Genomic DNA, 57671 nt, shown 5'->3' on the forward strand with positions numbered 1-57671 from the left:
CAATTGACCTTTATTTTCCATGATAGAAGCTAGGTGCAATGTTTTTCCACCCGCTCCTGCACAGGTGTCAACTACGCGCATTCCTGGTTTTACATCTAATAAAGGTGCTACCAATTGTGATGAAGCATCTTGAACTTCAAATAATCCGTCTTTGAATTCTTGAGTTAAAAAAACATTAGCGCGTTCTTTTAAAACTAAGGCTTGAGGTTGATTCTTAATGTATTCCGTTTCGATATTCGCATCCATTAAACGGGCGCGAAGTTTATCTGGAGTTATTTTTAATGTATTGGTACGTAGAATTACTTTGGCTTGTTCGTTTTGTGCTTTAATTTCTTTTGTCCAAACCACTTCTCCTAATTCTTTTACTCCTAAAGCATCCATCCAATCTGGAATAGATTCTTTGATGGCTCTGTTCTTTGACAATTCATCGAAACGACCTTTTATTTTTCGTTCCGGTGTGCCTTGTAATTGTGTCCAATCCGGGATAGGGTAACCTCTTAGGACTGCCCAAGCCGCAAACATACGCCACAGATTATCACGGTTATAAGGTTCTTTAACCTCTGCAATTTCGGCATATAAACGTTTCCAACGTACAATTTCATAGATGGTTTCCGCAACAAACTTACGGTCGGCGCTGCCCCAGCGTTTGTCCTTTTTCAAGGCTCTGGCTACTACTTTATCGGCGTATTCTCCTTCGTTAAAAATGGCATTTAGAGAGTCTATTGTGGTGTAAACCAAATTTCTATGTAATCGCATGTTGTTAATTTTGAGCGTGCAAAGATACTATAAAGTTTTAAGTTTAAGGTTTAGAGCTTAAAGTTTTTTGCTATTATACAGAATAAATGGTGTGTTCATACGGCGAATTGCGTTAACGGGTGAAGCTAGCTACCGTGTAGCGCGAAACACGTGGCCCGAAGGGAAACGCCCAAATAATTGTTTAGAATATTTGAGAACTCTATATTAATTATGTACTTTTGGACTCAAATTTTGAAAAATTATCATTTTATGAAATACGATATCATAGTTTTAGGAAGTGGTCCTGGTGGTTATGTTACTGCTATTAGAGCATCACAATTAGGCTTTAAAGTAGCCGTTATCGAAAAAGAAAATTTGGGTGGAATTTGTTTGAATTGGGGTTGTATTCCAACGAAAGCGTTATTGAAATCGGCTCAAGTTTTTGATTACCTAAAACATGCTTCTGATTATGGATTAACCGTTAAGGAATTTGATAAAGATTTTAATGCGGTGATTGCACGTTCTCGTTCCGTAGCTGATGGAATGAGCAAAGGTGTTCAATTCTTAATGAAAAAGAATAAAATTGACGTTATTGATGGTTTTGGAAAAGTAAAACCAGGAAAAAAAGTAGACGTTACTACTGCTGATGGTAAAGTTACCGAATATTCGGCAGATCATATTATTATTGCTACTGGAGCGCGTTCTCGTGAATTACCTAACTTACCTCAAGATGGTAAAAAAGTAATAGGATACCGCCAAGCTATGACTTTAGCGGAGCAACCAAAGAAAATGATTGTGGTTGGTTCTGGTGCGATTGGAGTGGAGTTTGCTCATTTCTACAACACTATGGGAACGGAAGTAACCATTGTAGAATTCATGCCAAACATTGTTCCGGTGGAAGACGAAGATATCTCTAAACAATTTGAGCGTTCTTTGAAAAAATCAGGAATCAACATTATGACTAATTCTTCAGTAGAAAGAATTGATACGTCTGGTGAGGGTGTTAAAGCTTTTGTGAAAACGGCTAAAGGAGAGGAAGTTTTAGAAGCGGATATTTTATTATCTGCAGTTGGAATTAAATCGAACATCGAGAACATTGGTTTAGAAGAGGTAGGAATTGCTACCGATAGAGATAAAATTTTAGTGAATGCTTATTACCAAACTAATGTACCGGGTTACTATGCAATTGGTGACGTAGTTCCAGGTCAAGCATTAGCTCACGTGGCTTCAGCAGAAGGAATCTTATGTGTGGAAAAAATCGCAGGATTACATGTTGAGGCATTAGACTATGGAAACATTCCAGGTTGTACATATGCTACCCCTGAAATTGCTTCGGTAGGTTTAACAGAAAAGCAAGCTAAAGAAAAAGGTTACGAAATTAAAGTGGGTAAATTTCCATTTACTGCTTCTGGTAAAGCAAAAGCAGCGGGTACTCCTGACGGTTTTGTGAAAGTAATTTTCGATGCAAAATACGGCGAATGGTTAGGTTGTCACATGATTGGTGCTGGAGTTACCGATATGATTGCAGAAGCAGTTGTAGCGCGTAAACTAGAAACTACGGGACACGAAATCTTAAAAGCAGTGCATCCTCACCCAACGATGAGTGAAGCAGTAATGGAAGCAGTTGCCGATGCTTATGGTGAAGTGATTCACTTATAATCTTTTAGAATAAAAGAAATAGATAGAAAACCGATTTGTGTAAGCAAATCGGTTTTTTTGTGGTATCTCTTTTGTAATAAATGTTTTTTAAACGAAAATATAGTTTACATCGGGTTAGGGAATATAATTATCCTGATGAAAGAATCAAAAGATGTACGACGATTGCATGAAAGATGTACGACAATTAAGTAAAAGATGTACAGGAATTTTGTAATTGATGTACGGCAAATGAATTTATTGTATAGTTAACTTAAAAATAGCGCCTATTATAGAAGAAAATGTAATATAATTTTCTTTAAAAAAGGTTCAAAAACAAAGCCGAAACCAAAAGTTGCTGTACGTCAGTTTTTTCACAACAGGTCTTGTAAATATCTTCTTGCATCTTATTAAAAATCATTATATTTGGAGGTAATAAGCGTTGCTTCATGAAAAAATATTACACTACTCTTACTGACGCTGTTCAAAATTTTCTTATCGAAGTAGGAGATATATCCTATTTCGCCGGACGTTTCTTTAAAGAAGTCGTAAAGCGACCTTTTGAATTTAACGAGTTTTTAAGGCAATGCTACAATATGGGGAATCGTTCTCTTCTATTGGTAGGCGTGACCGGTTTTATCATCGGTTTGGTGTTTACTTTGCAATCCCGACCTACTTTAATGGAATTTGGTGCGGTTTCTTGGATGCCTTCCATGGTTAGTATTTCCATTATTAGAGAGATTGGCCCTATTATAACGGCTTTGATTTGTGCGGGTAGAATCGGATCGGGGATTGGTGCCGAATTGGGTTCGATGAGAGTAACGGAGCAAATTGATGCTATGGAAGTATCGGGCACGAATCCTTATAAATACCTTGTGGTGACTCGAATTCTCGCTACTACGTTCATGTTACCTATTCTTATCATTGTAGGAGATGCGATTGCCATTTATGGTTCTTTTTTAGTGGAAAACCTAAAAGGGAATGTCTCTTTTCTATTGTATTTTAACCAAGTATTTGATGCCTTAGAGTTTAGTGATCTCATTCCAGCGACGATTAAATCGTTTTTCTTTGGATTTGCCATAGGATTAGTGGGCTGTTACAAAGGGTATAATTGTAAAAAGGGAACTGCAGGAGTAGGGTTAGCCGCCAATTCGGCAGTAGTATATACTTCAATGTTGTTGTTTGTGATTGACTTTATAGCGGTATTCGTTACCGATATATTTTATGATTTATAAGATGGAACCTATAGTTGTTATAAAAGATCTTCGAAAAAGTTTTGGAACCAATCATGTTTTGGATGGTTTTAATATGGAATTACTTGAAGGAGAAAATCTAGTAGTTATGGGCAAATCAGGTTCCGGTAAATCGGTCATGATTAAATGTCTCATTGGTCTAGAGCAACCGGATAGTGGTACTATTGAAGTGATGGGAAAAGATATCTCTAAATTGAACGATGATGAATTGGATGAAATTAGAACTGAAGTCGGTTTTCTTTTTCAGGGAAGTGCCCTTTATGATTCGATGTCGGTTCGAGAAAACTTAGAATTTCCTTTGCGAAGACATACCAAAAAGTTCGGAGTTATCGAAGATACCACTCCTTTAGTCATGGAAGCATTAAAAAGTGTGGGATTAGAACACGCGGTCGATTTGATGCCGAATGAACTCTCTGGGGGGATGAAGCGAAGAATTGCTTTAGCAAGAACATTAATTTTAAAGCCAAAGATTATTTTATACGACGAACCAACCACAGGATTGGATCCGATAACGTCTAAGGAAATCATATTGTTAATGCAAAACGTACAGAAAAAATATAAAACGTCTTCAATTATTATCACTCACGATGTAGATTGCGCCAGAGTAATTGCCAACCGAATGATTCTATTGGTTGACGGGATTAATTACGCGGAAGGTTCTTTTGAAGACCTTTCGAATTCGGAAGATGTTAAAGTAAAAGCCTTTTTTAAATAGTAGTGTTATGGAGAAAACGAATGCTGAAAAAATAAAACTAGGAATTTTTGTCATAATTGGTTTGTCTGTCTTTGTTGCGGCAGTTTATTTTATTGGAAATAAACAAAACATGTTTGGCAATACAGTTCATTTGAGTTCGGTATTTAACAATGTAAATGGATTGCAGTTGGGGAACAATGTGCGTTATTCTGGGATTAACGTAGGAACAGTTAGAAACATTGAGATGATAAACGATACTGTTATCAAAGTCGATATGGTCATTCAAGGTGATATTTTAAAACACATTAAAAAGAACGCCATAGCAACCATTAGTTCTGATGGTTTGGTGGGTAGTATGTTAATTAATATCATACCTGGTAGTGGCGAGGCGCCTTCAGTAGAACCCGGAGATGTAATACAATCCTTCAGTCGTACTAGAACCGAAGATATGTTGAAAACATTGAATGTTACCAATGAAAATGCAGCGGTGTTAACCAGTGATTTAATTAAAATTACGCACGAAATTACCGAAGGAAAAGGAACAATTGGTACTTTGTTGTACGATCGTGAAATGGCTAATGATTTGAAAGAGACGATGCATTATTTAAAAATGACTAGCCAAGGAACGAATGAGTCGATAGCCAACTTGAATAAATTAATTAATTCGCTCAATAAAAAGGACAATGTAGTAGGGGTAATTAATGATACTGCGGTGGCGAACCAAATCAAAAATATTGTGATTAATCTTCAAAAATCGAGTAAAAAAATTGATTTGGTGGTCGACAACCTCAATACAACCATTGATAATGCAAAAGGAGGGAAAGGAGTGATCAATTATTTGTCTAACGATCCTAAATTGGTACGAAAAGTTGATTCTACTATGACCAATATTAATGAAGCTAGTATTCGACTAAATCAAAATTTAGAAGCGTTAAAGCATAATATTTTCTTCAGAGGCTATTTCAAAAAACAAGAAAAGCAAAAAGCTTCCAAAAAACAGGTACAATAATTTAGAATCAGGCAAATAGTATAAGATTGGTATTATTTGCCTAAATATATCTTTTGGGTTTATAATGCAGAGATGCCTCGTTAAAAGAGGTAAAGCCTGATTATTAGAGCTTAGTTCTTTACTAATTCAAAATAACGATTCGGATAATCGGTAATCAGTCCATCAATACCATAACTCAAGACCGTAATCATATCTTTTTGTTCATTGACCGTCCAAGGAATCACCTTAATATTTTTTTTGTGAAGATAGGATGTTTTCTTTTTGTTTAATAGCACAAATTCTGGGCTGTAAACATCGGGATAGAATCCTAATAAGTCTAAATTTTTGTCAATACTCCATGTATTTTCGACTAATAAAACCGTTTTAAATTCAGGATATTTTTGGTGTAAATATTGTAATGTTCTTACATCGAAAGATTGGATATAGACTTTGTGTTCTATCTTTTTTTCTTTGATGACACGAACAAGTAAATCGACAAACTGTTCTGGTTTGGGATGAAAAATATCGTCTCCCTCCACGGTTGTTTTCGTTTCAATGTTGTAGTATAATTTTCTTTCAGGATATTTCAACGAAAGGTAACGTTCTACTGTATCTATAACTTCTGCCAATAAAGGTTTGTAAGTCGGTATTTTCTGTTGTTCTAAAAAACGAGGATGAATTTTACTTCCACAATCGTAACGCTTAATTTCATCGTAATTCATTTGATACAAATTGAAGCGTTTTTCTTCCTCTTCTGTAATTTCTTTGTTGTTTAAATCCAACGCGATTTCGTGGGAAAGAAAAGGCTCGTGCGATAATAGAACCTGATGGTCTTTAGAAATTACAATATCCATTTCTAGAGTAGTGACTCCTAAATCAATGGCTTTAATCATTGCTTCGATAGAATTTTCAGGAAGTAATCCGCGACAACCTCTATGCCCTTGAATATCAAATTCCTGAGAAAATGTCAGAAAAGGAAATAACAGAAAAAAGTAGTATTTCATTATATCTTTTTTAAAACTTCCAATAAATAATCAACATCCTCTTTGGTATTATAATGAGAAAAAGAAACGCGAATATTCGGTTTTTGAAGTAATTCTTTAGAAACAAAAGCCTCTAAAACATGCGATGGTTTAACACTTCCAGATTGGCAGGCACTTCCTCTGGAAACCGCTACGCCGTTCATATCTAATTGAAATAGAAGCATACTGGTTTTGCTTTCATCGAAAGGTAGGATAACATTAATTACATTATAAAAAGTATCCTCCGGTTTTCCTGCAAAAACAACTTCGGGAAAATGAAGGTATAATTGCTCCACGAAGTAATTTTTTAGAGCAATAATTTCATTTCGCTCAGTTTCTAAATGTTCTACAGCCATTTCTAGGGCTTTTGCCATACCCACAATGTTATGAATACTTTCAGTCCCGGCACGTAATCCTTTTTCTTGTTCACCGCCAAGAAGTAATGGTTGTAGGACAATGTTTTTTCGGATAAAAGCAAATCCAATTCCTTTAGGACCATGAAATTTATGTGCACTGGCTACCAAAAAATCTATGGGCAATTGGGTTAGGTCGATTTCTGTTTTACCAATAGATTGTACCGTATCGGTATGGAAATAGGCGTTATAGCTTTTGCAAAGTTGTGATACTTTTTCCAAATTCAGAACGGTGCCGATTTCATTATTGACATGCATCAAGCTCACTAATGTTTTTTTATTTTGTGATAGCAACTCGACTAAATCGTTATAATCTATGGTGCCATCTTCTAAAATAGAAACAAAATCAAGTTGAATATTATATTGTTTTTCAAAAACTTCCAACGTATGCAATACGGCATGATGTTCAATTTTTGAGGTAATAATTCTTTCCACTTTTAAATCACGAATGCACGATAATAGGATAAAATTATTAGCCTCAGTTCCACACGATGTGAAAATGATTTCTTGAGCACTGCAATTCAGGTTTTTAGCAATGCTTTTTCGGGATAATTCGATTAGAGTTTTAGAACTTCTTCCGAAAGCATGAGTGGAAGAAGGATTTCCAAAGTTTTCTGTTAAAACTTTTGTCATTTCGGCGATGACTTCCGGTCGTAATGGGGTAGTGGAAGCGTTGTCTAAATAGATATTTTTCATATTCTCAAATGTAGCAATTTTATATCTTTGGCAAAAATCTCTACTTGAAAAAAATTCTACTTTTATCCGATACTCACAGTCATATTGATGACGTTATTTTGAAATATGTCGCTTGGGCTGACGAGGTTTGGCACGCCGGTGATATTGGTGATTTGTCTGTGACGGAAGCCATAGAAAAGCAAAAAACATTAAGAGCTGTTTATGGCAATATTGATGGTTCCGATGCAAGAATAATGTTTCCGTTGCATAATCGATTCAGTTGTGAAGGAGTTCAGGTTTGGATGACACACATAGGAGGATATCCCGGTAAATATAATCCGAATATTCGGGAAGAATTAAAACTAAATCCTCCCAAACTGTTCATTTGTGGACATTCCCATATTTTAAAGGTTCAGTATGATAAAACCTTAGATCTTTTGCACATGAATCCTGGAGCTTGTGGGAAAAGTGGTTTTCATCAGGTAAGAACCATGCTTCGATTTGTAATAGAAGGAGATAAAATTAAAGATTTGGAAGTTATAGAATTGGGTAAAAAATAATTATTCTTTTACTTTTATAATAATTGCGGTTCCTTCTCCTTTTTTCGATTTGATGACTACTGTACCTTGCATATTTTTGACACGGGCTTTGATTTGTGTCAATCCAAAACCTTCAGTTTTATGTACAGAATCATTCTCAAAACCTTTTCCGTTGTCTTTTAATACAAAACAAAAGTAATCGTTTTCTTCATAGACATTCAGCTGTGCTTCTGTAGCTTGGCTGTGTTTGATAATGTTATTAATAAGTTCTGAAACGATGTAATAAATCTTGGTTTCAAATTCAATATCAAATTTTTTAGAATTTGGAATCAAGGAATGATACGTGATTTTTAGCAGTGTATTAGAGTTTTTTTCACATAAATCACTTAGTGCAAATTGTAATCCAAACTTAACCAACAAAGGAGATACTAATTCATGAGACAAATCTCTTACTTTATCATGAGCCTGTTTTAACAACAATCTTGTTTTTTTTAGATCTTCTCTTTGTTCGTTGCTCAAAGAGGTTTCGAACGCAGATAAATGTAAACCTACCGAAGATAGAGTAGCACTAACATTATCGTGTAAAACCTGAGAAATTTTATTGCGCTCCTGATCCTGTCCATCTAGGGTAGCACTAATGATCTTAAATTGTAAATCGTTGTCTATATTTTTTAGTTTGTTTTTTTGTTTAAGAACTAAGTTTTGGTAATAAAAATAAAAAATCAAACCGGAAAGCAACAGTAAAAATGCCAATAATAAAGAGATGTTTTGATTTCTTTTTTGTTTCTCAACAATAATATTTTCTTTTTCTTTAAATATAAGCGCTGCTTTGTCTAATTGGTATTTGGTTTCTATTTCCCTTGTAGCTTTTTCAATCCTACCATTAATCATAGAATCGTATAGTTCAAAATACTTGTTACTATATTCTAAGGCTTTTTTATAATCCCCTATTTTTTCATATGCATACGAGGCATTAAGAAAACAAGAAGCTACTATTTTTGTGTTCTCATTATTCGGAAAAAGTTTTAGAACACTTTCGTAAATTTCGATAGCTTTTTTGTAATTACGCTCTCCTTCCATTTCAATTAAGGCAGCGTTGACTTTTGCAGTGGCGATTACTACAGGATCTTTTGTTAGCAACGCCGTTTCGATAGATTTCTGAGCATATTCTTTAGCAAGATCGAATTTTTTTAGTTTATTATAGTAAAAAACGTAATTGTCATACGCTTTTGATTTTTCCTTGAGATCTTTAGAATTTTTAGTGTATAATGCGACCTTGTCAATATAATATTTTAAACTATCTGAATCTACTGTACCATGGTACCTGCACAAGCCTTGATGAGTTTTTGAGAGTAAAACAGTGTCTTTTAATTTTTCAGCATTCTTTTTTGCTTTGTGCAAATGACTTTGAGCCTTTTGAAATTCAAAAGAAGTAGTGTAGAGGTTTCCGACTTTCCAGTGTATGTCTACCAATTTATCGTAAAGATGATTTTTTTCAGCTATTTTTCGCGATTCGAATAAAATTTTGATAGCATTTTCTACATCATTAAAACTTTCATAGAGTAGAGCTTGTTCGTATTTAAGATCACAATATTTTTTAAAATTGCGTTTTTTTAGAGAAGAATTTGCTTGTTTGTTAGCAAAATTAATTGCTTTGATAGGATCGTTATTTTCCTTATAATAGCTTATAGAATCTGTTTCGGTTTTTTTGTTTTGAAAACCGAAACAGAAGTTATAAAGAAATAGAATTATGTAGATAGGGTTTTTGATCACTTTTGTTAGTCGGTTAAGATACCTGATGGTTTTTTTATAATAGTTTTAGCAGATTCGTATTGCTCAAATTTAAAGTTTAAACTGTCACTTATCATATTAACTATTTCTGTTTCCTCTATAAAAACAGTACTAGGCGTTGTTTCTCCGGGATTTAATTTAATTTCGATGGTGTATTTTCCTGAAACACATACTAAATTGTAGAAACAGTTATCAGGTATTTTAAAAGTGATTTGGAATTGAGAATTGTTAATCTTAGTGTAAGAGTACTCACTTAATAAGGAATAATTTGACATAATATTTATTGATTTAAATTGATTAAATTGTGTTTTGTAGCAAATAAAACAAGCCCGACAGAACTTTTTACTTTTAATTTTTTCATTAGGTTTTTACGATGCGTTTCTACCGTATTAGGACTAATGTTGAGCAATTCACCTATATCTCTTCCGCTTTTTTCTTCACAAATATATCCTAATATCTCTAGTTCACGAGTGGTGATATTAGCAATAGCATCTTCTGCTTTTAATGCTTCTCGATGGTTGTTTTCGGTAAAAATATCAAATATTTTATCTTTAATATTAGAAGAAAAATATTGTTTGCCTTCATATACAGCCATAATAGCATCTAAAATACTTTCTCCAGCGCTTTGTTTGGTTAAATAACCACTTGCTCCTAATTTTATAACTTCTTTGATGAGTTTAGGATCATCATAACTCGATAAGATAATTACTTTGCACGTAAATCCTTTTTCGCTAAATTCTCTTAAAACCTGAATACCGTCTTTCTCCGGCATATTGATATCCATGATGAGTACATGCGCATCATTTTCTGCTACTCTATCTACCAAACCTTCACCATCAAGTGAAAATCCCACTACTTCAAAAAGAGGATTTGTTTTAAGAACGGCCAATAATCCGTCTATTAGTACCTGATGATCGTCGGCAAGATGTATTTTTATTTTAGTTTCCATAATTTGTTAAGTGATTTTTCAAAAGTAGGAGAATAAAAGTTTATCTGAAATACCCGTACTTAATGAATTTTACATCACCAATTTTGGTGATATACTTATTAAAGTTAATCAAAAATAGTTAAAAACAAAAAAGCTAACCATTTCAGGTTAGCTTTCGTCGCACTAATAAACTAAGATGATAGGTTTATCGTAATCGATCCACAGATTTTACGAGATCTTCATCCTTTTTGATGGCTCTATTGGCTAAGACCAATAGTAAGATAGATAAAATAGGTAAGAACATCCCAATACCCTTCTCTGAAACAGGAGTTTCTCCAGGTAGGTTTAGTGTACGATACACAAATAATCCTAGTAAAATTAAGTTTAATATCATATTCAGTCTGTTCATCACAAACTGTTGTTGTCTTTTTTTATAAGTCAAAAGGCTCAAAATAGCCAAAGTAGAAGATAGCCCCAAAAGAATAGTGTAGCTTATCGATTCCATAAAATAAAAGAGCTGACCGTTTTCTAATTTCCATAAATGAAAAACAAAAGGTAAAACAGCACTCATTAGAAATGCAAAAAATAAATAAACACTTTGTATTCGTTGAATCATTTTTTCAAAAAATTGAGAAACAAAAATAGGGTATCTTTTCATAAAAAACTATTGTTTACTAAAATAAAATTCGTATTATTGCATTATAAATCCGTAAGCACTTCATACTTCGGAACATAGAATTCAAAAAATCTCTTTTTTATTTTATCCCATAATTAAATCTTACAACCTTATATGTTTGATATTTCTGTATTAAAAGAAATGAAGCTTTCTGAGCTCCAAGAAATTGCAAAAATTGCAAAAATCAAGAGCTTTAAAACCTTAAAAAAGGATGAGTTGGTATACCAAATTTTAGATTACCAAGCGGCAAATCCTGATAAAATTGCCCCAGAGACTAGTAATAAAGAAGAAAACAAGACAGAAGCTCCTAAAACCAAAAGAGTTAGAATTGTTAAAGAAGACACCAAAACAGGTGAAGTTAAAACAGCTAAACCTTCAGAAGAAAAAATAGCAGAACCACAAGCAATACTTTTTGAAGAATCGAAAGCAGAAGTAATAGAAAAGAAAGAAGTAGAAATACGACACAAAGAAGCTAGAAATAATCGCTTTCAAAAGAACAAAGTTAAAAATACTCCAAAGGAAGTTGAAAATTCCTCCCCAGAAATAACAGTTGTTGCATCAGAATCCGAAACCTCGCCGGTAGTAGCAACAGAAGAAATTTCAACTCCAGAAGTTGAAACCCCAACAAACAATCCTAACCCGAAATTCAACAAGCACAAGAAAAATACTAATTTCCGTGAACCTGATTATGAATTTGAAGGAATCATAGAAAGTGAAGGTGTATTAGAAATGATGCCGGACGGTTACGGTTTTTTAAGATCCTCAGATTATAACTACTTGGCGTCGCCTGACGATATCTATTTATCGACATCTCAAATTCGTTTGTTCGGTTTAAAAACAGGAGATACGGTAAAAGGGGTGGTGAGACCTCCTAAAGAAGGAGAAAAATATTTTCCTTTGGTAAAAGTATTAAAAATCAACGGGCATGATCCTCAAGTCGTTCGCGATAGAGTTTCTTTTGACCATTTAACACCCGTTTTTCCAACAGAAAAGTTCAAATTAGCCGAAAAAGGAAGTTCGATTTCTACTAGAATTATAGATTTGTTTTCTCCTATCGGGAAGGGGCAACGTGGTATGATAGTGGCACAACCTAAAACTGGTAAAACCATGTTGTTAAAGGACATTGCCAATGCCATAGCTGCCAATCACCCTGAGGTGTACATGATTGTACTTTTAATAGATGAACGACCTGAAGAGGTAACCGATATGCAACGTAGTGTGCGTGCTGAAGTAATTGCTTCCACTTTCGATAGAGAGCCACAAGAACATGTGAAAATTGCCAATATTGTTTTAGAAAAAGCAAAACGCTTAGTGGAATGTGGACACGATGTAGTTATTTTATTAGATTCGATTACTCGTTTGGCACGTGCTTATAATACTGTTCAGCCTGCATCCGGTAAAGTATTAAGTGGTGGTGTTGATGCCAATGCATTACAAAAACCTAAACGTTTCTTTGGTGCGGCTCGTAATGTTGAAAATGGAGGTTCTTTGAGCATCATTGCAACGGCCTTGACCGAAACTGGATCTAAAATGGATGAAGTAATTTTTGAAGAATTCAAAGGAACGGGTAATATGGAATTACAATTAGATCGTAAGATTGCGAATCGTCGTATTTTCCCTGCGGTTGATTTAACTTCTTCAAGTACACGTCGAGACGATTTGTTACTAGATGAAAAAACAATTCAACGCATGTGGATTATGAGAAAATATTTGGCAGATATGAATTCGGTTGAAGCGATGGAATTTATTAATGACCGCATTAAGAAAACCAGAAACAACGAAGAATTTCTCATCTCGATGAATGATTAGTTTTTTTAATAAACATTTGATATATCAAAATCTTAAAAAAATGTGTAATAAACCGTTTCATTATGAAGCGGTTTTTTTATGACCTTTTCCAGCTTTTCGCTTTAACCTACCTGATCAAAGCTTTTTTCTCTCTTCCACTAAAGGAGCTTCCTTCAATCGCTCTATAGATCGTATAAAAATAGCTTTGATTTTTTCGGGACTACCGCTATAACCAAGGGGCAATAGTTACAAAATTTTATATTTTATTTTTTGGATTTTATATCAAGTTTATAAAATCTAAATTTTAACAAAATGTACGGAAAAACCGTAATATTTAATTGGTAAGATACTATATCTTATGCAGTCAAAATTGAATTTTTAATATTACTGTGAATAGCAATAATAAGTGGTGAATGAACTCCGAAACAAGCGACTCTAAATTCTTGAAAGTAGGAAAAAAATAAATTAAAAAATGAAACAATTATTTATTGGGTTGCTTATGTTTGCAGGTAGCTCTATTGCTTTTGCAAATAATGGAGAAGTTAAAAAAAAATTAAAATGACTTTGCCTCCAGTCGACACCTGTACTATTACAGTGACTGTATTAGTTGATGGTTATACTTGTACAGGAACGGGTACTGCTACAGATTGCAAGGAAGCTGAGAAAAAAGCAATTGCTAACATTAGTTGCAATTAATAATTTCATAATACAAAACAGAATTTTATTTCTGTTTTGTATTTAAATAACTTTTAAATGGCCTTTTACAACGATTTTGTTTCAAACAATAAACAAAGGTGATGCCATTTATAACCTATAAACAATGCACATTATAATCATGAAAAGTATTTATTTATTATTTTTATTTTTAAATTTTAATTTTTATGCTCAGTTAAAGATAGAATATGATTACACAATGGGTAATCACGAATCAAGTACAATAAACAAGTGTTATTTATACACAGATGGTGTAAACTCTAAATTTGTTTATAGACGTATAATTAACGGAGAAACTGAAAGTATATTTACGCATATTAATCCTACGGTTTTAGAATTTATGAACTCTAAATTCAAGAAACAAGCAGGTGATAGTATAGGTAAAATTGTACTAAAAAAGATGAACTCTGATAGTATTTATTGTAGATATTCAACAGCAGATAATAAGTACGTAAAAGTACTTGAAAAAAATACACCAATTATCAAAATTGTAGATGAGTTTAAAACGGTTTTTAATTACAATTGTCAAAAAGCTATTTTTGACTTCGGGGAAAGAGTTTTTGAAGTTTGGTTTACGAATGACATTCCAATTAGTGATGGGCCTTGGAAACTAAAAGGGCTTCCTGGTTTAGTTTTAAGTGCAAAAACTAATGATGGTATTCATCATTTTGAAATTACAAGTCTAAAGAATTGTCCTCCTTTCGAAAAGTCTTTTTTTGATTTCCCATTCGTGAAAATACTTTCTAAAGAAGTTTTTGTAGACGATTTCATAAGAATTACAGAGAATAAATTTAAATATCAAAAATCGCAAAAACCTGATGCTAATTCAACAATGACAATTGATATGTTAGACATTCCAAAAACTCTTTTCAAATAGCATTGTATATCTGTTGCATTATCATCTTGTCAACAATTAAGTTTAAAATGTGTTTTGTAAAAGATGTTTGAAATTGAAATTTTATAATTACTGATTTAATAAATAATCAGTGTGATAGATATGTAAGACAACACCATTTTAGGAGTTAAATATAGAGCAGTAAATTTTAAAAGGATTTAAAAAAACAAAAATGCTGTAAATAAAAAAACTTAATAAAATCATATTAAACAATTTAGACATATCTTTAATAGTTTTTGAATAAATGCCATTACAAAAATACTTTTTGTTGTTATTATTACTAAACCTAAGTGGTTTAACAGCGCAAACAATAAAAGGAAAAATAACTACCATTGATAACAAAATTATCGAAACGGCCAGCATTATCATCAAAGATTCGATTAAAGCAAAAGGTATTAAAGAGTATACTATTGCTCTAAACGGAAACTACGAAATATTGCTCACCAAAGAGTACAAAACTATTTGTGTAGAAATAGCAGTTAGTAATTATTCAAAAGATAGTTTTACCATTTCAAACCCAGAAAAAGGTAAGACTTACGTTTATGATTTTTTATTAAAAAAAGACAAAGTCATTGCCATTCAAGAAGTCAAGATTTCCGCAAAAAGAAGATCTTATACAGAAGTAAAAGATACTGTAAATTTCAATGTGGCTGCATACAAAGATGGATCGGATAGAAAAATTCAAGATGTTATAAAAAAATTACCTGGTATGGAAGTCAATGACAATACTGGCGAAATAAAATACAAAGGTATGTCAGTGGAGACTGTTCAATTAGATGGAGAAGATTTATTTAGTGGGAACTACACAATTGGCACCAAAAACATAAACGTTAACATGATTGATCAAGTTCAAGCTATTGAAAACTTTGCGAGTAATAAATTACTTAAAGGCTTGGAAAGAGATGGAAAAGTAGCTTTAAACTTGAAACTCAAAAAAAACATTATTGATGTTTCAGGAAGTGTTAATTCGTCTTTGGGCGCTTTTAAACAAGAAAAAATTGCAACCGACTCTGATGCTAATTTTTTATCAGTGTCATCAAAAATAAAATCGTTTGGAACATTAAGTTACAATAACATTGCTTTAAATTACTCACCTTTTGATTACTTCGGAAATTTCCAAAGCAAAAAAGATGGGCAAAACCAAACATTCAAAAACAATAAAATTATTCCTGAATTCAGTTTTTTAAATATGCTTGATAATAAGCGAACTGTTTTAAACAATTCCATATTTGCAAATTATAATATTTCGCTTAAAAAAAGCCCTAATACCAGCTATAAGTCTAACCTATACTTTGTAAGAGATGCCATATCTTCACTAAACTTTAGTGAGACAAACAATACAGTTGATGACCAAAATTTTACGACTAGCGATAGTAACAATGCAATTAAAAAACCGTTGTTACTGCGAGCCGATTTTAATATAAAATCGTTTGGATCAGAATCTTCTTCTATCGATTATGATGTTATGGTGAGTAAAGAGAAAGTAAAATCTAAAACAAAAATAATTCAAAATAAAGCGCTTTCATATAATACAAATTTACTGAGTGATGATTTTTTTTTAAAGTCAAAAATCGTTTATACAAAAAGAATATCCGATAATAAAGCATTTCAATTAACAACTCATCAAACCTTTGATGTACTAAATCAACAGTATAAAATTACACCGCAAGAATCAAATACTGCTGCGGTAAATGCCATCCAAGACATAGAATCAAGAAAAACATTTTTCGACCTACAAAGTAGTATCATTGGAAAAATAAAGCGCGCAAAATATAGTATGAACTTAGGTTTAGAGTATACAAGCAATCCATTGAATTCATCATTGGAAGATTTAACGCTTTCAATACCCATTAGCACTAATGCAGTTGTATTTGAGAAAAATAAAGTATTTTTAAATAATAGCTTCGATTATGATTGGGGCAACTGGCGAATATTTTCAACTTTAAATCTATCTTTACTCAATCGTTATTTAAAAAAACAGTCGCGAGTTAATGATTTTATTGTAGAACCAGAGATTAATTTAAATTATAAATTTAGCAGAATTTCTAGTTTTAACATTAGTCTTAGTTCAAAAATAAATCCGCAAGCTGACAATTTTGTTTATGCAAATGAAGTTCTAATTAATAATAGAACAACAATTAAAAACACTCCTAGTTTAGCTTTGCAAAAAACAGCTACTTATAATGCGAATTACAATCTTTATGATTTATCAAATCAATTCCAAATTAATATTGGCATAAATTATTCAGATAATAAAGGTGATTTTTTTTCTAATATTAACATCGATCAAAACAATACACAAATCGAATATTTCTTCTTAAACGAAAAATTTAACAATCGTAGTTTTAATTTTATGATTGAGAAATATTTACCCTTCATGGAATCTACCATTCGCTTTAAAACACTATACAGTATTTCCAATTATAAAAATTTCATAAATTATTCTGAAATTAGAGATAATAAAAGTAAAAATTTAATTAATGAGCTATTCTTAAAATCAGCCTTCGATGGTAAATTCAACTTTGAAAATGTTTTTAAATACAATTTAAGACTAACTATTAACAACGAAAACCAAAATTTTGAAAACATAAATTATAATAATTCTTTCAAACTATTATTCAAACCTAATAAAAAGTGGTTCGCCAACGCTGTTTACGATATCTATTCCACCAATCAAAAAACTAAATACTCCTTTATAGATTTTTTAATAAAATATACTCCATCGGATAAAAGATTTGCTTTTAGTCTTGCAGGTAAAAACCTTTTAAACAATGAAAATTTCATAGAAATACAAACCTCTGATTATTATACCAGTATTTACGGAAGTAATATTATGCCGCGAACTTTATTAATTTCTTGTAATTATAGTTTTTAAGTTTTTGTATTATAAATACTCAGAGGAAGTTGCATAATAGCAATAATTTATTAATTAGGAATTTTTAATCAATAAAAAACCTCGAAACTATTTATCATGGGGTTATAAAAAAATGTAGAGGATAGCGCGACCTGAAGAGTAACTATTAGAGTCACTACATAAAAACACAAGTTGAAATAATTAGTAATATTCTAAAGTTATAAATTTAAAAACAATCACCTCGTAAACACCAAAGTATTCCCTTTTGAAAGATTGGCATCAAAAAGATAACCTTCATAATTGAATCCTTTTAGTTCCTCTAGAGTTTCAACATTGTGGTCTAAAATATAGCGAACCATCAAACCACGAGCTTTTTTGGCAAAAAACGAGATCACTTTTAATTTTCCGTCCTTATAATCTTTAAACTCAGGAGTAATTACAGGAACCTTTAATTTTTTCGTATCAAGAACCGAAAAATATTCGTTACTGGCTAGATTAAGAAATAACTCGTCTGATTTTAATTCTTTGTTTAATGCATCGGTAAGGGTCTCTTTCCAGAAAGCATATAAATTCTTGTGATTTCCAATAGGTAATGATGTTCCCATTTCTAAACGATACGGCTGCATTAAATCTAATGGTTTTAAAATTCCATATTGCCCTGAAAGAATACGTAGCTTTTCTTGTAAAGTATCTAGCTTTTCTTCCGGTATAGTATATGCATCTAGACCCGTGTAAACATCACCATTGAAAGCGTAAATGGCAGGTCGAGCATTTTCTTGGTTAAAAGGAGTTTTAAAATTTTTATTTCGCTGCCAGTTTAATTCCGCTAACTTATCAGAAATATGCATTAATTCCGATAAATCCTTTGGAGTCAAATTCTGTAAAACAGAAACAATTTCTTTTGATTGTTTTAGAAAAGATGGGGTTGAAAATCTTTTGTTAGGTAATGGAGATTCAAAATCCAACGATTTGGCCGGTGATATCACTATTTTCATTTGTATAATCGCTATTTGAGAGCAAATATAATTAATCTCCTTATTAATTCAGTAACCCACTGATAAATGAAAATCTGTTACAAATTATTTTGATGCATGGTGTTTAAAAGACACTATTTCCTTACATAGGTTTTGGTTTTTGTTCTTTTGTGTAAATAGCCGAAACTTTATTATCATCATCAATAACTACGGTTAATTCTCGTTTGAAATATTTTTTTTCGTATTCAATTGCATATTTGAAGAGATATTCTTTACTGTTTTTATTGAATGAAATAGTAGTTAACTGTAATCCCAAAAACCGTCCGTTTCTAAAATTGATTTTTCTACAAGTTTCAGAAATTCTCGAAAGGGTAGCGTTCCGAATCACTTGATCAGTAGCTTCTTCTTTGGTGTAAGGTTTGAATTTTGAGGTATTACAAGCATCTAATAATCGGTAGCCAAGAGCGTAGGCACGATCTTTTTTGAATGTTTCAACTTCATTGGGACTAACTTCAATCATCCTGTTTTCAGTATCTGAAATAGCTATTTTTTTACTTTTACAATTACTGACTAAAAATAGAATTCCTAAAAAAACGAGAAACTTTTTCATGGGTTACGAATTTTTAAGAATAACGTTTTTATTGGATGTTTTGGTATAAAAAAACCACCCGAAGGTGGTTTTTTTAGTATAAACTTGGATATTTTACGGGGTTAGCCTCGTGCATTATCTCATATACTTTTTCAAAAATATCTTCTACCGAAGGTTTAGAAAAATAATCACCATCTGTACCATAAGCTGGACGATGTGCTTTTGCAGCTAAAGTTTCCGGTTGACTATCTAAATATTTATAACCTTTTTGTTCATCGATAACTTGTTGTAAAATGAACGCTGAGGCACCTCCCGGTACATCTTCATCTACAATCAATAAACGATTGGTTTTAGCTAAAGATTTTACAATATCATGGTTGATATCAAAAGGTAACAAGGATTGGATATCTATAATTTCTACATCAATTCCAAGGTCTAATAATTCTTTAGCAGCTTGTTCTACTAATCGTAATGTTGAACCGTAAGAAACAACAGTAATATCAGTACCTTTTTTTATGGTTTCCACAACACCAATTGGCGTTTTGAATTCACCTAAATTGGTTGGCATTTTCTCTTTTAAACGGTATCCGTTCAAACATTCCACGATTAAAGCTGGTTCGTCAGTTTCTAATAAGGTATTGTAGAAACCAGCGGCTTTAGTCATATTTCTAGGGACTAAAACATGAATACCTCGAATGGCATTGATGATCATACCCATTGGAGAACCTGAATGCCAAATTCCTTCCAAGCGGTGTCCTCTTGTACGTATAATTAACGGTGCTTTTTGTCGACCGGCAGTTCTGTATTGTAATGTAGCCAAATCATCACTCATGATCTGGATAGCATAAAGCAAATAATCTAAATATTGAATTTCGGCAATAGGACGCAATCCTCTCATAGCCATTCCAATTCCTTGTCCAAGAATGGTAGCTTCACGAATACCCGCATCAGAAACACGAAGTTCTCCATATTTTTCCTGCATACCTTCCAAACCTTGGTTTACGTCGCCAATATTTCCGGAATCCTCTCCAAAAATTAAAGTTTCAGGATATTTACTAAAAATAGCATCGAAATTATCACGCAATACCAAACGTGCATCTACTTCTTCAGCAGATTCATCGTAGGTTGGTAAAACTTCTTGAACAGAGAAAATATTCTTTTCTGATTGAGAGAATAGATGAGAACTGAATTTAGGTTGGATAGTTTCTGAATAAGATTTGATCCATGCTGCCAAAGGCGCTTTACTATTTTCTTTAGCTACCATTCGAAGTACTTTTCTTGCCGTAACAATCAAATCTTTTCGAATAGGTTCTTTGATGCTTGCTAAATCGTTCGCGTATTTTTCAATAAAGATTTTATTATCTGAACCAGCAGCTACTGTATTTAGAACACTTACTAATTCGTCTCTTTCTGTTTTAATAGGAGTAATAAAATTAGTCCAAGCTGTTTTTTTAGCTTCTAATACGTCTTTTTTCGCTTGAGCATCGATTTCATCCAATTCAACCGCAGTAGCTAAATTGTTTTCCAATAACCATTCGCGCATTTTTGCCAAACAGTCAAATTCTGCTTCCCAAGCCAGACGATCAGCATCCTTGTAACGCTCGTGAGAACCAGAGGTTGAGTGTCCTTGAGGTTGAGTTAGTTCCTGAACATGGATTAAAACAGGAATATGTTGTTCGCGAGCAATGTGAGACGCTTTTTGATAGGTTTCAACTAGAGTAGGGTAATCCCAACCCTTTACAGTCATGATTTCGTACCCATTGTTGTTTTCATCACGTTGGAAACCTTTTAAGATTTCCGAGATGTTTTCTTTGGTCGTTTGGTAGCGAGCATGAACAGAAATTCCGTATTCGTCATCCCATACACTCATCACCATAGGAACTTGAAGGACTCCTGCAGCGTTAATGGTTTCAAAGAATAAACCTTCAGAGGTAGAGGCATTTCCGATAGTTCCCCAAGCAACTTCATTTCCTTTTTCAGAAAATAGAGTTTGGTTTATACCTTCAACATTTCTGTATATTTTTGAAGCTTGAGCCAATCCTAATAAACGAGGCATTTGACCTGCAGTAGGAGAAATATCTGCGCTGGAATTTTTTTGTTGTGTTAAATTTTTCCAATTTCCATTTTCGTCAAGGGAATGCGTAGCAAAATGACCACCCATTTGACGACCAGCACTCATAGGATCAAAATTTAAGTCGGTATGACCATATAAACCGGCAAAAAACTGTTCTATTGTCATAGCGCCGATTGCCATCATGAACGTTTGATCGCGATAATAACCGGAACGGAAATCACCATTTTGAAAAGCTTTTGCCAGTGCTAGCTGAGGCACTTCTTTTCCGTCACCAAAAATTCCGAATTTAGCTTTTCCGGTTAGGACTTCTTTTCTTCCCAGTAGGCTACATTCTCTGCTTATACGGGCAATTTTATAATCACCTAAAACTTCTGTTTTAAAATCTTCAAAAGTTAGATCTTTTTTGTCTTCCACTTGTATCATAAGAATATACTTGTAACATCGACAAATTTAAACAAAATCACGATATATTCTAATTCTAATGAGAAAATATTAATTGAATTATTTTTATAAAATATGTTTTTAAAAGTTTATTTTTTAAATAAAATCACAAGAAATCATCTTTTTAATGTAAATAATTAATTAAAAGAGATTGTTTTATGATTATTAAAACCATTTTCTAGTAAAAAGATTTATGAGTGTTTTAGGATTTAAAGTGACCATAAATCTAATTTTTTGGTCATAGTTATTTTGAGAGGGTTCAAATCCGTTTGAAGAATAGAGTGGAAAAAACAACTCAAAATAATCAGGAACTAAATTCAAGTGAATACCACTGTCGTAGATAAATTTAGGATTAATTCCCTTATTTTTATAAAAACCAATATCGCCGTATAATTGAATCCATTTCCAGATGGACGAGTTGACATTTAGGGTTGTCATCCATTGATTGGCATAAGGATTAATGAATTTAGATTTAAAGCCTCCTTCGGCAATAATAATTTGTTGACTGAAAATACCAGAAGTTTCGGAACGCCCATAGTATTGATAGTCAAAAAGATAATCTTTAGGTCTGTCTAAGCCAAAATTAAAATAATCGGTTTCTGTTTTCTTGTATAAAAATGTTCCGGCAAATAAGCGAAGACTTAGTTGGTAGTTGTTTTCAAAAAGTTTTCGATAGCCCGATTCTATACTGAATTTTCCAAAATGATTGGACAGTTGGACATTCGTCAGAAAATTATAACTTTTGGCTGTTTCTCCATCGCCAAATCCGTAGCGTAAATCAGAAACAGTGTAATTCAGTGGCGCCGTATCATTCAAAATTAATGGGCTGAATTCTTTGGTAAGAATTACTTGTCTGATGCTGATACTTTGCCAAAAATTATCTCTTAAATCGTTGTTGTTTCTAAATTTAAATTGAACTGAAGGAGTAAAACGTAAATAACTAGCGTCTTGAATGTAATGAAAATAAGCTCCAGCCAATGAATATCTTACTTGGTATAAGTTTGAGTTCTTGATTTGTTGCGTATAGTTCACAATTCCAAATCCTGTTAAACTTACTGATGTCGTTGAAAAACTAGGACTCAGATGAAAGGAAAATGGTTTTTCTATAAGCGTTTTATTGTGAAAAGTCACGGATAAAATAGCTCCGTCGTAGACGTTGTAACCAATTTCTGGAACGTAAAAAACCTGATGATAGTTAGGATTTTCAACATCTTTAAGAAAAATTAATTTCAGAGGTTTGTTAAGATCGGGAAAGCTTTTTAAAGACTTGTAATTATTACGATTATTAATCTCAGGAATTTTGTTTTTGTGATTAATAATCAACTTATCGATATCTGGATTTTGAATGCTAATAATCGAATCATATTTTACGCCGGTATACCAGTTTTCAAATATTTTGGTTCTGTTTTTGAAACCTGAAAGGGTAAAAGGAACTTCAAGATTTGTTTTATTATGAATTTGAACCTGTAAAGAATTTTCAGTTTTTTCAATTTTACCAAACGAAAAATCAATTTCTTGCTCACAATTAATTACATTTTCAAAAAACCAATTCAAAGTATTTCCCGTGTTTCTCTGGAAAAGTTCTTGAAAGTCGTCTGGGGTCGTTTTTTGAGATCTGTTGAGAGCAATGAAATCAGAAAACGTTTTAGTGACTGTGTCATTTTTTAAGTATTGCTCTAGGTATAAAAAAGAGATTCCTGCCTTATTTCTACTGGCAATTTGTTCGTTAAATTTTACAAGCGCATTTTTTGATTCTGTTAGGTGTTGGTCCAGATTTTTTCGAGCCATCAACAGGTATAAAAAATAATATTGATCATTAAAATCGGCTTTGGCCAGCTGATAGCCTCTAATAACCTTGAAGCGACTTAAATCACCTAATAATTTTAAATCAGGATAATTTTCTTCAACGTATTTAATAAGCAAATACGTCTGAATACCATCTAAAATGTAATGATCTTTTCGATAGTCGATATTTAGATTCTGTTTTAAAAAATTATCGGTGTAGGTTTTTAAGAATTTCAATTCAAATAGAAAAGAATTCGAAAATGGACTGATAAAATTGGGTAATTGATTCAGACCGTAAAATGGATTCTTGTCGTATTCGGTTTCTGAAATTACAAATTTCTTTACTGCAGAAGGACCAAGTTTTTCTTGAGTAAAACGAATGATTCTATCAATAACGATTGCCTTTATAAAATCGTCAGTTTTAGAGCTATTGATATTGGTTTCAATCTCTATATTTTCGTTTTTATAATTCCGAAAGCTTTTGTTTTTTTCAATAATGATTTGGACATCTTGTAAATTTTGACCAGAGAACGAAACCTGTTTATCTGTATTGAGGGTGTTTTCTGCAATTAGATTCAGATTAGAAGTAATTAGGTAAACAGAAGGCAGTGTAACATTGAGATTTATTTTTTCTATTTTCTCGTATGAAGCATCATCAATATTTTCGTTACTGTATCGAACAGGATTTCCTTCGGGATTGATTCGGGCTATTTGCAAAAGGCAATTTTTTAAGTAAAAATCTCCTTTATTATTTCCATAACGACTGAATTTTGCATCAGGAATTTTGAGTGTGTATTCAAAATAAAGCTGAATTGAATCGTTGGGTAATAATTCTTTAGGTAAGTTAATCTCTAATAGATCTTCGTGGTGTTTGATTCTTTTCCAAGCACTTTGAATCGTATTGATTTCTAGACTTTTGATATCAGTATATCCTCGTTCTTTTGCACGGGAAAGATGAAAATTTCGAACGTATTCATCTGAAAATCGCTTGCCAAGAGGTGATTTTCTGTTAGAATAAGCATGATTCCAGTCGTTTACGATTAAATAAGACAAAGGTTTCGAAGAAGTATTTTTGTACCACAGAGTTTGTTTGACTAAAAATAATTCCGTTTCAGCATCAAAAGATAGGGCAACATCAATGTTTTGTTGGCTAAACCCTAAAAAAGAATTCAGAACAAAGAGTAGAGAAACGAGTATGTGTGTTAGTTTTTTCAATGTTTTAAAATTACGCAATTTACTACTAAATCTTAATTTGAAATAGAAAAGAGGTGCGTATATTCTTAAATTTTAAATGTTTTACTGCTTGTTAACGGAAAAATAGTTACAAATTAATATTATTTCTCATCAAACATCCTTAATTTTAGTTAATTTGCAATCCCCAAATTTTATGATGATGTTAAAAAAATTACTCTTTATTCTATTTTTCTCAACGGTCTCTTACGGACAAGTTGTAATTAATGAACTAGATGCGGATACGCCCAGTACTGATAAACTCGAATTTATTGAATTAAAGTCAGATACGCCCAATTTTCCACTTGATGGTTATGTTTTAGTTTTTTTTAACGGATCATCTACAGGTAGTACATCTACAAGTTATATGACTATAGATCTTGACGGTTATACTACCGATTTAAATGGTATTTTTCACCTAGGAAATACATTGGTTTCACCTTCGCCCATTCTTACGATTGCAGACAGTTCAATTCAAAATGGTCCAGATGCGGTAGCGCTTTATCAAGGAAACGCAACCGATTTTCCTGATGGGACACTTGCAAGATCAACTAATTTAAAAAGTGCCTTGGCATACAGTAATGGTACCACAGCTCCAACTACTTTGATGACAGCCTTAAATTTAAGTACCTTTATTAATGAAAATCAAACCCTAAAAGCTGCTACGGTTTCTATTCAAAGGAAAAATGATGGAACTTATGAGTTAAAAGCTCCCACTCCCGGAGCAAACAACGATGGAACAGGTGTGGTTTTTAATGCTATAACAACTAGCGTAAATCCAAATCGGAATTTACTAGAAGGCGAATCATTCGATGTGGTTTTTACGACACAAACTCCTATATCGAGCAATGATCTCATGTTTTCATTCAGTATTGTAAATGGAAATTTTGATATTTATGATTACAGCGGAAATTTCTCCGTAACCATACCAGTAGGTCAAACTACAGCTACTAAAACGATTCAATTAACCGATGATACTCTTGATGAAGGAGATGAATTTCTTAAAATTACCATTGGAAGTATCCCTTCGGGTTATGTTTTAAGTAATAACAATAAAATTGTTAGGGTAAATGATAACGATTATGAAGTCAAACCATGGGGAACTCCGTTAAATCCAACCTATAATTTGTGCCCCAATTTGACTCCTGCAGGGTATTACGATTCTTTAGAAGGTAAATCAGGCAATCAGTTAAAACAGGCTATTCAAGACATTATTGCTAATCCAAGCGTTGTTAGAGAACATTCGTATGCTGATGTTTGGGAAATGTTAAAACAAGCCGATGTGAATCCAGAAAACGGAAGCCAAGTTTGGTTAATGTATGTCGAACGTCCCAGTTCTAAAGTAGACCAACAAACAGGAACAAGTGGTGCTGTTGGTTTTTGGAACAGAGAGCACATTTATTGTCAATCGAGAGGAAATTTTAGTTTAGATCCTTTAGCACCCAATGATGGAATTAATGTTTGGACAACTACCGATGCGAATGATATTACTGCTGGAGGTGCTGACGGTCATCATCTGAGAGCTGAAGACAGCCCCGAAAATACGGTTCGTAATAATAGAAATTACGGGGTTGATTATAATGGGCCTTCAGGCAATGCTGGAAGTTGGAGAGGGGATGTAGCTAGAGCTATTTTTTACATGGCAGTTCGTTATAATGGACTTAATGTTGTAAATGGTGACGTTTCTGAAACACCAACAGGATACATTGGAGATTTGGAGACCTTGCTTTCGTGGAATACTTTGGACAAGGCCGATGACTTTGAAATGAATCGTAATAATGTAATTTACAATTGGCAAAAAAATAGAAATCCTTTTATAGACTATCCGATGTTAGCAGAATATGTTTTTGGAAGTCATTTTGGAGAGACTTGGTATACTTCTATGTCAAATCCTGATTTTAATTCGGAGTGGAATGTTAGTTTTTATCCCAATCCAGCTCAAAATTATATTGTCATTGCAGGATTAAGAGAAAATACTCCGATAGAAATATATTCGGCAGCTGGAATGAAAGTCTACGAAGGTGTTTATTTTCCAGAATCTCAATTAAATTTAAATCTGTCTTCGGGTATGTATATGTTAAAAATGACTCAAGAAGGTCGGTCTACAACCAAAAAACTGATTATCAAGTAATATCACTTACTTTATTTTTACACTTTTAAAGAAGTACAATCATCGAGTTTTCCTTAGCTTTTGGTTATCATACCAAAGTTGCTACTTACAATAGGATAAAGTTGATTGTACTTCTTTTTTTGTATATATTAATTTAACAAAATCATTCAAAATTAACAGTTTTATTACTGTGAGATATCGTACATTTGAGGATATAGCTTATTATTTATTATGACTTCATCTATTTCTTATGTATACGGAGAGGCTTCCAAACCACTTTTGGGAGAAACTATAGGGCAAAATTTAGAGAAAACGGTAGCTCAATATCCTAATGCTATCGCTTTGATTTCGGTACATCAAAATATCCGAATGGATTATATAACATTTTGGGAGGAAACGACTAAAGTGGCCAAAGCACTCTTAGCCAAAGGGATTCAATCGGGTGATCGTGTGGGAATTTGGTCTCCTAATCGCTACGAATGGGTAATTCTACAATATGCTACTTCTCGAATTGGTGTTGTTTTGGTTAATCTGAATCCAGCCTATCGTAAAAAAGAACTTCAATATGTTGTCAATCAATCGGGAATGAAGATGATAGTGTCTGCTTTGTCGTATAAAACTAGCGATTACAGCAAAATGATAGCTAAAATTAAGCGTAAGACAGATTGCTTGAAAGAAGCCATCTTTTTTGATGATAATTGGGATGATTTTGTTGCAATGCACACGGAAACGAGTGATGCGATTATAGAAGCCGTTGAAGCTCGAGTTCAATTTGATGATCCAATTAACTTACAATATACTTCTGGCACAACAGGTTTCCCTAAGGGCGTAACACTGTCTCATCATAATATTCTCAATAATGGCTATTTTATAGGTGAACGATTACATTATACCAACCTTGATAAAGTATGTTTGCCGGTTCCATTTTTTCATTGTTTTGGGATGGTAATAGGAAACTTGAGTATTACTTCTCATGGTGCCTGTATGGTAATTCCGAGTGAAAGTTTTGATCCTAAAGCTACGTTGCAAGCGGTACAAGACGAGAAATGTACTTCTTTATATGGTGTTCCCACTATGTTTATAGCCGAATTGCAGCTTCCTAATTTTAATGATTATGATTTAACGTCATTACGAACTGGCGTGATGGCTGGTTCTCCTTGTCCGGTAGAAATTATGAAACAGGTGCAGTCAAAAATGTACATGAAAGAGGTTTCAATTTGCTATGGCATGACAGAAACGTCTCCAGTATCTACCCAAACACTAATTGGAGCGCCACTAGACAAACAAGTCAGTACAGTAGGAACGGTGCAAGATCATTTGGAAATAAAAATTATTAATCCAGAAACTGGGGAAATTGTACCTAGAGGTGTTTCGGGTGAATTGTGTACTAGAGGGTATTCTGTGATGTTAAAATATTGGGATAATCCCGAAGCAACACAACAGGTACTAGACAGTGCTCGATGGATGCATACCGGAGATTTAGCTATGATAGATGAGGAGGGCTACATATCAATTACAGGACGCATTAAAGATATTATCATTAGAGGTGGTGAAAACGTTTCTCCGAGAGAGATTGAAGAATACTTATATACTCATGAAAATGTAGAAGATGTGCAGGTAATAGGTGTTCCGGACGAAAAATATGGAGAAGAAATTATGGCTTGGGTAAAACTTATTTCGGGTAGTATTGTCACAGAGGAGGATTTACGAGCTTTTTGTAAGGATGAAATCGCACATTATAAAATTCCAAAATATTGGAAATTTGTCGATAGTTTTCCAATGACAGTTTCTGGGAAGGTACGAAAAGTAGAAATGCGCGAAATTTCTACGAAGGAATTAGGCTTAGATAAACTGAAAAAAGATTAAAAGCGGTATAGGGCAATTGCCATACAAAAAAGAATAATGAGTATTTTCAACACCAATGAGCCTTCTAAACTTTTCTGTTTGGAAGGCGTACAAGATATAGATGACACAACCAATAGCAGTATAGTGCCATCTCTTGAATATCTGGCAATGCAACAAAACATCACAAGTATTTATAAGACTTGCGATAGTATTGAAGGTCTAGAGGAAAGTTTGAGTGCATTATTATATGAGGATCGTAATTTTAGGGATTATGAAATTTTATACTTGGTATTTGAAGGGCGTGGCAATGTTATAACCATTGGTGGATACGATTATTCTCTGGAAGAAATAGCCGAATTTTTCGAAGGGAAATTAAGAGATAAAATAGTCCATTTTGCAAATACAAAAATCTTGGATTTAACCGAAGAAGAAGCGCAGTATTTTTTAGATGTTTCGGGAGCTCGTGCTGTTTCGGGTTATCGAAATTCAGCACCTGTTTTGAGTACTATTCTCGATAATCAATTTTTTGGATTGTGTCAGGAATTTGAAGATGTCATTGAAATTACTGAAGAATTATACCGCCAAAATTATGCTCTAGCAAAAACCTTGGGATTTACGCTTTATTATTAGTTAGGGATTGTTACCGTAAAAGTACTTCCTTTTCCTTCTGTACTATTGACAGTGATAGTACCACCATGCAGGTCGATATATTCTTTAACAAGCAGTAATCCCAGTCCAGAGCTGTTTTCGTCTTCGGTTCCCTTTCGGTTTGTTTTCTCTGATAATGAAAAAAGGTTTTGTACCATCGTTTCACTCATGCCAATACCACTGTCTTTTATTGTTATGGCAACAGAATTATCAGGTGTTATCCAAGTTGAAATCTCATTCGTACCGCCTCTAGGAGTGAATTTATAGGCATTGGATATTAAATTCCGAAGTATAGCATTCAACATTTGTTTGTCGGCCGTGATTGCAATATTTTCTAATAAATTGGACGTAATATTTAATTTTTTTCTCTTAAAAGATTCTTCCATGGTATCGAGTACAAACGAAATTTGATCGTTGAGTTCTATTTTTTCAGGTCGAAATATAGTTTTTCCAGATTGTACCTGAGACCATTCTAAAAGATTTTCAAGTAAAGTGTAAAGATTTTTTGCGGATTTATTTAACATTCCAGCAATTTCTACGATTTCCTCTGGTTGCATCGTAGGTAAATCGTCTATCAATAAGTCTGTTAACCCTAAAAAACCATTAAAAGGATTTCGTAAGTCATGAGCAATAATCGAGTAAAATTTGTCCTTTTCGGCATTAATTAATTTTAATCTTTTTTCACTCTTCTCCAGTGCTTGTTGTGTTTTTATAATATCCGTAACTTCTTTCGAATAACTTAAGATCGAAACCACATTTCCATTTTTGTCAAACTCAGGAATCAAACTCCAATTCATATATTCCTTACCCTGGTTAATAGGAAGTATTTCATTGTGCTTTTGGCCACTTTGAAATACTTGATTAATTTTTTCATGCCAAGGGCTGAATTCTTTTTCTGAAAAACCTAATTCTAGATGTGTTTTGCCAATAAAATTTTCAGGAGGAATGCCAAAATAATGGAGTGTAGCAGGATTGGCATACAGATGTCGATGCTCCTTATCGAAACGCATGATTAAATCGTTAGAACTTTCGGTCAAGATGCGGAACTTGGTTTTGGCTTCAAAAAGAGCTTTTTCGGCTTCAATTCTTTTGGTTACATTATTTAAAATGACAATTCGTGTTTTTTTGTTATTATAAAGTATGGTTCTGGCCGAAATTTCAACAAAAATAATTGTTCCATCCTTTTTTATATGCCGCCAAAGTTCTTTCTCGGTAAAATATTTGGTGTTGGCGATAACAATATTGTCTATCAATGCGGAAAATTCTTCTTCGGGAGTAATGTCTTTTAACGTTAAGGAAAGAAATTCCTCTTTACTGTAACCATATTGTCTGATGGCTTCTTCATTTACCTCTAAAAAAGCGAGTGTGTCCAGATCAAAAATCCACATTGGATTGGGATTATTGTAGAAAAAATCTTGGTATTTTTTTTCATTAAGACTGAGTTCAATCTCTATATTTTTTTGTTGGCTAATATCTCGGGCTATAATATAAATTTGATTGTCGATGGGATTAATCTTTCCTTTCCATTCTAGCCAATGGTAATTTTTATTTTGGCTTAGGTAACGGTTCACAAAATTAATTTTTTCCTGAGCTTGTACTTGTTCGTAAAATTCTTTGTTCGTTTTTTCTAGATCAGCTGGGTGAACAAAATTTTTGAAGTGATTTCCCTTCAAATCCTGAGCTGTATAGCCTAAGGTACTTTCCCAAACAGAATTAACCTCAAGAAAAATACCTTCTTTGGAAAGGATACAACATAGATCAGCATTACTATTAAAAAAGGTGTTTAGCAAAGTATCGTGCAAAGGTACGTTTCCTAGTTGGTAAGGATTGATAGGAAAATTATCCATAAGCTTACAATTAAGTTCAATGAAAAATAACTGTAAATTTAATATAAAATATTGATATTTAATTATTTATGTGTTTAAGTCTTAAGATAGAATGAAGAAGTATCAAACAATCCATGAAAAAGTGTTGTACGATACCATCTTCCCGAAAATAAATGTTTTTGAAACGATAGCTTTTGTAATAATTGTGATTATATTTTGCTAAAATAGTTAGCAACAAGTAGAAGTCGTTTTATAGTATTTCTTCAATGTTTTTCTTAATGCTTTCCACGATTCTCTCTGTAGGTAAATCGTTTTGATCGTTGCCAAAAGGGTCTTCAATCTCTTCGGCAATTAATTCCAAGCTTGACAAAACATAAAATACAAAAATGACGATTGGAATGGTGAAATAACCTAAACTAAAGACATAGCCAAAGGGTAGGGTCATTACGTAAAAGAAGATAAATTTTTTAAAAAATGAACTGTATGAAAACGGAATAGGAGTGTTCTTAATACGTTCACAAGCACCGCAAATATCTAAAAAAGCAGTAATTTCAGGATTAATAAGAAGTATTTGTTCCGTAGTAAGTTTTTGATCTTTGTGCAATTCGGCAATTTTATGAATCATTACTTTTACCACCTGATTGGGTTTATGCTTTCCTTGCTCAAAGTGAATATTGTATTCTTCAAAAAGTTCTATACTGGTATTTTTGTTATTAAGATGTAAATTCAGCACATTGGCATAATAAGGAATCAATTTTCTAAATAAAACGGTATCCTCTTTATCTTCTAATAATGCCGAAAGTTTTATGGCTAAATTTCGACTACAGTTAACTAACATTCCCCATTGTTTTCGACCTTCCCACCAACGATCATAAGCCGTATTGGTTCTGAAAACCAAAAGGAGTGAAATCACAAAACCCAACATACTATGCATGATAGTTATGTTTTTGATGTAACTCGTATCGGAGAGTTTAAAATATTCAATTTCGAGATACGCTATAATCCAACAATATAATCCTATGCCAATGATAAGAGCAACAATCTTCTGAAAGTATCCGCTTTGTGGAACTTAAAGATAAACGTAAACCAATCTTTAGGATTATATGATATCATAACTAATGTACTCTTCGTAATTCAATTTTCTCAGGGGCGTGAAGCACCATTGGGAATTTCTCTACTTTAACAGAACTACTATCCAATCCAAAGGCTCTTTCTTCTGATAGGGAGAATTTTTTTATAAAGAAATACGTATTCATGACAAATTTTTCATAAAAACTCATGAAACTATCGTAGGATAGGAATTTTTCAGAAAGTACAAATTTAAAATCACCGATGATATTGTTTTTGTGAAGCGATTCGTAACGACTGGTAATATCTACTTCACCATGAGCTACCATGTCTTTAATTACTTCTTTAAACATCAAATTGATTTTTGTAGGTTCACGGAAGCCAAGATTAAAATCGATGCGATATAAATCATCTTTTAAAATTTCGGTAACTCTATAATCTTTTCGGTAAGGTTCATTAGTCACATTTACGTGTATAAACCAATACATATCAGCTCTTTTTGGTCTTTTTTGTAAGATCGAATACATCACTTTTTCTTCAATCTCATCAATGCGATTGGCGTTTGTCATATACACCAAGTGAGTAGCATATTTAGGAATAGAAAGATCTACACTCAATTCGGCTAATACTTTTTTGTAATTATCAATTTTTACAATTTTGGTATATTCCTTACTGATTCGTTTGGCAGCGTGCCAAATAGACATTACAAAAATTAATCCCGCAGCAATAATTAAAGTAACATATCCACCGTGTGAAAATTTATCCAAACAAGCAATCAAAAAGCTAAATTCGATAGTTAAATACAATAAGATAATAGGGATAATAATAAAACCGGAGATTCTCTTGATAACCATATAATACGTTAACAATAACGTAGTCATGATCATACACATTACAATGGCTAAACCATAAGCGGCTTCCATTTTACCAGATTCCTCAAAATATAAAACAATACCGATACAACCTGCGAGTAGCAACCAATTGATAGAAGGAATGTACAATTGTCCTTTTAAATCCGAAGGATATTTGATAGTTACTTTTGGCCAGAAACTTAAACGCATGGCTTCATTAATTAAGGTAAATGATCCCGAGATTAAAGCTTGTGAAGCAATAACGGCAGCCATGGTAGCTATGACAATTCCAAAAGGTAAAAACCAATCCGGCATGATGAAGTAAAAAGGATTCACATTGTTGGCATTAATGCTTCTTAGTGTTTCTCCTTCATGTTTTATAAGATAAGAACCTTGACCAAAATAATTAAGCAACAAGGCTATTTTTACAAAAATCCAGCTGATTCTGATGTTTTTACGTCCACAATGCCCCATATCCGAATACAAGGCTTCAGCTCCCGTAGTACATAAGAACACAAATCCTAAAACATAAAATCCTTCCGGATGGATGCTCAACAAATGAATAGCATAATAAGGATTAACCGCATTTAATACTTCAAAATTGTGAGAAATTTGAATAATCCCTAAAACGGCTAACATTCCAAACCAAATAGTCATCATGGGAGCAAAAAATTTCCCAACCAAGCTGGTTCCAAATTGTTGAATCACAAAAAGGACACATAAAATAGTGATTACAATGGGTACAGTATTCAATTCCGGATAATATGTTTTTAAACCTTCTACCGCTGAAGAAACAGAAATAGGAGGAGTGATAATCCCATCAGCTAATAAAGCAGAACCACCAATAATAGCTGGAACAATTAACCATTTTACCCTGGTACGTCGTACTAAAGCATATAAAGCAAAAATACCACCTTCACCGTTATTGTCGGCGGAAAGGGTAATAATTACATATTTTAAAGTCGTTTGTAACGTTAAAGTCCAAAAAATAGCTGAAATACCACCAAGTACAATATCTTTTGCAATGGCATGATCACCAATAATGGCTTTCATTACATATAAAGGTGAAGTTCCTATATCTCCATAAATAATTCCCAAAGTGATTAAAACACCTGCGAAAGTAAATTTACTATGAAGATCATGATGATTTGAAGAACTCATTTTAACAAAATTTTAAAAAATCAAAAATAGAATATTTTTAGATTTTAAAAGGTTTTTTATTTAAAAATAATACATCTATTTTTACAAATATTGAATTTTAAATAATTGGAATATGAAAAAATATCTTTTTTCAATACTTTTTGCAAACATAATTGTTTCTTGTTCTGTCTTCAATAGTGAAAGGTTGAGTTTTACTACTGTGAAAATAGATAATTTATTATCTGAAGCTATCAGTTCCAGAGCCTTAACTATAGAGGAAAATAAGGTATGGTACGCTGGTAATAACGGAAAATATGGCTATGTTACCTTAGATGGAACGCCTTCTTTTTCAGAAGTATTGAAAAAAGAGGAGTTAAAATTAGAATTCAGAAGTATTGCTCAAACCTCGGACGCTGTATTTATTCTCACCGTTGCCAATCCTGCCTTACTCTATAAAATTGATAAGAAAACCAAAGAAGTTTCCTTGGTGTATCAGGAGGTAAACGAAAAAGTTTTTTATGATAGCATGCAGTTTTTAAATGATAAAGAAGGTTTTGCCATTGGTGATCCAACTGAGAATTGTCCTTCCTTTATAAAAACAGTAGATGGAGGACAAACGTGGCAAAAAGTTTCTTGTGACAATCTTCCTAAATTTGAATCAGGTGAGGCTTTTTTTGCGGCTAGCAATACCAACTTGATTGTGAAACAAAAAAGAATGTTTATGGTTTCCGGAGGGAAAAAATCGAGAGTTTTGGTTTCCGAAGACAAAGGACAATCATGGAAAGTATATGACACCCCTTTGGTTCAGGGTGAAGCAATGACGGGTGCTTTTTGTGCCGATTTTTATAATGAAAATGTTGGCATCATAGCTGGTGGAAATTATCAGAAACCGGAACAGAATTTTCAAAATAAAGCCATCACTAAGGACGGAGGAAAAACATGGCAATTGGTTTCTGAAAACGAAGGTTTTGGTTATGTTTCCTGCGTGCAATTTGTACCAGGAACTCAGGGAAAATCAATTGTGGAAGTTGGGGCAAATGGATTGTTCTATTCTAACAATTTGGGTAAAAATTGGAAACAATTGTTACCCGATAAAGATTTTTTGACCCTGCGATTCATAGATGGTAAAGCGGCAGTAGCTACAGGCAAAAATAGAATTGTGAAACTAACGTTTGAATAATAAAATAAAAAAGTTGTCTCAATTTTTGAGACAACTTAGTGTTATCGTTTGTATCTTCTTTCTTGACGTTTTTGAATCTGTTGTAACAACTTTTGCTTGAATTCAATATCTATTTGTCGTAGCATAAGAATTTTTCGGTTTGGAATTACTCCTTGTAAATCTTTTACTAATTGGCGACGATTGTTTTGAATTTCATTTTCCAATCGTTCGTCTTCTTCCATGAGTTTGGCGGTTTCTTTTTCCGATAAATTCATCGTATTTCCGGGACGTAAATTCCTCATCAGTTTGCGTTTCTCTCTTTGCAATTTCGACTGGCGATCGTCAAACTGATTAAAAATTGGCCAAAATTGTTGTGCCTCTTCAGGGGTTAGTTCTAATTTCTCCGAGATAAAAGCAATACGAAGGGCTTTTATACGCTCTATACGTTCTTCGGTATCTTGACTGAATCCTAGAATGGAGAACAAAAGAAAGAGTAGGGTATATATATTTTTCATGTTAATTTAAGTATTCGTTAATATAAGTTTCGGTCGTTTCGTCGACTACATTCATTTCATTTTCAATCGCTGCAATGTCTTCATCGGTTAAATAAACCGCAATCTCTTCAGTGGTAATATCACTTTCATGAGCCAAATACTCACTCGGGAATATCATTTCTTCAACAGAATTTTGTGTAAAATACATCCATGTTCCCAAAGCGATCATTAAAATAGCTGCGACACCAGAATACCAAAAGGCTTTGCGTTGCCATAAAGACAAGACTTTAATTTCTTCCTGCTTTGTAAGGTCTAATTTTTGCATCAATCGATCTTCAAAGGTATCAAAGTACTTATCAGGGGTTTTAAATCCTGAGGTTATTTTGGGGTCGTTTTGTAAATCAAATGGCTTCATAATTATATGACAAAATTAATGCTAAAAGGTTTAATGTGAATTTAAATAATCTTCTACTTTTTTCACCGCATGAAAGTAAGAAGCTTTTAAAGCGCCTACCGAAGTTTCTAAAATCTCTGAAATTTCTTCGTATTTAAGTTCCTGATAATATTTCATTTTAAAAACCAATTGCTGTTTTTCGGGTAGTTTCGCAATGGCTTGTTGTAATTTCAATTGAATGGCATTTCCGTCAAAATCAACATCGGCTTCTAAATTGGAAATCATCTGTTCTTTCAATTCCTGATTCGAAATTCCTGCTTTTTTCGCACGATTACTAATAAATGTAAGCGCTTCATTGGTCGCAATGCGATAAATCCACGAATACAATTTGCTCTCCGCTTTAAACGAATGTAAGTTTTGAAAGACTTTAACAAAGGTGTTTTGCAACACATCATCGGTGTCATCATGATTAAGGACAATGGAACGAATATGAGCATAAAGCGGTCGCTGATACATACGGATAAGTTTCCTAAAGGCTTCATTTTGCGTTCTAGGATCAAGTAATTCCGATATAAATGCTTTTTCGTCTTCCAAAATTCGATTCGTTTTCAGATTAGACTAAATATATTTAAAAAGGTTTAATTAAAAATAAAAAAGGATCACAGTTTGTATATTTGTACTTCCTCATAATCACATGAAATGATAAAAACTGTAATTTTCGATATGGATGGTGTAATTGTTGATACAGAACCGGTACATCATCATGCTTATTATCAGCATTTTAAAGAGTTAGAAATAGAAGTTTCCGATGAAATGTATCGCTCGTTTACTGGAAATTCTACCCGAAATATTTTTCAGAAATTAAAAGAACATTTTCAACTGAATCAGGACGTTGAAGATTTAATTTTACGAAAACGCCATCTATTTAACGAAGCTTTTGATACCAAAGAGGATTTGTATTTAATTGAAGGAGTGGAAAACTTGATTATTGATTTGCATCAAAATGGAGTACAATTAATTTTAGCTTCTTCAGCATCGAAGGTGACCATCGAACGCGTTTTTAATCGATTTAACTTACACCCTTATTTCACACACAAGGTATCCGGAGAGGATTTTCCTCAATCGAAACCTCATCCCGCCATTTTTGAGCACGCCGCAAGTTTGTCGGTAGCGCCGAAGGAAAGTTGTATAGTAATTGAAGACAGTACTAATGGAATTCAAGCTGCAGTTTCAGCGGGAATTTATTGTGTGGGATACGATAGTTTTCATTCGAAAAATCAGGATTTATCAAAAGCGAATAAAATCGTGCGCCATTTTAACGAATTGAATTTCGAGATTGTTCGAGATTTGAATTAACTCATTTCACGATCTCGAAAAGTATGTTTGTCTAAAACTCGTTTACTGTCTTTTCTTATGGCTTCTTCTTTTTTCATAGACCAAAAGAAATCACTAGAGAACTTTCTGGCTTCTTCAAGATTCACAATAGGTAATGGATAGTCTTTTCCTGGTTCAAATCCATACAACATCGATTCGATAGGAGTTAATTTCCAAGGTTCGTGAATAAATTCGGTAGGAATATTGATTAATTCAGGGACCCATTTTCTAATGAAGGTTCCGTCTTCGTCATGTTCGTACGAATTTTTAACGGGATTGTAAACACGAAGCGTATTAATTCCCGTCACACCTGCTTGCATTTGAATTTGCGGATAATGAATGCCGGGTTCGAAATCTAAAAACTGTTGTGCCAAATGTGGACTACAATTTTGCCAAGGTTGAAATAGATGATGCGTGTAAAAAGAAACCACCAATGCACGCATTCTAAAATTCAAATAACCGGTCGTATTCAAACAACGCATGCAAGCATCAACGAGCGGCACGCCTGTTTTTCCGTTTATCCAAGCGTGGTGATATTTTTCGTTGACTTTTTGATTCAGATTTCGGTAGCCTTTATTCACAGCAATAAACTCCATTTCGCTTTCCATTTCGAATTTTTGGATAAAATGAGTTTGCCAACGCAAACGAGAAGCAAAATTGGAAATTTGACGTTTGAATTTTCCTTGTTCATGCAATTCCCAAGCTTTGGTATATACTTGGCGTACCGATAAATTTCCCCAAGTAATATAAGGTGATAATCGACTACAACCTTTTCGAGCCAATTCGGGTTTTGAGATATGATTGCTATAATGAGCTACGCGTTCTTCAAAAAAAGAATTCATATAGCGTAGGGCAGTAGGAACGCCTCCTTTTTGAAAATTCGGATTAGGAGTCGTTTTAATTGATGGGATTTCAAAGTAGTTTTCTAATTTTTCAATCTCTATATATTTAACAAAACTTCTTGGAGTTGGCAAAAACGGAAAACAATCTTTATCCATAAAATCATACCAATTCTCCTTCCAAGATTTTCGGTTTTTAATCCCTCTGATGACACCATTAGTGATGTATTCATTCCAAATAATCCCTTTTTGTTTCAATAATTCGGCTACGGCCAAATCTCGATCGTAAGTAATTTTTATTCCTGTTTCTTGGTGCGAATAAACTGCTTTTATGGAAATAAGTTGGGAGAGTTTTTCAAAAACAGCTACCGCTTCACCTTGCACAATGAGTATTTGTGTGTGATATTTTAAAAGTTTCTTCTGTAAGGCTTCTAATGATTGTTTGATAAAATCGAAATGACGTTGACTGTAGTGATAATCCTTCAGTAACGAAGGTTCAAAAATGTATAGCAATAAAGTCTTACCCGAAGCCGATAAAGCTTCATACAGCGCTTCATGATCGTGTAAACGCAAATCTCTTTTGAACCAAACAATTTTCATTTTCTTTGTTTTATGGTTTTTGGATAATAGCTAAACTGAATACTATTTACTGACCACTGATTACTGGATTATCCTACGGCTTCTTTGTAGACTTTAAGGCATTTTTCTCTTGCTTCCTTATGGTCTACAATGGGTTTTGGATAATAGGAGGTTTCCAATTCAGGAATCCATTTTTTGATGTATTTTAGGTCTTTATCAAATTTTTTGATTTGTTCCGTGGGATTGAAAATTCGGAAATACGGAGCGGCATCCACGCCAGAACCTGCAGCCCATTGCCAATTACCTATGTTACTCGCCATTTCGTAATCTAAAAGGTGCTGCGCAAAATAAGTTTCGCCCCAGCGCCAATCAATTAGGAGATGCTTGCAGAGAAAACTCGCTACAATCATTCGAACACGATTGTGCATGTGACCGGTTTTATTCAGTTCGCGCATCCCGGCATCTACAAAAGGATAACCTGTTTTTCCTTGACACCATTTTTTGAATTTTTCTTCATCGTTTTCCCATTGAATGGCATCGTATTTCTCTTTAAAACTCCTGTTGGCGGTATGTGGAAAATGCCATAAAATTTGCATGAAGAATTCGCGCCAAATCAATTCATTCCAAAAGGTTTCGTTCTTTTCCGCAATGGCTTTTCCAATCATTTTTCGGATGGAAACCGCTCCAAATCGAAGATAAATTCCCAAAAAAGAGGTTTTGTTTAGAGCAGGAAAATTACGAGTCGCTTCATAATTTTGGATTAACGTCTTGGAAACATCAAAAGGAGTTACTTTGATTTCTGATTTTTCAAAACCTATATCAGCCAACGATAAGAAAGGGTAGAAGTGTTTAGTAACTTTATCCAACTTCTCTTCCGAAGGATAATGAACCAATTTGATTTTTCTGAAATTCTCTTTCCATTTTTTGGAATAAGGCGTGTACACCACATACGGACTCCCATCGTCTTTTACCACTTCACTTTTTTCAAAAATGACTTGGTCTTTGGAAGTCAAAAATGAGATTCCTTTAGAAAAAAATAGCTGATTCATTTCCTTGTCGCGCTTACGAGCATAGGGTTCGTAATCGTGGTTGGTATAAACCTTTGAAATAGTATTTTCAGCAATTAGTTTCTCGAAAATTTCAATCGGTTTCCCATGAAAAACCGCTAGAGATTTTCCGTGTTGGTTTAATTCCGACTGGATTTTCTCTAATTGTTCGTGTATGAAGGTAACACGAGCATCATTTTTAGGTAATTGTGATAAGATGCTTTCATCAAAAATAAAAATGGGTAATACTTCTTCCTCACTATTTAAGGCATGAAACAATCCCACGTTATCTTCAATTCTTAAATCGCGTCGAAACCAAAAGATATGTAATGACTTATTGGCCATATTCTCCAAATATTTCGATTAACTTTTGTTTTCTAAACGCGAATATTTCTTTCAATTTAGGTCGAACAATGATAGGATGAAACAATTTTCCAATGATACCAAAAGGAACTTTATAGTCTACAATGTCTTCCATAAAAACACCGCCGTCAATTTCCGAGAAAAAGTGTTTGTGATGCCAAAATTTGTAAGGGCCAAAACGTTGTTCGTCAACAAAAAAGCGTCGGTCTTCTACATGACTAATTTCAGTAACCCATTCCATGCTAATCAGTGGAAAAGGACTGATTTTATAACGAATAATTTGTCCTTGAAACATCTTTCTGTCGTCTCCCGATAATGTTTTAAATTTCATCGAATCGGGTGTAATGGTATTTAGATTTTTAGGATCAGAAAAAAAATCCCATGCTTGTTCTAAAGTGATGGGTAATTTTTGGGACGTTTGCAGCGTATACATAACTGAAGTTATTAAATTGTTTAACAAAAATAAAGAAAAATTAAACAAGATTATTTAATTTTTATACTTTTATTAACAAAAGTAATCCGCCTTAAGTTTTACTTTTGAAATAAAAAATAGAAAAAATGGTTAGAGTTATTATTGTATTAGCATTGTTTATTGCTTCTTTATCTATCGAAGCACAGGTAAAAGTACCACAATCGAGTCCAAAATCTACTTTGATTCAAACAGTAGGTTTGACAGAAATAGAAGTTGAATATTCTAGACCAAGCGCTAGAGGTAGAGTTGTTTTTGGAGATTTGGTTCCGTTTGGAAAAGTTTGGAGAGCGGGAGCCAATGCCAACACCACCATTTCTTTTTCTGATGACGTTGTGATTAACGGCGCTACTTTAAAGAAAGGAAAATATGCTCTTTACGTAGCTCCGAAAGCAGATGAATGGGAAATTTTCTTTTACACTGATACTAACAATTGGGGAAATCCTGAAAAATGGGATGAAACAAAAGTGGCTTTATCGGCGAAAGTAAAAACAGAGTTGTTAAACAGACCGGTGGAAACTTTCACAATTGGCCTTAATGCAGTAGACTTTACTAATGCTAATTTGGAAATTTCATGGGAGAAAACCTTAGTGGCTTTAAAATTTGAAGTTCCTACTCATAAAATTGCTATGGCTAGCATCGATAAAACTTTAGCGGGTCCATCGTTTGGAGATTACTATGCTTCGGCACAATATTACTTCCAATCAAATGGTGATATGAACAAAGCCTTAGCTTACATTAACAAAGCTATTGAGTTGAATGACAAAAAACCATATTGGTATACTCGTTTAAAATCTCAAATTCAAGCAAAATTAGGAGATAAAAAAGGAGCGATTGAAACAGCAAAAATCTCATTGGAAGCTGCTCAAAAAGCGAACAATCAAGATTACGTAAAAATGAATCAAGACAACATTACCGAATGGTCTAAGAAATAAGAAAAAGCTCCTTTAAGGAGCTTTTTTTAGCTTATATAGTTCCAGATATTTTTCTTTTTTCCTAAAGCAATAAAGACTTCTCGGAGTTTTTGATGTTCTGGTTTTTCCATCCCAGGGTCTTTTTTGAGGAGTTGTATGGCGTGATAACGGGCTAACTGTAGTATGTCTTTATCTTTAATCAAATCGGCTATTTGAAGATTTAAAACACCACTTTGTTGTGTTCCCATAATATCGCCAGGACCTCTTAATTTTAAGTCAACTTCGGCAATCTCAAAACCATCATTAGTTTTGCACATGGTTTCCAATCGGGTTTTACTTTCGTTACTTAATTTGTTTCCTGTCATCAAGATACAATAACTTTGTTCGGCACCTCGTCCCACGCGTCCGCGTAACTGATGGAGTTGCGACAAACCGAAACGTTCCGCACTTTCAATAATCATAACGGAAGCATTAGGAACATTAACACCTACTTCAATTACGGTAGTGGCTACCATGATATTGGTTTTACCTTCAGAAAAACGACGCATTTCTTCATCTTTATCGGATGGTTTCATTTGTCCGTGAACAATAGAAACAGCATATTTTGGGAGAGGGAAATCTCTGGAAATACTTTCATAACCATCCATCAGATCTTTATAATCCATTTTCTCGCTTTCCTGAATCAAAGGATAAACGATATAAATTTGTCGACCTTTTTCTATTTCATCGCGAATAAATTTCCAAACCTTCAAGCGGTTGCTGTCATAGCGGTGAACAGTGAGGATTGGTTTTCTGCCCGGAGGCAATTCATCAATCACTGAGATGTCAAGATCGCCATATAAACTCATGGCTAAGGTACGTGGAATAGGTGTGGCGGTCATTACCAAAATATGAGGAGGAATAGTGTTTTTATGCCATAATTTACTCCTTTGTTCTACCCCAAAACGATGTTGTTCGTCGATAATCGCCAGACCTAAATTATGGAATTTTACTTTATCTTCAAGCAGTGCATGGGTACCAATGATGATGTGTAAACGGCCTTCTTCTAATTCCTGATGAATGATTTTTCTTTCTGAACTTTTAGTTGAGCCTGTAAGTAATTTTATATTGATATTCAAAGGTTTGGCTAGTTCTAAAATTCCGTTAAAATGCTGTGCTGCTAAAATTTCTGTAGGCGCCATCAAACAAGCTTGAAAACCGTTATCTAAAGCGATAAGCATACTCATAAGCGCAACGATTGTTTTACCGGAACCTACATCTCCTTGAAGCAATCGATTCATCTGGGCATTACTTCCCAAATCATTTCGAATTTCTTTGATTACCTTTTTTTGAGCATTGGTCAATTCGAAAGGGAGGTAATGGGTATACATGGTGCTGAAATAATCTCCCACCTTGTCAAACGGATGTCCTTTGATTTTGTGTTTTCGGATTAAGTTTTTAGAAATCAACTGCAATTGAATGAAAAACAATTCTTCAAATTTCAATCGAAATTGTGCCTTGCTTAATAATTCCTGACTTTTAGGAAAGTGAATATTGAACATAGCTAAATGCTTCGGAAGCAGTTGTAATTCTTCCACTAAGTAGGTAGGGAGAGTTTCCGCAAATAAAACATGGGTTTCTACAAACAACTGTTGCATCATTTTAATGACGACTTTATTAGAAATCCCTTTCGAGTTAAGTTTTTCTGTCGAAGGATAGATCGGTTGCATGGCACTTCGCAAACTGGCTTTGTGTTCTTCCAATAGCTCCATTTCAGGATGTGCCATACTAAAAGTGCCATTAAAGCTATTGATTTTGCCAAATAACACATACGGAACATTGATTTTTACATTTTCTCTTATCCATTTAATGCCTTGGAACCAAACCAACTCCATTTGTCCGGTCTCGTCTACAAAAGTTGCCGAAAGTCTTTTCTTTCCTTTGCCAAATTCTACGGTTTTAATGTGGATAATTTTTCCAATGATTTGCACCTCAGAAGCACTATCTACCAATTGATTAATCTTATAATAGCGAGTTCTGTCTATATATCGGTTAGGATATAGATTCAATAAATCACTGTATTTAAAGATTTGGAGTTCTTTGCGTAACAATTCACCACGTTGGGGACCAACTCCTTTTAAGTATTCGATAGGGGTTTCAAGGAGGTTATTCATTGTAAAAAAGCTTCACTTTTTGCTCGTATTGCGAATATACTCTATTCTCGATTCAAATTAAAATTTTTGATTCCAAAAAACATTAAAAGTTAGATGAAAACGGAGTTTAAAAGATATTTATGGTTTAGGAATTAAATCGCAATACCAAAATCCATAATTAGGTTCGCTGTGACAAGTTTCAGAACCAGTATTGTCGTTATTCAGAGGTTTGGGTTTCTCATACGTTCTGTAAACGATTTCTCCAATCTCAAAACGAATGGGCTCTTTAAAAATAGGACCATCAAAAGTGAAAGTATGAAATTCACCATTTTCACCACAGATATCCACCTCATCGGGTAAATCTGATATAAATTGTTCGTCAATAATCCGACCTACAAATTTTTGGTCCAAATAACGATCATGAACACAAGTGACGATAGTTTTAAAACCCAGCGCCAAAAATTCTTTTATGATTGTTTTTGTATCCATTTTCCAAAGAGGAAAAATACCTTCAAAGCCCATAGAAGCTAATTTTTCTTCTCTGTAGGCTCGTAAATCTTCTAAAAAAATATCTCCAAAAACAGAACTAGTCACACCCATTTGTTGAAACGGATCTAGAGTTCTTCGCATTAGTTCCTCATAGGTTTCCATGTTGGGCATTTCAGGCATTTCTATGGTATATAAAGGTATTCCAATGCTCTTGGCCTGTTTTTCCAATAGTTCAGATCGAACCCCATGCATGGAAATACGCTGCTGGGTGGAATTAATGGTAGTGAGAAGTCCCATGACTTCATACTGTTGTTCTTGTAGAATTTTATAAAGAGCCAGAGCCGAATCTTTTCCGCTACTCCAGTTGACTATTGCTTTTGTTTTCAAGTGTGTTAATTTGCTGGTAAACTTACTAAAAAGACAGAGAAACCTAGTATTTTTGAAAAACAGAATAAAAAATGATACGTTATTTACTACTCTTATTTTCGATAGCTTCTTTTGGGCAACAATTAACAGCGGTTGATTTTACTTCCATGGAAGGAGAGATTGCTCTGAATCCGACTTCAAAAAGTGTTTCGGGTACAATCAAGTACCATTTTAAAGTAAAAAGTCCGATAGATACGATTAAAATCGATGCCAAAAATATGCAGTTTTCAGTGGTGAAAATCAACGGAAAAGAGGTTCCGTACACAAACTCGGGTAAAACCTTAGGACTCTATCAAGGCTATAAAATAGGAAAGAATAATATTGAAATTTCCTATACCGCAACTCCCAAACAAGCCTTGTATTTTGTAGGATGGGAGGCCGCTTTGGGGGCGGAGCAAATTTGGACGCAAGGCCAAGGGAGATATACTTCGCATTGGTTGCCAAGTTTTGATGATGTGAATGAAAAGGTGATTTTCAATTTGGCTATTGGCTTTAATGAGGCCTATCAGGTAATTTCTAATGGTGTTTTGCAAAAAACGACAGTTTCACCAACGGACAAGCAGCATAAAATTTGGCATTTCAGAATGCATCAACCCATGAGTTCTTATTTAGTCATGCTAGCCGTTGGGAAGTTTGATAAGTATACACAACATTCCAACACCAATATTCCTATTGAATTGTATTTAAAACCTTCCGATGCTTCAAAGTTTCCATCTACCTACAAGTATTCTAAAGAAATGTTTGATTTTTTAGAAAAGGAGACGGGAATAAAATATCCATGGAAAATTTACAAACAAGTTCCAGTACATGATTTTTTATATGCAGGGATGGAAAATACCTCAGCAACAATTTTTTCTCAGGATTTTGTCGTAGATGAAATAGGGTACAATGACCTGAACTATGTTAATGTGAACGCACACGAATTGGCACATCATTGGTTTGGCGATTTAATTACCGCTAAATCAGGTCAACATCATTGGCTTCAGGAGGGTTTTGCGACGTATTATGCCTTGTTAGCCGAGAAAGAGCTTTTCGGGGACGATTATTTTTATTTCGAATTGCTTCAATACGCCCAAGAAATAAAAAGAGCTTCGAGATACGATACCATTCCGATTCTGAACGAAAAAGCCAGTTCATTAACCTTTTACAAAAAAGGAGCTTGGGCTTTACATTTTTTAAGAGAGGGAATTGGAGAAGAGAAGTTCAGGAAAGCAGTAAAAGCATATCTTAAAAAATACCGTTACAAGAATGTGGAAACGGATGATTTTTTACAAGAAGTTAAAAAAGTAGCCTCTTTCGATACGGAGCAGTTTAAAGAACAATGGCTCAAATCCAGTAGCTTCGATCAAGAAATGGTTGTCGCTTTATTGGGTAAAAACAAAAACATCGCTCAATTGTTTGCGCTTCAACAAATGGAATCTCAATCTTTTGAAGATAAAAAGGCGGTGTTCGAGAATGTTTTAAAATCAGACGCCTATTATCCTCTCAAACAAGAAGTTTTGGAGCAGTTAATCGATGTGCCTTTTGAAGCGAAACAAAATCTTTTACAAGCGGCTTTGCAATCCAATGAAGTTTTGGTTCGTCAATCATTGGCTGAAACCATAAAGAAAATACCGGCGGAGTTTAAGGCACAATTTGAATCACTCCTTGATGATAAATCGTACAGAACAAGAGAAATGGTTTTACAAAAATTGTGGTCGCAATTCCCAGAAGAACGAACTCGATACCTTGCTTTGTCCGAAAATTGGGAAGGCAATAACGATAAAAATCTTAGAATTACTTGGTTAACATTAGCTTTAGCGACAAAAGAGTATGCACAAGAAGATAAAAAAGTCTTCTATCAGGAACTCATAGACTACGCTTCGGTTTTTTACGATGCCACGGTAAGACAAAATGCTTTGGAAGTGTTAGTAAAAATTAATCCTTCGGAGGATAGGGTACTGAGATCATTAGTCAATGCAACAACCCATCATAAATGGCAGTTTGTCAAGTTTGCGAAAGAGTCAATACGTAAATTACTCAAGAAAGAGGAGTTTCGAAAACAAGTACAGGAATTACTCCCTTCTTTTTCAGTCAAAGAACAACAATTCCTGCAAAATGAATTGAAATAAAAAAAGAGGCTGTTCTAATTTCAGGACAGCCTCTTTTTTTATTAAATAATTTGGGTAACTTCTTTTTTCAAATACGCCAAAGCGATAGTTGAAGGCGATTCGTTTTCTAACAAATCACTCAAAATGGTTTCCCTTAGTTTATCGGCATTAGTGATTTTCTCACTCATGTTCGTTTTGCGGATATTTTGAATGATAGTGTTTTTGGCTGTCAGGATAACATTCCAACACTCATCGCTAATGTAAATTTGTTGGGTTAGGTTGTGTTCAAATTCCTGCTCGATATGATCGATCAAAAACGATTCATAAAGATTTTTATCTTCCGACATCGGAGCTACACGGAGGAGTAATTTAGTAGGGTTAATTCGTTCTAAAAACAAAGCCATGCGTTCGTAGGCTTGTAATTTCAATGGTAAGGCACTTTTTTGATTCTCTTTCATCAAAAGAAACTTACGTCTTCCTTGTTCGTTTTTAAAATAAGAATTAAAAAAATAATAAGCAACACCGCCTGTAATTACTGAGGGTAAAGTGTAAGCCGCTATTTCTATCAATTTTGATGTATCCATGTTTTTTGTTCTGATTGTAGATTGAAATTCTATTGCAAATAAACTTAAAAAATTAATTGTAATCCAACTTTTGTAAACGTATTTTTGAACTTTCAAGTATAGTTATGATTGATCAATATATAAACCAGCTTAATGAAGCGCAGCGAGCCCCTGTTTTACAAAAAGATGGGCCAATGATTGTGATTGCCGGTGCGGGTTCAGGAAAGACACGCGTGCTTACCGTTCGTATTGCTAACTTGATGAGTCAAGGAGTAGATGCGTTCAATATTTTGGCTTTAACCTTTACCAACAAAGCCGCACGTGAAATGAAAAAGCGTATTGCTGATATTGTAGGGAACAGCGAAGCTAAAAATTTATGGATGGGAACCTTCCATTCCGTTTTTGCTAAAATCTTACGTATTGAAGCTGAAAAACTGGGATATCCGTCTAATTTCACCATTTATGATTCTCAGGATTCTGTTCGCTTAATTGGACAGATTATTAAAGAAATGCAATTGGATAAGGATATCTATAAACCCAAACAAGTTTTTGGTCGTATCTCTCAATACAAAAACAGCCTGATTACCGTAAAAGCGTATTTCAACAATCCCGAATTGCAGGAAGCGGATGCCATGAGTAAAAAACCGCGCATGGGAGAAATTTATCAAAATTATGTGGAACGCTGCTTTAAATCGGGAGCAATGGATTTTGATGATTTATTGCTAAAAACGAACGAATTATTGACGCGTTTTCCGGATGTCTTGATGAAATATCAGGACAGGTTCCGATACATTCTCGTAGATGAGTACCAAGATACCAATCACTCGCAGTATTTAATTGTACGAGCGTTATCAGACCGTTTTCAGAACATTTGTGTGGTGGGTGACGATGCTCAAAGTATTTATGCATTCCGAGGAGCGAATATCAATAACATTTTAAACTTCCAAAAGGATTACGAGAATGTACAGATGTACCGTTTGGAACAAAATTACCGTTCTTCAAAAAATATCGTAGAGGCCGCCAATAATGTGATTGATAACAATAAAACAAAATTGGATAAAGTAGTTTGGACAGCCAATGAAGATGGACCTAAAATTAAAGTGCATCGCAGTCTAACCGATGGAGAAGAAGGACGTTTCGTAGCCTCCACTATTTTTGAAGAAAAAATGCAAAAGCAAATGCATAATGGGCAGTTTGCTATTTTGTACCGTACCAATGCGCAATCGCGTGCTATGGAAGATGCCTTACGCAAAAGAGATATTCCGTACCGAATTTATGGTGGTTTGTCTTTCTATCAGCGTAAGGAAATCAAAGACGTATTGTGCTATTTGCGTTTGGTCATTAATCCCAAAGATGAAGAAGCCTTGGTGCGTGTGATTAACTATCCGGCCAGAGGAATCGGGGATACCACGGTTGAAAAACTGACCGTTGCTGCCAATCATTACAAACGTTCCATCTTTGAAGTGATGGAGCATATCGATAAGATAGACCTAAAACTGAATTCCGGTACCAAACAAAAGTTACAGGATTTCGTTACCATGATCAAGAGTTTTCAGATTATCAACGAAAATCAAGATGCTTTTTATCTTACCGAGCATGTAACTAAAAAAACGGGGTTAATTCAGGAATTAAAGAAAGACGGAACTCCGGAAGGAATCGCCCGAATCGAAAATATAGAAGAACTCTTAAACGGTATTAAGGATTTTATCGAAGGACAAAAAGAAGTAGACGGTGCCCGTGGTTCTCTATCGGAATTTCTAGAAGATGTGGCCTTGGCAACCGATCTAGATAACGATACTGGTGATGACGATCGTGTGGCGCTCATGACGATTCACTTAGCAAAAGGCTTGGAGTTCCCAACGGTTTTTATCGTAGGTATGGAAGAAGATTTGTTCCCTAGTGCCATGAGTATGAATACCCGTAGTGAATTGGAAGAAGAGCGTCGTTTGTTCTATGTAGCGTTAACCAGAGCTGAACATCAGGCGTATCTAACCTATGCGCAATCGCGTTACCGCTGGGGGAAATTGGTAGATAGTGAACCTTCTCGTTTTATTGAGGAAATCGATGGTAGGTATCTAGAATATTTAACACCAACAGAAAATAATTACCGATACAAACCGACTATTGATGCCGATATATTTGGGGATGTAGACAAATCGAAATTGCGATTAAGCAAACCGTTATCCGGTATTCCACCAAAATATATTACGGACAACGAGCCTAAACCGAATCTCAATATTCGAAAATTAAAACCCGTATCAGGTCAGGCACCTAAATCCGGTAGTGCTAATTTATTCGATGATAAATTGGCTGTAGGAAACGTCGTAATGCACGAACGTTTTGGTAAAGGTCAAGTATTAAATTTGGAAGGAGCAGGTGCGGATAAAAAGGCAGAAATAAAGTTTGAAGTAGGAGGGATTAAGAAGTTGTTGCTTCGTTTTGCTAAGTTAGATATAATAGGTTAATTTGTTAAAATTCAACACGATAAGATTATTAAATTAAATAGTCTGTTGAATCATTAAGTACATTTACCCATAACGTCAATTCGAGTGTTTTTTAAGCAATGTAATGGAGTAAAAAAAGTATCAAGAATCGTTTAAATGATGACTTTTTTATTGCATGATGGAATTATCGATAACGTCAATTTGAGTGTTTTTTACGCAATGGAATGGAGTAAAAAAAGTATCGAGAATCGTTTTTAATGATGACTTTTTTATTGCATGATGGAAATATCAACAACGTCAATTCGAGTTTTTTTGTGTAATGAAGTGAAACAAAAAAGTATTGAGAATCAATTTTACGATGCCAATACTTTTGATAATAAAACCCATTGCGAAAAGAAGAAAAAGAAGTAATTTTATAATGTAACTTGCTAAAGGCTAAAGAAATGGCGCAATTCATCAAAATATATCCTGAAAACCCCAATGAGAAAGAAATCGCTAAGGTGGTTAAAGTCTTAAAAGAAGGGGGCTTAATCATTTACCCAACTGATACGGTTTACGGTCTAGGTTGCGATATTACCAATACCAAAGCTTTAGAACGCATTGCTAAAATCAAGGGAATAAAACTAGAAAAGGCTAATTTTTCTTTTGTTTGTTCCGATTTAAGTAATATTTCGGATTATATCAAGCAAATTGATACGTCTACTTTTAAAATTCTTAAAAGAGCCTTGCCGGGTCCGTATACTTTTATTTTACCTGGGAACAACAACCTTCCAAAAGAGTTCAAGAAGAAAACAACCGTAGGAATTCGTGTACCGGATAATGAAATTGCACTCGAAATAGTACGAAAATTAGGCAATCCCATTGTCTCTACTTCAATTCATGATGATGATGAGGTAATTGAATATACTACCGATCCCGAGTTGATTTTCGAGAAATGGCAAAAACTAGTCGATGTGGTTATTGATGGAGGTTATGGGGATAATGAAGCTTCAACCATAATTGACTTGTCTGAGGGTGAGCCGGTTGTGGTTCGTGAAGGAAAAGGAAGTTTAGATATCTTATAATATTCAGATCAATACAAGTATTAAAAAAAAGGCATTTCCAATTCAGGAAATGCCTTTTTTATCTGAGTTTATTATTTTAAAAATGAATAAATCAAGTGGAGTAGTACCTAGATACTACTTAGGAACTTTATTTACTCAAGTTTTTCATTTCTTTTTCAATCATATCGTAAAATTGGTCAATTTTAGGCATGATGATAATACGAGTTCTTCTGTTTTTTGCTCTATTCTCTGGTGTGTCATTGTCCACCAACGGAATATAAGAACTTCTTCCAGCAGGGATTAATTGTTTCGGATTTACCCCTAAATCGTTTTGTAATACTCTCACAATAGAAGTCGATCTTTTCACCGATAAATCCCAGTTGTCTAGTAATACCGCATTTTTAATAGGCACGTTGTCCGTATGACCTTCTACCATACATTCAAAATCAGGTTTACTGTTGATTACTTTTGCCACTTTTGCTAAAACACCTTTCGCTCTGTCGCTTACATCATAGCTTCCAGATTTGAATAAAAGGTTGTCCGCAATAGAAATCATTACTACTCCTTTTTCTACATTAATATTAATGTCCGGATCGTCAATTCCTACTTCGCGTTTCAAGCTAGTCACTAAAGCTAAAGTAACCGAGTCTTTTTTAGTTAAAGCATCTTGTAAACGAGAGATTTTTAAATCTTTCTCTTTAATGCTTTCCAATGCTTTTTCAATATTTTGCGCTCCTTGAGTGGTTAAAACCGTCATTTCTTTAGAGCTTTTAATCAAATCCGAATTGTTTTGTTTTAAATATTCGTTTTGACTCGATAAGGCATCTTTTTCTGCTAAACAAGTATTCAATTTAATAGTACAAGTGTTCAATAAATCTTGAATTTCCTTGTTCTTAGCTTCCAATTCGACTATCTTTTTTTTACTTCCACATGAAGTGGTGACAATCGCCAAAACAGATAATAATACTACTACTTTTCTCATAGATGGATATTTTTTTGATTTTTTAATATTCCGCAAAAATTTTGCCACTTTTAATAAAATAACGGTAGACTATTGAGTTTATTTTATAATATTTCCCTGTTTTTTGTAAGTCTCTCTTTCTCAGAAACTTGAAAAAGCATAAATAAAAGTTAAAATGAGCTTCTAGTACTGCCCACAAGTGTTTCGGCTTGCCTTGCAATAAAAATCGGACGCCGGCAACACCATCCAATACCATTCGGAAGAACAAAACCGGAAACAAAGAAGCGGTAGGAAGATTTTTAATCATCATCCATAAGGAGTTCCTAAAATTCAAAAATGTTTTTCTAGGACTACCGGTTTCCAGAGTAGCGCCGCCTACATGGTACACAGTAGACTGACCACAATATTTAGCAGTGTACCCTTTGTTAAAAGCCCTCCAACACAAATCAATTTCTTCTTGATGAGCAAAAAAATCGGGGTCAAATCCCTTCAATTCTTGAAAAACCTCTTTCCGAATAAAGAAGCAAGCTCCTGAGGCCCAAAAAATGGTTCGGGTATCATTGTATTGTCCGTGGTCTTCTTCAATCGTATCGAAAATACGGCCACGGCAGTAAGGAAAGGCGTATTTATCTATAAAGCCACCGCCGGCACCAGCATATTCGAAATATTTTTTATTCTTGAAATCCAATATTTTGGGCTGTACTATACTAGTAGTTGCTTCGTTCTCAAATAAAGAAAGAATGGGTTGCAACCAATTTTCAGTCACTTCAATATCGGAATTAACCAAAGCATACAACTCTTCTTCCACCGAAAGCAAGGCTTCATTGTAGCCTTTGGCAAAACCATAATTGGCATGGTTCTGAATGATTTTTACCATCGGATAATGCGTCTGCACCCAAGCCACCGAATCATCGGTAGAGGCATTATCGGCAACATAGATAGTCGCTTCTGGAGAATATTGAATAACGTTGGGTAAGAACTGTTGTAACAGTTCCACTCCGTTCCAATTTAAAATGACTACGGCAATTTTTTTTATTTGTTTTGGTGAATCCATGTAGGTATCGGTTTCTTTTAATTAAAACTACTCTGTGTAGTATTAAAAATTAGGCAATTCTCTCAGAAAATCGTAACGCTCGTTTTCAAAATCCATTTCACAAAAGTAATGATTTAGCCCGTTGGTTACCATTAAATATTCTGATTCCAAAGTCAGATTATAACGCGCAATCTGATCGAAAGTGTTTTGCGAAATCGTCACCTCTGGCGCTTTGCATTCTACCAACAGGAAAATTTTCCCATCAGGCTTAAAAACAACAACATCGTATCTTTTGGTTAAACCATTAATCGAGATGGTTTTTTCAACATTAATATACGATTTGGAATACTTTTTTTCTTCCAAAAGGTATCGAATAACATGTTGACGGACCCATTCTTCGGGAGTGAGAATCACAAATTTTTTACGGATCTCATCAAAGATAGCCACTTTATTTTCACTATTTTTGAACCGAAATGTATAGGACGGGAAATTGAGTTGTTGCATGAAACAAAAATAGTTATTTCATGATAAATCACAACCGCCGGTCTGCGCTAAAAAGAATTCATGGACGAAGTTTTAAAAATCATTAAAGAGATACAATCCGGAATCATCAAACCCATCTATTTCCTGATGGGAGAGGAGCCTTATTATATTGATAAGTTAGCCGAATTTATTGAGCAAAATATTCTACAAGAACACGAAAAAGACTTCAATCAAACCATATTATACGGACGTGATGTAACCGTTGAAGATATCGTAGGCAATGCCAAACGTTATCCCATGATGGCAGATCGACAAGTGGTTATCGTGAAAGAAGCGCAGGAACTGTCGCGTACCATTGACAAATTGGAAGCCTATGCCGAAAATCCACAAGAGACTACAGTGTTGGTGCTTTGTTACAAATACAAGACCTTAGACAAGCGAAAAAAAGTAACAAAAGTATTAGAGAAAAACGGAGTCGTTTTTGAAAGTAAAAAACTCTATGAAAATCAGGTAGGCGATTGGTTGAAGCGAGTACTTTCGGGTAAAAAACTCCAAATCGAACCCAAAGCAGCACAAATGTTTGTCGATTTCTTGGGAACCGATTTAAGTCGAATTGCAAATGAAATCGATAAGTTAGCCATTATTCTAAAACCTGGCGAAACCGTGACTCCAGCCATCATAGAAGAAAATATTGGTTTTAGTAAGGATTATAACCCATTTGAGTTCCGAAAAGCCATTGGAGAGCGCAATCAAATAAAAGCCTATCAAATTGCCGATTATTTTGCACAAAACGCCAAAGACAATCCCATGGTACTCACGGTAGGCTTGGTCTTCGGTTTTTTTTCGCAATTGTTGCAATACCATGGTCTGAAAGATAAAAACCCTAAAAATGTAGCGGCGGCGCTAAGAGTAAATCCCTACTTCGTGAAGGATTATGAGTTGGCCGCTAGAAATTACCCGATGAAAAAAGTGAGTAGTATCGTGGCGACTTTAAAAGATATCGATTTGAAAAGCAAAGGAGTTGGCGCCAATGCCTTACCCCAATCGGATTTACTCAAAGAAATGCTAGTAAAGATATTTAACTAATTTGTATAGTACCCTTTGGCAAAATTTACGATATTTGCGAACCAAAAATATTAACCAAATCTAATAGTTATGAGTGTAGGAATGAATAAAAATACAGTGCTAGGTTGGGCTACCTTAATCATGGTGATCATGGGCTTTATCTTAATTGGATTAGGTGTTTATCGATATGCTGATGTAGCAGGCTGGGGTTTTGGAGCTGTTGGGGTTGGTTTTCTAGCCAACGCTTGGGTTTTCAATTCATTAAAAGGAAGAGTGTAAACAAACACTTTAAGAATAATAAAAAAACTGAATTCAAACGAATTCAGTTTTTTTATTGGCATGAACTTCCTATTACATTAAGCACAGTGTAATACAGTTACAACTCCTCATGGTCAAATCGAACGCATTCAAATACACTTTAAACTGAAGACTCCATTGTCAAATCGAGCGCAGTCGAGATTCATCCCTCATGATGACACTTCTCTGCTCAGTACAGGCTCCGGAATGAATTCACTCCCTTCTTGTCATTCCGAACTCGTTTCGGAATCTCGTTTGCTTCGCCTGTTCGCTAGGCTCGAGTCAGCAACTTATTCCTAGTTGTCGAACGTGAAAGGATTCGCGCACGATCGGGAAATCCATTTGATTGGTGCTAGCGATTAAAAAGTACAATTTTTAAGTCTTTATAGATTTTTATGCTTGCTTAAAATAAAAATAGGACACTTGTACGCTTCTTTAGATTATGGCAAGCGCTTGTATGTAGCTAAAAGAAAAACAAACTTCAAAAAATAAGCTGATGGGGAATGTTCCATCAACTTATTGTAAAAGGAGACAAATAAAAAGCTATCGTTTTAGCGAAAAGTGCGATTTAAAGGTCTTTATTGTGTTGTCTTCTTCATATTCAACCGTAAACCAATAATCAGAAGAAGGCAACATTTCACCGTTAAAGGTCCCATCCCATCCCGGACTATTGCTTAAGGTGCTAATTTGTTTTATTAACTTGCCATATCGGTCAAAAATATAAAGTTTAGCTGTGGATTGATCCATACCAATGATATTCCAATAATCATTTTGTCCGTCTCCATTTGGTGTAAAAAACTTCGGATAATCTATTATTCTTACTTGTTTGGTTACCGATGTACAAGCATACATATCTATCAAAGTAATGGTATGATTTCCTGGGGATACCCCTGTAAATGTATTAGAGGACTGTGGAACACCATTATCCAATTGATATAAATGAAACCCATTGTCATTTATAGGTGTGATGGTTATAGTGGGATGAATAGCAAATGCCTCACTAACTACATAGCTAAAATCAAATGCAGGTTCTACAACAAATACAGTTGCACTTTCGTTTAGAGGGACACTACACAATGGAAGGGTTTGATAACTTATGTTTACCAGATTATAGACACTTGAATTCGTTAAAGACGGAGTGTCTAATGTTGCATAACCATTAAGGTCAAGCGGAATGAATTGATCGGGACCACCATCCACGTTGAAAGTAACCATTGTATAGGGAGTACCATTGAATGTTACGGTTCCATAACTGTTTTTACAAATTGTACTACCCGAAATGCTAACACTAGGTATATCTTTAATATTAACTTCTACAGGCTTGATGTCAGCACAAATTCCATTACTACTTTGAATGTAATATGTACCACTAACCGCTATGCTTGACGGATTTAGTATCGGATTTGTTGCAGCTAAATCATACCAATATGATAAGGTACCACCTCCCGTACTTCCTGTTGTTACTGTAGCTTGCGTGATATCAGCCGTGTTTCCACTACATATAGGGGCTGGATTCGTGATGACCAAATTTACAACCTCAATAACCACACTTTGATTTTGCGTAGAGGTATTTCCGCTAGCATCGACAAAAGTCCAAACTACGGTGGTAGAAGCCGTGATTGGGAACGTAGTTGAAGTAGTCGCGGTAAGCGCCCCATCACAGTTATCGGTAGCAGTTGGAGCAGTGATTGTGGTTACCTGACATTGTGCATTCACAGCAGGTAAATTTGTTATATCGGCTACTGGTGCTGTAGTATCTTGTACCACCACACTTTGATTTTGCGTAGAGGTATTTCCACTAGCATCGACAAAAGTCCAAACTACGGTGGTAGAAGCCGTGATTGGGAACGTAGTTGAAGTAGTCGCGGTAAGCGCCCCATCACAGTTATCAGTAGCAGTTGGAGCAGTGATTGCGGTTACCTGACATTGTGCATTCACAGCAGGTAAATTTGTTATATCGGCTACTGGTGCTGTAGTATCTTGTACCACCACACTTTGATTTTGAGTAGTCACATTACCGCTAGCATCCACAAAAGTCCAAACTACTGTGGTAGAAGCCGTGATAGGGAACGTAGTTGAAGTAGTTGCAGTTAGCGCTCCATCACAATTATCGGTAGCGGTTGGAGCAGTGATTGTGGTTACCTGACATTGTGCATTTACTGCTGGTAAACTTGTTACATCGGGCACTGGTGCAGTAGTATCTTGTACCACCACACTTTGATTTTGAGTAGTCACATTACCGCTAGCATCCACAAAAGTCCAAACTACTGTGGTAGAAGCCGTGATTGGGAACGTAGTTGAAGTAGTTGCGGTAAGCACTCCATCACAGTTATCGGTAGCAGTTGGAGCAGTGATTGTGGTTACCTCGCATTGTGCATTCACAGCCGGTAAACTTATTATATCGGCTACTGGTGCAGTAGTATCTTGTATCACCACACTTTGATTTTGAGTAATAGTATTTCCGCTAGCATCCACAAAAGTCCAAACTACAGTTGTTGAAGTCGTGATTGGGAATGTAGTGGTTGTAGTTCCGATAAGCGCTCCATCACAATTATCGATAGCGGTTGGAGCAGGGATTGAAGTTACCTGACATTGTGCATTCACAGCAGCTAAAGTTGCTATATAGGGCACCGGAGGAGTTGTATCGTTAATTATAACTTGTTGAGTTTGCGATGCAGTTTGCCCATTGGAATCTACATATTGCCATGTTATCGTGTATGTTCCTTGCGACGTATAGGTTAGAGGATCTGTTGTAGTGGCAGTTACAACTTCACCAGTACATGGATTAGTTGCTGTTGGAAAAAGAGCACTGGTTAGGGTTAAGGAACAAGAT

At 34.4% G+C, this 57671-nt stretch carries 46 protein-coding genes and 1 pseudogene (2 of these 47 only partly in view); 20 read left to right on the plus strand and 27 right to left on the minus strand.

Annotated features, from left to right (window positions below; genetic code table 11):
• Window positions 1-756: the 5' portion of an RsmB/NOP family class I SAM-dependent RNA methyltransferase gene (locus tag NAT50_RS04810; RefSeq protein ID WP_250591967.1), read on the minus strand. The gene continues 459 nt to the left of window position 1, outside the view; 756 of the gene's 1215 nt are visible here — the first part of the coding sequence; it begins with the start codon at window positions 754-756; its stop codon lies off the left edge, out of view.
• Window positions 757-1005: 249 nt separating this feature from the next.
• Here NAT50_RS04810 and lpdA point away from each other — a divergent pair, with 249 nt between their 5' ends.
• The 4 genes from lpdA to NAT50_RS04830 all read left to right on the plus strand — a co-directional run bounded on the left by lpdA (window position 1006) and on the right by NAT50_RS04830 (window position 5326).
• Window positions 1006-2394, plus strand: a complete 1389-nt coding sequence (lpdA, locus tag NAT50_RS04815; protein ID WP_250591968.1) for a dihydrolipoyl dehydrogenase — start codon at window positions 1006-1008, stop codon at window positions 2392-2394.
• Window positions 2395-2819: 425 nt separating this feature from the next.
• The gene (locus tag NAT50_RS04820) at window positions 2820-3605 is read left to right on the plus strand and encodes an MlaE family ABC transporter permease (protein ID WP_250591969.1); all 786 of its coding nucleotides are present in this window, start codon (window positions 2820-2822) and stop codon (window positions 3603-3605) included.
• 1 nt (window position 3606) lies between these two features.
• Window positions 3607-4338, plus strand: coding sequence for an ABC transporter ATP-binding protein (locus tag NAT50_RS04825; RefSeq protein ID WP_250591970.1), 732 nt, complete (start codon window positions 3607-3609; stop codon window positions 4336-4338).
• A gap of 7 nt (window positions 4339-4345) precedes the next feature.
• On the plus strand, window positions 4346-5326 hold the full coding sequence (locus NAT50_RS04830) for an MlaD family protein (protein WP_250591971.1): 981 nt from the start codon (window positions 4346-4348) through the stop codon (window positions 5324-5326).
• Between the two features lie 110 nt (window positions 5327-5436).
• Here the strand turns inward: NAT50_RS04830 and NAT50_RS04835 are convergent, their stop codons facing one another.
• Window positions 5437-6309, minus strand: coding sequence for a glycerophosphodiester phosphodiesterase family protein (locus NAT50_RS04835; RefSeq protein WP_250591972.1), 873 nt, complete (start codon window positions 6307-6309; stop codon window positions 5437-5439).
• Window positions 6309-7436: a cysteine desulfurase family protein gene (locus tag NAT50_RS04840; protein ID WP_250591973.1), complete on the minus strand. Its 1128-nt coding sequence runs from the start codon at window positions 7434-7436 to the stop codon at window positions 6309-6311. Before NAT50_RS04840 ends, NAT50_RS04835 begins: the two co-directional genes overlap by 1 nt.
• Before the next feature lie 44 nt (window positions 7437-7480).
• Here NAT50_RS04840 and NAT50_RS04845 point away from each other — a divergent pair, with 44 nt between their 5' ends.
• On the plus strand, window positions 7481-7975 hold the full coding sequence (locus tag NAT50_RS04845) for a metallophosphoesterase family protein (RefSeq protein ID WP_250591975.1): 495 nt from the start codon (window positions 7481-7483) through the stop codon (window positions 7973-7975).
• On the opposite strand, the gene NAT50_RS12360 is transcribed toward NAT50_RS04845, so the two are convergent.
• From NAT50_RS12360 to NAT50_RS04865, 4 genes are all read right to left on the minus strand, one after another.
• Window positions 7976-9727: a tetratricopeptide repeat-containing sensor histidine kinase gene (locus tag NAT50_RS12360; protein ID WP_250591977.1), complete on the minus strand. Its 1752-nt coding sequence runs from the start codon at window positions 9725-9727 to the stop codon at window positions 7976-7978.
• 5 nt (window positions 9728-9732) lie between these two features.
• A complete protein-coding gene (locus tag NAT50_RS04855; protein ID WP_250591979.1) occupies window positions 9733-10020 on the minus strand; it encodes a hypothetical protein in 288 nt (95 codons plus the stop codon).
• Between the two features lie 5 nt (window positions 10021-10025).
• Complete coding sequence (locus tag NAT50_RS04860) at window positions 10026-10694, minus strand: response regulator transcription factor (RefSeq protein ID WP_250591981.1); 669 nt, start codon at window positions 10692-10694, stop codon at window positions 10026-10028.
• 184 nt (window positions 10695-10878) lie between these two features.
• Window positions 10879-11289 (minus strand): DUF4293 domain-containing protein, encoded by a 411-nt coding sequence (locus tag NAT50_RS04865; protein ID WP_250591983.1) that lies wholly within the window; start codon window positions 11287-11289, stop codon window positions 10879-10881.
• 174 nt (window positions 11290-11463) lie between these two features.
• Between NAT50_RS04865 and rho the strand changes: the two genes are divergently transcribed.
• The 4 genes from rho to NAT50_RS04885 all read left to right on the plus strand — a co-directional run bounded on the left by rho (window position 11464) and on the right by NAT50_RS04885 (window position 17621).
• Window positions 11464-13158, plus strand: a complete 1695-nt coding sequence (gene rho / locus NAT50_RS04870; RefSeq protein WP_250591985.1) for a transcription termination factor Rho — start codon at window positions 11464-11466, stop codon at window positions 13156-13158.
• 537 nt (window positions 13159-13695) lie between these two features.
• A complete protein-coding gene (locus NAT50_RS04875; RefSeq protein WP_250591987.1) occupies window positions 13696-13833 on the plus strand; it encodes a dsRNA-binding motif domain-containing protein in 138 nt (45 codons plus the stop codon).
• 139 nt (window positions 13834-13972) lie between these two features.
• Window positions 13973-14728 (plus strand): GLPGLI family protein, encoded by a 756-nt coding sequence (locus NAT50_RS04880; protein WP_250591989.1) that lies wholly within the window; start codon window positions 13973-13975, stop codon window positions 14726-14728.
• A gap of 454 nt (window positions 14729-15182) precedes the next feature.
• Window positions 15183-17621: a hypothetical protein gene (locus tag NAT50_RS04885; RefSeq protein ID WP_250591991.1), complete on the plus strand. Its 2439-nt coding sequence runs from the start codon at window positions 15183-15185 to the stop codon at window positions 17619-17621.
• A 215-nt stretch (window positions 17622-17836) separates the two neighbouring features.
• Here the strand turns inward: NAT50_RS04885 and yaaA are convergent, their stop codons facing one another.
• The 4 genes from yaaA to NAT50_RS04905 form a co-directional block, all read right to left on the minus strand.
• A complete protein-coding gene (gene yaaA, locus NAT50_RS04890; protein WP_250591992.1) occupies window positions 17837-18595 on the minus strand; it encodes a peroxide stress protein YaaA in 759 nt (252 codons plus the stop codon).
• Window positions 18596-18716: 121 nt separating this feature from the next.
• Entirely contained in the window at window positions 18717-19184 is a 468-nt protein-coding gene (locus NAT50_RS04895; protein WP_250591994.1) for a hypothetical protein, read from the minus strand.
• Window positions 19185-19257: 73 nt separating this feature from the next.
• Window positions 19258-21660, minus strand: a complete 2403-nt coding sequence (locus tag NAT50_RS04900) for an alpha-ketoacid dehydrogenase subunit alpha/beta (protein WP_250591995.1) — start codon at window positions 21658-21660, stop codon at window positions 19258-19260.
• A 183-nt stretch (window positions 21661-21843) separates the two neighbouring features.
• Window positions 21844-24678, minus strand: coding sequence for a gluzincin family metallopeptidase (locus NAT50_RS04905; protein WP_250591996.1), 2835 nt, complete (start codon window positions 24676-24678; stop codon window positions 21844-21846).
• Window positions 24679-24850: 172 nt separating this feature from the next.
• Between NAT50_RS04905 and NAT50_RS04910 the strand changes: the two genes are divergently transcribed.
• The 3 genes from NAT50_RS04910 to NAT50_RS04920 all read left to right on the plus strand — a co-directional run bounded on the left by NAT50_RS04910 (window position 24851) and on the right by NAT50_RS04920 (window position 29278).
• Window positions 24851-26824, plus strand: coding sequence for an endonuclease (locus NAT50_RS04910; protein WP_250591997.1), 1974 nt, complete (start codon window positions 24851-24853; stop codon window positions 26822-26824).
• A 210-nt stretch (window positions 26825-27034) separates the two neighbouring features.
• Window positions 27035-28669 carry an AMP-binding protein gene (locus tag NAT50_RS04915; RefSeq protein WP_250591998.1) on the plus strand — a complete coding sequence of 545 codons (1635 nt, stop codon included), beginning with the start codon at window positions 27035-27037 and terminating at the stop codon, window positions 28667-28669.
• Window positions 28670-28705: 36 nt separating this feature from the next.
• On the plus strand, window positions 28706-29278 hold the full coding sequence (locus NAT50_RS04920; RefSeq protein ID WP_250591999.1) for a DUF6642 family protein: 573 nt from the start codon (window positions 28706-28708) through the stop codon (window positions 29276-29278).
• Here the strand turns inward: NAT50_RS04920 and NAT50_RS04925 are convergent.
• The 3 genes and pseudogenes from NAT50_RS04925 to NAT50_RS04935 form a co-directional block, all read right to left on the minus strand.
• The gene (locus NAT50_RS04925; protein WP_250592000.1) at window positions 29275-31143 is read right to left on the minus strand and encodes a sensor histidine kinase; all 1869 of its coding nucleotides are present in this window, start codon (window positions 31141-31143) and stop codon (window positions 29275-29277) included. The genes NAT50_RS04920 and NAT50_RS04925 overlap by 4 nt on opposite strands.
• A gap of 229 nt (window positions 31144-31372) precedes the next feature.
• Window positions 31373-32235, minus strand: a pseudogene (locus NAT50_RS04930) (bestrophin family protein).
• A 2-nt stretch (window positions 32236-32237) separates the two neighbouring features.
• Window positions 32238-34202, minus strand: coding sequence for a KUP/HAK/KT family potassium transporter (locus NAT50_RS04935; RefSeq protein ID WP_250592002.1), 1965 nt, complete (start codon window positions 34200-34202; stop codon window positions 32238-32240).
• Window positions 34203-34314: 112 nt separating this feature from the next.
• Here NAT50_RS04935 and NAT50_RS04940 point away from each other — a divergent pair, with 112 nt between their 5' ends.
• Window positions 34315-35361, plus strand: coding sequence for a WD40/YVTN/BNR-like repeat-containing protein (locus tag NAT50_RS04940; RefSeq protein ID WP_250592003.1), 1047 nt, complete (start codon window positions 34315-34317; stop codon window positions 35359-35361).
• Between the two features lie 41 nt (window positions 35362-35402).
• On the opposite strand, the gene NAT50_RS04945 is transcribed toward NAT50_RS04940, so the two are convergent.
• From NAT50_RS04945 to NAT50_RS04955, 3 genes are read right to left on the minus strand one after another with little or no spacing between them, the layout of a single operon-like run.
• Complete coding sequence (locus NAT50_RS04945) at window positions 35403-35855, minus strand: sensor of ECF-type sigma factor (protein WP_250592004.1); 453 nt, start codon at window positions 35853-35855, stop codon at window positions 35403-35405.
• A 1-nt stretch (window position 35856) separates the two neighbouring features.
• Complete coding sequence (locus NAT50_RS04950) at window positions 35857-36249, minus strand: hypothetical protein (protein WP_250592005.1); 393 nt, start codon at window positions 36247-36249, stop codon at window positions 35857-35859.
• Window positions 36250-36279: 30 nt separating this feature from the next.
• Window positions 36280-36822, minus strand: coding sequence for an RNA polymerase sigma factor (locus tag NAT50_RS04955; RefSeq protein ID WP_250592006.1), 543 nt, complete (start codon window positions 36820-36822; stop codon window positions 36280-36282).
• 105 nt (window positions 36823-36927) lie between these two features.
• Here NAT50_RS04955 and NAT50_RS04960 point away from each other — a divergent pair, with 105 nt between their 5' ends.
• Window positions 36928-37584: an HAD family hydrolase gene (locus NAT50_RS04960; protein ID WP_250592007.1), complete on the plus strand. Its 657-nt coding sequence runs from the start codon at window positions 36928-36930 to the stop codon at window positions 37582-37584.
• Here NAT50_RS04960 and NAT50_RS04965 read toward each other — a convergent pair.
• The 3 genes from NAT50_RS04965 to NAT50_RS04975 form a co-directional block, all read right to left on the minus strand.
• Window positions 37581-39041: an FAD-binding domain-containing protein gene (locus NAT50_RS04965; RefSeq protein ID WP_250592009.1), complete on the minus strand. Its 1461-nt coding sequence runs from the start codon at window positions 39039-39041 to the stop codon at window positions 37581-37583. The genes NAT50_RS04960 and NAT50_RS04965 overlap by 4 nt on opposite strands.
• A 68-nt stretch (window positions 39042-39109) precedes the next feature.
• The gene (locus NAT50_RS04970; protein WP_250592011.1) at window positions 39110-40411 is read right to left on the minus strand and encodes a cryptochrome/photolyase family protein; all 1302 of its coding nucleotides are present in this window, start codon (window positions 40409-40411) and stop codon (window positions 39110-39112) included.
• Window positions 40401-40862, minus strand: coding sequence for an SRPBCC family protein (locus NAT50_RS04975; protein ID WP_250592013.1), 462 nt, complete (start codon window positions 40860-40862; stop codon window positions 40401-40403). Before NAT50_RS04975 ends, NAT50_RS04970 begins: the two co-directional genes overlap by 11 nt.
• A gap of 125 nt (window positions 40863-40987) precedes the next feature.
• Between NAT50_RS04975 and NAT50_RS04980 the strand changes: the two genes are divergently transcribed.
• Window positions 40988-41833 carry a DUF2911 domain-containing protein gene (locus tag NAT50_RS04980; protein ID WP_250592014.1) on the plus strand — a complete coding sequence of 282 codons (846 nt, stop codon included), beginning with the start codon at window positions 40988-40990 and terminating at the stop codon, window positions 41831-41833.
• Between the two features lie 26 nt (window positions 41834-41859).
• Here the strand turns inward: NAT50_RS04980 and recG are convergent, their stop codons facing one another.
• Both recG and NAT50_RS04990 read right to left on the minus strand, forming a co-directional pair.
• Window positions 41860-43965: an ATP-dependent DNA helicase RecG gene (gene recG, locus NAT50_RS04985; protein ID WP_250592015.1), complete on the minus strand. Its 2106-nt coding sequence runs from the start codon at window positions 43963-43965 to the stop codon at window positions 41860-41862.
• Between the two features lie 117 nt (window positions 43966-44082).
• On the minus strand, window positions 44083-44820 hold the full coding sequence (locus NAT50_RS04990; protein WP_250592016.1) for a Dph6-related ATP pyrophosphatase: 738 nt from the start codon (window positions 44818-44820) through the stop codon (window positions 44083-44085).
• A 71-nt stretch (window positions 44821-44891) separates the two neighbouring features.
• On the opposite strand from NAT50_RS04990, the gene NAT50_RS04995 reads away from it, so the two are divergent.
• The gene (locus NAT50_RS04995; RefSeq protein WP_250592017.1) at window positions 44892-46970 is read left to right on the plus strand and encodes a M1 family metallopeptidase; all 2079 of its coding nucleotides are present in this window, start codon (window positions 44892-44894) and stop codon (window positions 46968-46970) included.
• A gap of 41 nt (window positions 46971-47011) precedes the next feature.
• Here the strand turns inward: NAT50_RS04995 and NAT50_RS05000 are convergent, their stop codons facing one another.
• Window positions 47012-47533, minus strand: a complete 522-nt coding sequence (locus tag NAT50_RS05000; protein ID WP_250592018.1) for a DUF7935 family protein — start codon at window positions 47531-47533, stop codon at window positions 47012-47014.
• Between the two features lie 107 nt (window positions 47534-47640).
• Between NAT50_RS05000 and NAT50_RS05005 the strand changes: the two genes are divergently transcribed.
• Entirely contained in the window at window positions 47641-49977 is a 2337-nt protein-coding gene (locus tag NAT50_RS05005) for an ATP-dependent helicase (protein WP_456298730.1), read from the plus strand.
• Between the two features lie 422 nt (window positions 49978-50399).
• A complete protein-coding gene (locus NAT50_RS05010) occupies window positions 50400-51020 on the plus strand; it encodes an L-threonylcarbamoyladenylate synthase (RefSeq protein WP_250592021.1) in 621 nt (206 codons plus the stop codon).
• Window positions 51021-51147: 127 nt separating this feature from the next.
• Here the strand turns inward: NAT50_RS05010 and NAT50_RS05015 are convergent, their stop codons facing one another.
• Genes NAT50_RS05015 through NAT50_RS05025 form a run of 3 tightly spaced genes read right to left on the minus strand, consistent with a single transcriptional unit; the run spans window position 51148 to window position 53497 of the window.
• Complete coding sequence (locus tag NAT50_RS05015) at window positions 51148-51981, minus strand: OmpA/MotB family protein (RefSeq protein WP_250592022.1); 834 nt, start codon at window positions 51979-51981, stop codon at window positions 51148-51150.
• Window positions 51982-52003: 22 nt separating this feature from the next.
• Window positions 52004-52996, minus strand: a complete 993-nt coding sequence (locus NAT50_RS05020) for a glycosyltransferase family 2 protein (RefSeq protein ID WP_250592036.1) — start codon at window positions 52994-52996, stop codon at window positions 52004-52006.
• Between the two features lie 60 nt (window positions 52997-53056).
• On the minus strand, window positions 53057-53497 hold the full coding sequence (locus NAT50_RS05025) for a type I restriction enzyme HsdR N-terminal domain-containing protein (protein ID WP_250592023.1): 441 nt from the start codon (window positions 53495-53497) through the stop codon (window positions 53057-53059).
• A 60-nt stretch (window positions 53498-53557) separates the two neighbouring features.
• On the opposite strand from NAT50_RS05025, the gene holA reads away from it, so the two are divergent.
• Together holA and NAT50_RS05035 are read left to right on the plus strand one after the other, a co-directional pair.
• Window positions 53558-54562: a DNA polymerase III subunit delta gene (gene holA / locus NAT50_RS05030; RefSeq protein WP_250592024.1), complete on the plus strand. Its 1005-nt coding sequence runs from the start codon at window positions 53558-53560 to the stop codon at window positions 54560-54562.
• An 81-nt stretch (window positions 54563-54643) separates the two neighbouring features.
• The gene (locus NAT50_RS05035) at window positions 54644-54820 is read left to right on the plus strand and encodes a CAL67264 family membrane protein (RefSeq protein WP_250592038.1); all 177 of its coding nucleotides are present in this window, start codon (window positions 54644-54646) and stop codon (window positions 54818-54820) included.
• 561 nt (window positions 54821-55381) lie between these two features.
• On the opposite strand, the gene NAT50_RS05040 is transcribed toward NAT50_RS05035, so the two are convergent.
• Window positions 55382-57671, minus strand: the 3' portion of a protein-coding gene (locus tag NAT50_RS05040; RefSeq protein ID WP_250592025.1) for a T9SS type B sorting domain-containing protein. It continues 2048 nt past the right edge of the window; 2290 of the gene's 4338 nt are visible here — the last part of the coding sequence; its start codon lies off the right edge, out of view — the gene reads right to left on this strand; it ends in the stop codon at window positions 55382-55384.

The organism is Flavobacterium luminosum, from assembly GCF_023635005.1.
Lineage (GTDB): Bacteria > Bacteroidota > Bacteroidia > Flavobacteriales > Flavobacteriaceae > Flavobacterium > Flavobacterium luminosum.

Excerpts from the sequence above, each read along its gene's own strand:
- lpdA (WP_250591968.1), top strand. The coding sequence starts at position 1,006 with ATGAAATACGATATCATAGTTTTAGGAAGTGGTCCTGGTGGTTATGTT.
- NAT50_RS04820 (WP_250591969.1), top strand. The coding sequence starts at position 2,820 with ATGAAAAAATATTACACTACTCTTACTGACGCTGTTCAAAATTTTCTT.
- NAT50_RS04825 (WP_250591970.1), top strand. The coding sequence starts at position 3,607 with ATGGAACCTATAGTTGTTATAAAAGATCTTCGAAAAAGTTTTGGAACC.
- NAT50_RS04830 (WP_250591971.1), top strand. The coding sequence starts at position 4,346 with ATGGAGAAAACGAATGCTGAAAAAATAAAACTAGGAATTTTTGTCATA.
- NAT50_RS04835 (WP_250591972.1), bottom strand. The coding sequence starts at position 6,309 with ATGAAATACTACTTTTTTCTGTTATTTCCTTTTCTGACATTTTCTCAG.
- NAT50_RS04840 (WP_250591973.1), bottom strand. The coding sequence starts at position 7,436 with ATGAAAAATATCTATTTAGACAACGCTTCCACTACCCCATTACGACCG.
- NAT50_RS04855 (WP_250591979.1), bottom strand. The coding sequence starts at position 10,020 with ATGTCAAATTATTCCTTATTAAGTGAGTACTCTTACACTAAGATTAAC.
- NAT50_RS04860 (WP_250591981.1), bottom strand. The coding sequence starts at position 10,694 with ATGGAAACTAAAATAAAAATACATCTTGCCGACGATCATCAGGTACTA.
- NAT50_RS04865 (WP_250591983.1), bottom strand. The coding sequence starts at position 11,289 with ATGATTCAACGAATACAAAGTGTTTATTTATTTTTTGCATTTCTAATG.
- rho (WP_250591985.1), top strand. The coding sequence starts at position 11,464 with ATGTTTGATATTTCTGTATTAAAAGAAATGAAGCTTTCTGAGCTCCAA.
- NAT50_RS04875 (WP_250591987.1), top strand. The coding sequence starts at position 13,696 with ATGACTTTGCCTCCAGTCGACACCTGTACTATTACAGTGACTGTATTA.
- NAT50_RS04880 (WP_250591989.1), top strand. The coding sequence starts at position 13,973 with ATGAAAAGTATTTATTTATTATTTTTATTTTTAAATTTTAATTTTTAT.
- yaaA (WP_250591992.1), bottom strand. The coding sequence starts at position 18,595 with ATGAAAATAGTGATATCACCGGCCAAATCGTTGGATTTTGAATCTCCA.
- NAT50_RS04895 (WP_250591994.1), bottom strand. The coding sequence starts at position 19,184 with ATGAAAAAGTTTCTCGTTTTTTTAGGAATTCTATTTTTAGTCAGTAAT.
- NAT50_RS04900 (WP_250591995.1), bottom strand. The coding sequence starts at position 21,660 with ATGATACAAGTGGAAGACAAAAAAGATCTAACTTTTGAAGATTTTAAA.
- NAT50_RS04910 (WP_250591997.1), top strand. The coding sequence starts at position 24,851 with ATGATGATGTTAAAAAAATTACTCTTTATTCTATTTTTCTCAACGGTC.
- NAT50_RS04915 (WP_250591998.1), top strand. The coding sequence starts at position 27,035 with ATGACTTCATCTATTTCTTATGTATACGGAGAGGCTTCCAAACCACTT.
- NAT50_RS04920 (WP_250591999.1), top strand. The coding sequence starts at position 28,706 with ATGAGTATTTTCAACACCAATGAGCCTTCTAAACTTTTCTGTTTGGAA.
- NAT50_RS04925 (WP_250592000.1), bottom strand. The coding sequence starts at position 31,143 with ATGGATAATTTTCCTATCAATCCTTACCAACTAGGAAACGTACCTTTG.
- NAT50_RS04935 (WP_250592002.1), bottom strand. The coding sequence starts at position 34,202 with ATGAGTTCTTCAAATCATCATGATCTTCATAGTAAATTTACTTTCGCA.
- NAT50_RS04940 (WP_250592003.1), top strand. The coding sequence starts at position 34,315 with ATGAAAAAATATCTTTTTTCAATACTTTTTGCAAACATAATTGTTTCT.
- NAT50_RS04945 (WP_250592004.1), bottom strand. The coding sequence starts at position 35,855 with ATGAAAAATATATATACCCTACTCTTTCTTTTGTTCTCCATTCTAGGA.
- NAT50_RS04950 (WP_250592005.1), bottom strand. The coding sequence starts at position 36,249 with ATGAAGCCATTTGATTTACAAAACGACCCCAAAATAACCTCAGGATTT.
- NAT50_RS04960 (WP_250592007.1), top strand. The coding sequence starts at position 36,928 with ATGATAAAAACTGTAATTTTCGATATGGATGGTGTAATTGTTGATACA.
- NAT50_RS04965 (WP_250592009.1), bottom strand. The coding sequence starts at position 39,041 with ATGAAAATTGTTTGGTTCAAAAGAGATTTGCGTTTACACGATCATGAA.
- NAT50_RS04970 (WP_250592011.1), bottom strand. The coding sequence starts at position 40,411 with ATGGCCAATAAGTCATTACATATCTTTTGGTTTCGACGCGATTTAAGA.
- NAT50_RS04975 (WP_250592013.1), bottom strand. The coding sequence starts at position 40,862 with ATGTATACGCTGCAAACGTCCCAAAAATTACCCATCACTTTAGAACAA.
- NAT50_RS04980 (WP_250592014.1), top strand. The coding sequence starts at position 40,988 with ATGGTTAGAGTTATTATTGTATTAGCATTGTTTATTGCTTCTTTATCT.
- recG (WP_250592015.1), bottom strand. The coding sequence starts at position 43,965 with ATGAATAACCTCCTTGAAACCCCTATCGAATACTTAAAAGGAGTTGGT.
- NAT50_RS04995 (WP_250592017.1), top strand. The coding sequence starts at position 44,892 with ATGATACGTTATTTACTACTCTTATTTTCGATAGCTTCTTTTGGGCAA.
- NAT50_RS05000 (WP_250592018.1), bottom strand. The coding sequence starts at position 47,533 with ATGGATACATCAAAATTGATAGAAATAGCGGCTTACACTTTACCCTCA.
- NAT50_RS05010 (WP_250592021.1), top strand. The coding sequence starts at position 50,400 with ATGGCGCAATTCATCAAAATATATCCTGAAAACCCCAATGAGAAAGAA.
- NAT50_RS05015 (WP_250592022.1), bottom strand. The coding sequence starts at position 51,981 with ATGAGAAAAGTAGTAGTATTATTATCTGTTTTGGCGATTGTCACCACT.
- NAT50_RS05025 (WP_250592023.1), bottom strand. The coding sequence starts at position 53,497 with ATGCAACAACTCAATTTCCCGTCCTATACATTTCGGTTCAAAAATAGT.
- holA (WP_250592024.1), top strand. The coding sequence starts at position 53,558 with ATGGACGAAGTTTTAAAAATCATTAAAGAGATACAATCCGGAATCATC.
- NAT50_RS05035 (WP_250592038.1), top strand. The coding sequence starts at position 54,644 with ATGAATAAAAATACAGTGCTAGGTTGGGCTACCTTAATCATGGTGATC.